The 57,001-nt window shown below is 35.3% G+C and carries 56 protein-coding genes, 1 tRNA gene and 1 pseudogene; 31 read left to right on the top strand and 27 right to left on the bottom strand.

What is annotated here, in order from left to right:
* Window positions 1–251, top strand: a 251-nt coding sequence (locus B6D18_RS05680; RefSeq protein WP_086363562.1) for an elongation factor Tu, incomplete at its 5' end; no start/stop codon positions are given.
* A gap of 212 nt (window positions 252–463) precedes the next feature.
* On the opposite strand, the gene B6D18_RS05675 is transcribed toward B6D18_RS05680, so the two are convergent.
* Window positions 464–1,177, bottom strand: a complete 714-nt coding sequence (locus B6D18_RS05675) for a Crp/Fnr family transcriptional regulator (protein WP_086363561.1) — start codon at window positions 1,175–1,177, stop codon at window positions 464–466.
* A gap of 218 nt (window positions 1,178–1,395) precedes the next feature.
* On the opposite strand from B6D18_RS05675, the gene B6D18_RS05670 reads away from it, so the two are divergent.
* The 10 genes from B6D18_RS05670 to ispC all read left to right on the top strand — a co-directional run bounded on the left by B6D18_RS05670 (window position 1,396) and on the right by ispC (window position 9,341).
* Window positions 1,396–1,743 carry a cupin domain-containing protein gene (locus B6D18_RS05670; RefSeq protein ID WP_086363560.1) on the top strand — a complete coding sequence of 116 codons (348 nt, stop codon included), beginning with the start codon at window positions 1,396–1,398 and terminating at the stop codon, window positions 1,741–1,743.
* 14 nt (window positions 1,744–1,757) lie between these two features.
* Window positions 1,758–2,528, top strand: coding sequence for a class I SAM-dependent methyltransferase (locus B6D18_RS05665; RefSeq protein WP_086363559.1), 771 nt, complete (start codon window positions 1,758–1,760; stop codon window positions 2,526–2,528).
* 94 nt (window positions 2,529–2,622) lie between these two features.
* The gene (locus B6D18_RS05660; RefSeq protein ID WP_065579134.1) at window positions 2,623–2,958 is read left to right on the top strand and encodes a zinc ribbon domain-containing protein YjdM; all 336 of its coding nucleotides are present in this window, start codon (window positions 2,623–2,625) and stop codon (window positions 2,956–2,958) included.
* Window positions 2,959–3,314: 356 nt separating this feature from the next.
* Window positions 3,315–4,052 carry a 30S ribosomal protein S2 gene (gene rpsB, locus B6D18_RS05655; protein WP_086363558.1) on the top strand — a complete coding sequence of 246 codons (738 nt, stop codon included), beginning with the start codon at window positions 3,315–3,317 and terminating at the stop codon, window positions 4,050–4,052.
* 84 nt (window positions 4,053–4,136) lie between these two features.
* Entirely contained in the window at window positions 4,137–4,997 is an 861-nt protein-coding gene (gene tsf / locus B6D18_RS05650) for a translation elongation factor Ts (protein ID WP_086363557.1), read from the top strand.
* A 119-nt stretch (window positions 4,998–5,116) separates the two neighbouring features.
* On the top strand, window positions 5,117–5,851 hold the full coding sequence (gene pyrH / locus B6D18_RS05645; RefSeq protein WP_065579131.1) for a UMP kinase: 735 nt from the start codon (window positions 5,117–5,119) through the stop codon (window positions 5,849–5,851).
* 27 nt (window positions 5,852–5,878) lie between these two features.
* A complete protein-coding gene (gene frr, locus B6D18_RS05640; protein ID WP_065579130.1) occupies window positions 5,879–6,436 on the top strand; it encodes a ribosome recycling factor in 558 nt (185 codons plus the stop codon).
* 238 nt (window positions 6,437–6,674) lie between these two features.
* On the top strand, window positions 6,675–7,340 hold the full coding sequence (gene deoC / locus B6D18_RS05635) for a deoxyribose-phosphate aldolase (RefSeq protein WP_086363556.1): 666 nt from the start codon (window positions 6,675–6,677) through the stop codon (window positions 7,338–7,340).
* Window positions 7,341–7,399: 59 nt separating this feature from the next.
* Complete coding sequence (deoR, locus tag B6D18_RS05630) at window positions 7,400–8,161, top strand: DNA-binding transcriptional repressor DeoR (RefSeq protein ID WP_086363555.1); 762 nt, start codon at window positions 7,400–7,402, stop codon at window positions 8,159–8,161.
* Window position 8,162: 1 nt separating this feature from the next.
* Window positions 8,163–9,341 carry a 1-deoxy-D-xylulose-5-phosphate reductoisomerase gene (gene ispC / locus B6D18_RS05625; RefSeq protein WP_086363554.1) on the top strand — a complete coding sequence of 393 codons (1,179 nt, stop codon included), beginning with the start codon at window positions 8,163–8,165 and terminating at the stop codon, window positions 9,339–9,341.
* Between the two features lie 44 nt (window positions 9,342–9,385).
* On the opposite strand, the gene bioB is transcribed toward ispC, so the two are convergent.
* The 4 genes from bioB to B6D18_RS05610 all read right to left on the bottom strand — a co-directional run bounded on the left by bioB (window position 9,386) and on the right by B6D18_RS05610 (window position 12,261).
* Window positions 9,386–10,429: a biotin synthase BioB gene (gene bioB, locus B6D18_RS05620; protein WP_086363553.1), complete on the bottom strand. Its 1,044-nt coding sequence runs from the start codon at window positions 10,427–10,429 to the stop codon at window positions 9,386–9,388.
* A gap of 154 nt (window positions 10,430–10,583) precedes the next feature.
* Complete coding sequence (locus tag B6D18_RS12905) at window positions 10,584–10,712, bottom strand: hypothetical protein (RefSeq protein ID WP_256363483.1); 129 nt, start codon at window positions 10,710–10,712, stop codon at window positions 10,584–10,586.
* Window positions 10,713–10,737: 25 nt separating this feature from the next.
* Window positions 10,738–11,301, bottom strand: a complete 564-nt coding sequence (locus tag B6D18_RS05615; RefSeq protein ID WP_173795310.1) for a sugar O-acetyltransferase — start codon at window positions 11,299–11,301, stop codon at window positions 10,738–10,740.
* Window positions 11,302–12,261, bottom strand: a complete 960-nt coding sequence (locus B6D18_RS05610) for an aminoimidazole riboside kinase (protein WP_065613721.1) — start codon at window positions 12,259–12,261, stop codon at window positions 11,302–11,304.
* Between the two features lie 291 nt (window positions 12,262–12,552).
* Between B6D18_RS05610 and B6D18_RS05605 the strand changes: the two genes are divergently transcribed.
* Window positions 12,553–14,022, top strand: a complete 1,470-nt coding sequence (locus tag B6D18_RS05605; RefSeq protein ID WP_086363551.1) for a glycoside hydrolase family 32 protein — start codon at window positions 12,553–12,555, stop codon at window positions 14,020–14,022.
* A 39-nt stretch (window positions 14,023–14,061) separates the two neighbouring features.
* On the opposite strand, the gene B6D18_RS05600 is transcribed toward B6D18_RS05605, so the two are convergent.
* Window positions 14,062–15,066 (bottom strand): LacI family DNA-binding transcriptional regulator, encoded by a 1,005-nt coding sequence (locus tag B6D18_RS05600; protein WP_086363550.1) that lies wholly within the window; start codon window positions 15,064–15,066, stop codon window positions 14,062–14,064.
* Window positions 15,067–15,270: 204 nt separating this feature from the next.
* On the opposite strand from B6D18_RS05600, the gene B6D18_RS05595 reads away from it, so the two are divergent.
* Complete coding sequence (locus B6D18_RS05595; RefSeq protein ID WP_158092526.1) at window positions 15,271–16,503, top strand: oligosaccharide MFS transporter; 1,233 nt, start codon at window positions 15,271–15,273, stop codon at window positions 16,501–16,503.
* A gap of 181 nt (window positions 16,504–16,684) precedes the next feature.
* Window positions 16,685–17,446, top strand: a complete 762-nt coding sequence (gene cysE, locus B6D18_RS05590) for a serine O-acetyltransferase (protein ID WP_086363563.1) — start codon at window positions 16,685–16,687, stop codon at window positions 17,444–17,446.
* Window positions 17,447–17,505: 59 nt separating this feature from the next.
* Here cysE and B6D18_RS05585 read toward each other — a convergent pair whose 3' ends face one another.
* The 6 genes from B6D18_RS05585 to B6D18_RS05560 form a co-directional block, all read right to left on the bottom strand.
* A complete protein-coding gene (locus B6D18_RS05585) occupies window positions 17,506–18,342 on the bottom strand; it encodes a mechanosensitive ion channel domain-containing protein (RefSeq protein ID WP_086363548.1) in 837 nt (278 codons plus the stop codon).
* Between the two features lie 60 nt (window positions 18,343–18,402).
* Window positions 18,403–18,990, bottom strand: a complete 588-nt coding sequence (gene slmA, locus B6D18_RS05580) for a nucleoid occlusion factor SlmA (RefSeq protein WP_254048622.1) — start codon at window positions 18,988–18,990, stop codon at window positions 18,403–18,405.
* Between the two features lie 2 nt (window positions 18,991–18,992).
* Complete coding sequence (gene dut / locus B6D18_RS05575) at window positions 18,993–19,451, bottom strand: dUTP diphosphatase (protein WP_086363546.1); 459 nt, start codon at window positions 19,449–19,451, stop codon at window positions 18,993–18,995.
* Window positions 19,435–20,661 carry a bifunctional phosphopantothenoylcysteine decarboxylase/phosphopantothenate--cysteine ligase CoaBC gene (coaBC, locus tag B6D18_RS05570; protein WP_173795309.1) on the bottom strand — a complete coding sequence of 409 codons (1,227 nt, stop codon included), beginning with the start codon at window positions 20,659–20,661 and terminating at the stop codon, window positions 19,435–19,437. Before coaBC ends, dut begins: the two co-directional genes overlap by 17 nt.
* A 53-nt stretch (window positions 20,662–20,714) precedes the next feature.
* A complete protein-coding gene (recN, locus tag B6D18_RS05565; protein WP_086363544.1) occupies window positions 20,715–22,376 on the bottom strand; it encodes a DNA repair protein RecN in 1,662 nt (553 codons plus the stop codon).
* 295 nt (window positions 22,377–22,671) lie between these two features.
* Window positions 22,672–24,024 carry an Nramp family divalent metal transporter gene (locus tag B6D18_RS05560; protein WP_086363543.1) on the bottom strand — a complete coding sequence of 451 codons (1,353 nt, stop codon included), beginning with the start codon at window positions 24,022–24,024 and terminating at the stop codon, window positions 22,672–22,674.
* Between the two features lie 347 nt (window positions 24,025–24,371).
* Between B6D18_RS05560 and B6D18_RS05555 the strand changes: the two genes are divergently transcribed.
* The 3 genes from B6D18_RS05555 to metF all read left to right on the top strand — a co-directional run bounded on the left by B6D18_RS05555 (window position 24,372) and on the right by metF (window position 28,823).
* Window positions 24,372–24,923: a DUF1440 domain-containing protein gene (locus B6D18_RS05555; RefSeq protein ID WP_086363542.1), complete on the top strand. Its 552-nt coding sequence runs from the start codon at window positions 24,372–24,374 to the stop codon at window positions 24,921–24,923.
* Between the two features lie 640 nt (window positions 24,924–25,563).
* Window positions 25,564–27,837 carry a 5-methyltetrahydropteroyltriglutamate--homocysteine S-methyltransferase gene (gene metE / locus B6D18_RS05550; protein ID WP_086363541.1) on the top strand — a complete coding sequence of 758 codons (2,274 nt, stop codon included), beginning with the start codon at window positions 25,564–25,566 and terminating at the stop codon, window positions 27,835–27,837.
* A 110-nt stretch (window positions 27,838–27,947) separates the two neighbouring features.
* Entirely contained in the window at window positions 27,948–28,823 is an 876-nt protein-coding gene (gene metF, locus B6D18_RS05545; RefSeq protein WP_086363540.1) for a methylenetetrahydrofolate reductase [NAD(P)H], read from the top strand.
* Window positions 28,824–28,864: 41 nt separating this feature from the next.
* Here metF and B6D18_RS05540 read toward each other — a convergent pair.
* A tRNA-Met gene (locus B6D18_RS05540) sits at window positions 28,865–28,941 on the bottom strand.
* A 220-nt stretch (window positions 28,942–29,161) separates the two neighbouring features.
* On the opposite strand from B6D18_RS05540, the gene B6D18_RS05535 reads away from it, so the two are divergent.
* Complete coding sequence (locus B6D18_RS05535; RefSeq protein WP_086363539.1) at window positions 29,162–29,581, top strand: GFA family protein; 420 nt, start codon at window positions 29,162–29,164, stop codon at window positions 29,579–29,581.
* A 60-nt stretch (window positions 29,582–29,641) separates the two neighbouring features.
* On the opposite strand, the gene carB is transcribed toward B6D18_RS05535, so the two are convergent.
* Together carB and carA are read right to left on the bottom strand one after the other, a co-directional pair.
* Window positions 29,642–32,857 (bottom strand): carbamoyl-phosphate synthase large subunit, encoded by a 3,216-nt coding sequence (carB, locus tag B6D18_RS05530; RefSeq protein WP_086363538.1) that lies wholly within the window; start codon window positions 32,855–32,857, stop codon window positions 29,642–29,644.
* Window position 32,858: 1 nt separating this feature from the next.
* Window positions 32,859–34,019: a glutamine-hydrolyzing carbamoyl-phosphate synthase small subunit gene (carA, locus tag B6D18_RS05525; protein ID WP_086363537.1), complete on the bottom strand. Its 1,161-nt coding sequence runs from the start codon at window positions 34,017–34,019 to the stop codon at window positions 32,859–32,861.
* Window positions 34,020–34,288: 269 nt separating this feature from the next.
* On the opposite strand from carA, the gene argF reads away from it, so the two are divergent.
* Window positions 34,289–35,296: an ornithine carbamoyltransferase gene (gene argF / locus B6D18_RS05520; protein WP_086363536.1), complete on the top strand. Its 1,008-nt coding sequence runs from the start codon at window positions 34,289–34,291 to the stop codon at window positions 35,294–35,296.
* 97 nt (window positions 35,297–35,393) lie between these two features.
* Window positions 35,394–35,891 (top strand): phosphatidylglycerophosphatase A, encoded by a 498-nt coding sequence (locus tag B6D18_RS05515; protein ID WP_086363535.1) that lies wholly within the window; start codon window positions 35,394–35,396, stop codon window positions 35,889–35,891.
* A gap of 64 nt (window positions 35,892–35,955) precedes the next feature.
* Here the strand turns inward: B6D18_RS05515 and nadK are convergent, their stop codons facing one another.
* Complete coding sequence (gene nadK / locus B6D18_RS05510) at window positions 35,956–36,834, bottom strand: NAD(+) kinase (protein WP_086358329.1); 879 nt, start codon at window positions 36,832–36,834, stop codon at window positions 35,956–35,958.
* A gap of 154 nt (window positions 36,835–36,988) precedes the next feature.
* Between nadK and grpE the strand changes: the two genes are divergently transcribed.
* A complete protein-coding gene (gene grpE / locus B6D18_RS05505; protein ID WP_086363534.1) occupies window positions 36,989–37,573 on the top strand; it encodes a nucleotide exchange factor GrpE in 585 nt (194 codons plus the stop codon).
* Between the two features lie 46 nt (window positions 37,574–37,619).
* Here the strand turns inward: grpE and def are convergent, their stop codons facing one another.
* On the bottom strand, window positions 37,620–38,132 hold the full coding sequence (gene def / locus B6D18_RS05500) for a peptide deformylase (RefSeq protein WP_086363533.1): 513 nt from the start codon (window positions 38,130–38,132) through the stop codon (window positions 37,620–37,622).
* A gap of 158 nt (window positions 38,133–38,290) precedes the next feature.
* On the opposite strand from def, the gene dprA reads away from it, so the two are divergent.
* Entirely contained in the window at window positions 38,291–39,391 is a 1,101-nt protein-coding gene (dprA, locus tag B6D18_RS05495; RefSeq protein ID WP_158092525.1) for a DNA-processing protein DprA, read from the top strand.
* Window positions 39,392–39,491: 100 nt separating this feature from the next.
* Here the strand turns inward: dprA and rraA are convergent, their stop codons facing one another.
* The 5 genes from rraA to B6D18_RS05470 form a co-directional block, all read right to left on the bottom strand.
* A complete protein-coding gene (rraA, locus tag B6D18_RS05490; RefSeq protein WP_086363531.1) occupies window positions 39,492–39,983 on the bottom strand; it encodes a ribonuclease E activity regulator RraA in 492 nt (163 codons plus the stop codon).
* 89 nt (window positions 39,984–40,072) lie between these two features.
* Window positions 40,073–40,975, bottom strand: a complete 903-nt coding sequence (locus tag B6D18_RS05485) for a 1,4-dihydroxy-2-naphthoate polyprenyltransferase (protein ID WP_086363530.1) — start codon at window positions 40,973–40,975, stop codon at window positions 40,073–40,075.
* Between the two features lie 72 nt (window positions 40,976–41,047).
* Window positions 41,048–42,235: an ABC transporter permease gene (locus tag B6D18_RS05480; protein ID WP_086363529.1), complete on the bottom strand. Its 1,188-nt coding sequence runs from the start codon at window positions 42,233–42,235 to the stop codon at window positions 41,048–41,050.
* 14 nt (window positions 42,236–42,249) lie between these two features.
* Entirely contained in the window at window positions 42,250–43,389 is a 1,140-nt protein-coding gene (locus B6D18_RS05475) for an ABC transporter permease (RefSeq protein WP_086363528.1), read from the bottom strand.
* Window positions 43,371–44,342 (bottom strand): HlyD family secretion protein, encoded by a 972-nt coding sequence (locus tag B6D18_RS05470; RefSeq protein WP_086363527.1) that lies wholly within the window; start codon window positions 44,340–44,342, stop codon window positions 43,371–43,373. The genes B6D18_RS05475 and B6D18_RS05470 overlap by 19 nt, the downstream gene beginning before the upstream one ends.
* A 334-nt stretch (window positions 44,343–44,676) precedes the next feature.
* On the opposite strand from B6D18_RS05470, the gene B6D18_RS05465 reads away from it, so the two are divergent.
* Together B6D18_RS05465 and B6D18_RS05460 are read left to right on the top strand one after the other, a co-directional pair.
* Entirely contained in the window at window positions 44,677–45,966 is a 1,290-nt protein-coding gene (locus B6D18_RS05465; protein ID WP_086363526.1) for an NAD(P)/FAD-dependent oxidoreductase, read from the top strand.
* A gap of 101 nt (window positions 45,967–46,067) precedes the next feature.
* The gene (locus B6D18_RS05460; protein WP_086363525.1) at window positions 46,068–46,667 is read left to right on the top strand and encodes a YiiX family permuted papain-like enzyme; all 600 of its coding nucleotides are present in this window, start codon (window positions 46,068–46,070) and stop codon (window positions 46,665–46,667) included.
* Here the strand turns inward: B6D18_RS05460 and rnhB are convergent.
* The 4 genes from rnhB to fabZ are packed head-to-tail and all read right to left on the bottom strand — an operon-like array spanning window position 46,664 to window position 49,668.
* Window positions 46,664–47,254 carry a ribonuclease HII gene (gene rnhB / locus B6D18_RS05455; protein ID WP_086363524.1) on the bottom strand — a complete coding sequence of 197 codons (591 nt, stop codon included), beginning with the start codon at window positions 47,252–47,254 and terminating at the stop codon, window positions 46,664–46,666. The two genes, B6D18_RS05460 and rnhB, sit on opposite strands and share 4 nt — an antisense overlap.
* Window positions 47,248–48,402 (bottom strand): lipid-A-disaccharide synthase, encoded by a 1,155-nt coding sequence (lpxB, locus tag B6D18_RS05450; RefSeq protein WP_086363523.1) that lies wholly within the window; start codon window positions 48,400–48,402, stop codon window positions 47,248–47,250. Before lpxB ends, rnhB begins: the two co-directional genes overlap by 7 nt.
* Entirely contained in the window at window positions 48,402–49,181 is a 780-nt protein-coding gene (gene lpxA / locus B6D18_RS05445) for an acyl-ACP--UDP-N-acetylglucosamine O-acyltransferase (RefSeq protein ID WP_086363522.1), read from the bottom strand. The genes lpxB and lpxA overlap by 1 nt, the downstream gene beginning before the upstream one ends.
* Window positions 49,182–49,221: 40 nt before the next feature.
* Complete coding sequence (gene fabZ, locus B6D18_RS05440) at window positions 49,222–49,668, bottom strand: 3-hydroxyacyl-ACP dehydratase FabZ (protein WP_034903732.1); 447 nt, start codon at window positions 49,666–49,668, stop codon at window positions 49,222–49,224.
* Window positions 49,669–49,899: 231 nt separating this feature from the next.
* Here fabZ and fkpA point away from each other — a divergent pair, with 231 nt between their 5' ends.
* The 3 genes from fkpA to tusC are packed head-to-tail and all read left to right on the top strand — an operon-like array spanning window position 49,900 to window position 51,547.
* Window positions 49,900–50,790, top strand: coding sequence for an FKBP-type peptidyl-prolyl cis-trans isomerase (gene fkpA, locus B6D18_RS05435; protein ID WP_158092524.1), 891 nt, complete (start codon window positions 49,900–49,902; stop codon window positions 50,788–50,790).
* Between the two features lie 22 nt (window positions 50,791–50,812).
* A complete protein-coding gene (gene tusD, locus B6D18_RS05430) occupies window positions 50,813–51,178 on the top strand; it encodes a sulfurtransferase complex subunit TusD (protein WP_086363520.1) in 366 nt (121 codons plus the stop codon).
* A 15-nt stretch (window positions 51,179–51,193) separates the two neighbouring features.
* Complete coding sequence (gene tusC / locus B6D18_RS05425; protein WP_086363519.1) at window positions 51,194–51,547, top strand: sulfurtransferase complex subunit TusC; 354 nt, start codon at window positions 51,194–51,196, stop codon at window positions 51,545–51,547.
* Window positions 51,548–51,719: 172 nt separating this feature from the next.
* Here the strand turns inward: tusC and nagE are convergent, their stop codons facing one another.
* Window positions 51,720–53,225 carry an N-acetylglucosamine-specific PTS transporter subunit IIBC gene (gene nagE, locus B6D18_RS05420; RefSeq protein WP_086363518.1) on the bottom strand — a complete coding sequence of 502 codons (1,506 nt, stop codon included), beginning with the start codon at window positions 53,223–53,225 and terminating at the stop codon, window positions 51,720–51,722.
* Between the two features lie 246 nt (window positions 53,226–53,471).
* On the opposite strand from nagE, the gene nagB reads away from it, so the two are divergent.
* From nagB to B6D18_RS05400, 4 genes and pseudogenes are all read left to right on the top strand, one after another.
* Window positions 53,472–54,278 (top strand): glucosamine-6-phosphate deaminase, encoded by an 807-nt coding sequence (gene nagB, locus B6D18_RS05415; RefSeq protein WP_086363517.1) that lies wholly within the window; start codon window positions 53,472–53,474, stop codon window positions 54,276–54,278.
* A gap of 11 nt (window positions 54,279–54,289) precedes the next feature.
* Window positions 54,290–55,432 (top strand): N-acetylglucosamine-6-phosphate deacetylase, encoded by a 1,143-nt coding sequence (gene nagA / locus B6D18_RS05410; RefSeq protein WP_086363516.1) that lies wholly within the window; start codon window positions 54,290–54,292, stop codon window positions 55,430–55,432.
* A gap of 36 nt (window positions 55,433–55,468) precedes the next feature.
* The gene (locus B6D18_RS05405) at window positions 55,469–56,692 is read left to right on the top strand and encodes an ROK family protein (protein ID WP_086363515.1); all 1,224 of its coding nucleotides are present in this window, start codon (window positions 55,469–55,471) and stop codon (window positions 56,690–56,692) included.
* Between the two features lie 85 nt (window positions 56,693–56,777).
* Window positions 56,778–57,001, top strand: a pseudogene (locus tag B6D18_RS05400) (helix-turn-helix domain-containing protein); the annotation flags it as partial.

The following is a 57,001-nucleotide window of genomic DNA, read 5'->3' as shown; positions in this document are numbered from 1 at the left end:
TAAGTAAAGATGAAGGTGGTCGTCATACTCCATTCTTCAAAGGTTACCGTCCACAGTTCTACTTCCGTACAACAGACGTAACAGGTACTATTGAATTACCAGAAGGCGTAGAAATGGTAATGCCAGGCGATAACATCAAAATGACAGTATCATTAATTCACCCAATCGCAATGGCAGACGGCTTACGTTTCGCTATCCGTGAAGGTGGTCGTACTGTTGGTGCTGGTGTTGTTGCTAAGGTTATCAAATAATTTAAGCTTAACTAAAGAGCATGTTAAATGCTCTTACCAGTTCAAAAAAGGTGCACTTTGTGCACCTTTTTTATTTGCTATCTAATCAATACTATTCGAATAACTGAAACAACTTAACTGATTTCCGCTTACCTGTAGCAAAACTTATCATCCTTTGCACTTTGTTGACTAAAAATAGACTAACTATTCAAATTTTATAAAAATATAGCTAACTAAAATGAACGTTGTGAAGGAAGTGTAAGTTGGTGAAGATAGGTTGTTTTTAAAATTGTTACCTGATTCAATTTAATTTCAATTATTTTTTGTTTACGCCAACTAGAAATAAGTCGGCTTAACGTTTCATAACGGATACCGAGCTTAGTTGCCAATTGACTGCGTGATATTGGTAACACAAAACTTATATCTTGTTTAGAAGATAACGATAATATATAAGCCGCTAAACGCTGTTCTGCCGAGCTGGATGTTAACCAATCGATGTTATTAATTTGTTCGTATAGTTTACTACTAAATTGCACTAACAAGCGTTGCATAACAATAGGATTATTCATACAAACTTGTAATACGCTATTTTTTTCAAGTAATAATAATGAGCAATTAGTTTTTGCTCGAATTGTCATCGGAAAGCGATTATGTGGCATAAACACTGCCGCAATGGCAACTAATTCATAAGGTGAAAAAATTCCAAAAACTTTTTCTTCACCTAAATAAGTATTTCTAAATACCTCGACTTCACCAGCAAGAACCAAAGAACAACCTGAAAAAGGCATACCTTCATAGCTAATTAGCTCACCGGTACTAAATTCCATATAACTAGCATTTTCAAGGATCGGTATTAATGCATCATTGGTTAGCCCATCAAACATTTTTACATTATTTAACCAAATCAAAATCTCATCTTGCGTTGGTATATTTTTGACAAATGTCATAGGGATTACCTAATGATAACTTTAGAATGATTTCAATATAATTGATAATAATTCTTATTTCAATAAATAAAACTTTATTATTAATTGTCAATAACCATATGAAATATAATGTTTTTTGTTAACAATAATAATTTAACGACTTATAACCTATATCATAAGCATTGGCCAAAATAACAATTATATTTTGTTTTGCACTTACTGAAAAACAGGAGAATCTTATGCCAAATAATACTATTCCCCCAGCAGAAGAACTAAATTTAGCTTCATTAATTAAACAAACGGAGCAAGGTATTGCTAGTCGAGTGTTAGCTAAAACATCTGGTGGTAACTTAACCTTATTTGCTTTTGATAAAGGACAAGGAATCTCTGAACATAGCGCACCATTTGATGCGATCGTTATGGTCATAGAAGGGCAATTAAATTTAATTATTGATGGCAAACCAGTTAAAGCTGAACCAGGAACGATAGTAAAAATGCCAGCTAATATCCCTCATGCTGTTGAAGCACCAATACCAGCAAAAATGCTATTAATTATGTTGAGAGAAATCACATTAAAGACTAATTAAACTAAGGATAGACAATGGAACAAATTAAAAAAGAAGCTGGCCATAAATTTCTTGCTCGTTTAGGGAAAACAAGGTTACGCCCAGGGGGAAAGAAAGCCACGGAATGGTTATTTAAACAAGCAGAATTTACGCCACAAAGTCGAGTTTTAGAAATTGCATGTAATATGGCTACGACATCTATTGATATTGCCAAACGATTTAATTGCCATATTATTGGTATTGATATGGACAAATCGGCATTAGCAAAAGCCAAACAAAATGTTATAAAAAATAATGTTAGTCAGTTAGTCGATATACAACAAGCCGACGCTTCCAAATTACCTTTCGCTGATAACAGCTTTGATGTTGTAATTAATGAAGCGATGTTAACCATGTATGCAGACAAGGCGAAAGCTCGACTAATCAACGAATATTTTAGAGTATTAAAACCAGGTGGAAAATTATTAACGCATGACATTATGTTAGTCAATCCAGAAAACTCTCAAGACGTAATGGCACAGATTCATAATGCGATCAATGTTAATGCACAGCCTATGAGTCATGATGATTGGATTAATCTTTTTTCAACTATAGGATTTATCAATATAAAATTAGAACATGCCGCTATGACGTTAATGTCACCACGAGGTATGATTACCGATGAAGGATTTTTGGGTGCAATCAAAATTATTGGTAATGCATTACATAAACAAAATCGACCACAATTTATCCAAATGTTTAAAACATTTAGAAAAAATAAAAAATACCTTAATTACATTGCTATCTGTAGTGTCAAACCGAAATAATAAAAACAATTAGGTATAGTTGAATATCATGACTAAACAGTCTTTTTTTGCTATAGTGGACGTCATTTTATTTAATTTGGATTAATGAAAAACTATGGAATCGATACCTAATTGCCCAGCTTGCCAATCTGAACACACTTACCACGATGGTACTTTTTATGTTTGTCCGGAATGTGCACACGAATGGGATCCAAATCAAGAAACTTCGACAACAGATGAATTACAAGTTAAAGATAGCAATGGCAATTTGTTAGTTGATGGCGATGATATTATTTTGATTAAAGATTTAAAATTAAAAGGCTCATCAACCGTCCTTAAAAAAGGCGCTAAAGCTAAAGGCATTCGTCTAGTAGACGGTGATCACGAAATTGATTGTAAAATTGATGGCATGAAAGTAATGCTTAAAGCCTGTTTTGTTAAAAAGGCTTAATGATTTAAAGCAACATACAACTTTTTTAATATAAGCTAATAAATTGACTTTGTTAGCTTATATCTTTATTTTTCCAGACCAAATCCACAACCTTTAATAAAAAAACAATATTTCACCACCTATAAAAATAAATACTTCTGGTAATCTTAATTTAAATGTGGTATAAAACGCGCGCTATATTTCAGATTATTTTTAGTAAAAATAATAATGAAACATCAGCATAAAATTTAATAATTAATTAACGTTATAACACACACATATCATTACTCTTTGCCGGGGTGCCTTTTACTTAAAGTAATAAGGTCGGATAAAGCGGATATGTGGAGGCATAACCCCAACGTAAAAATGAGGAAATCATGACTACAGTATCAATGCGCGATATGTTACAAGCAGGTGTACACTTTGGACACCAAACTCGTTATTGGAACCCAAAAATGAAACCATTTATTTTTGGTGCTCGTAACAAAGTTCACATCATCAATCTTGAAAAAACAGTACCAATGTTCAATGAAGCATTAGCTGAATTAAACAAAGTTGCTGCGCGTAAAGGTAAAATTTTATTTGTTGGTACAAAACGTGCTGCAAGTGAAGCAATTAAACAAGCAGCAGAAAGCTGTGGACAATACTACGTTAATCACCGTTGGTTAGGTGGTATGTTGACTAACTGGAAAACAGTACGTCAATCAATCAAACGTTTAAAAGATTTAGAAACACAAGCTAATGATGGTACATTTGATAAATTAACCAAGAAAGAAGCACTTATGCGTGCTCGTGAAATGGCTAAATTAGAAAATAGCTTGGGTGGAATTAAAAATATGGGTGGCTTACCCGATGTGATTTTTGTTATTGGTGCCGACCATGAACATATCGCAATCAAAGAAGCTAACAATTTAGGTATTCCAGTCATTGCTGTTGTTGATACTAACTCAGATCCAGATGGTATTGATTACGTTGTTCCTGGTAATGATGACGCAATCCGTGCAATTCAATTATATGCAAATGCAGTTGCTGAAGCAGTACGTTCAGGTCGTGAACAAAACCAATCTCCAGTATCTGAAGAAAGCTTTGTTGAAGAAGCTCCAGCAGCAGAATAATAAACTCAAATATTTTCAGGGTCGATAATATTGTCGACCCATTCTAATGAAAATCATCATAATGGTTAAATAGAGGATTTTAAAATGGCTGAAGTTACCGCTTCTATGGTAAAAGAACTGCGCGAAAGAACTGGCGCAGGTATGATGGAATGTAAAAAAGCATTAGTTGAAGCAAATGGTGATATCGATCTTGCTATCGACAACATGCGTAAATCAGGTCAAGCCAAAGCAGCTAAAAAAGCTGGTCGTGTGGCAGCTGAAGGTGTAATTATTTCTAAAATTTCAGCAGATAAAAAAGTTGGTGTTATTTTAGAAATTAACTGTGAAACTGACTTTGTTGCTAAAGATGCTGGTTTCTTAGAATTCAGTGATAAAGTAGCAACAGCTGCTTTAAATGATCAAATCACTGATATCGCAGCTTTACAAGCTAAATTTGAAGAAGAACGTACTGCATTAGTTGCTAAAATTGGTGAAAACATCGGTATCCGTCGTGTTCAACAAATTACTGGCGATGTAGTTGGTAGTTATCAACACGGTGCACGTATTGGTGTTTTAGTTGCAGCTAACAGTGGTTGTGATGAAGAATTAGTTAAACACATTGCAATGCACATTGCAGCAAGCAAACCAGAATATGTTGACCCTAGCGATGTACCTGCAGATGTGGTTGAGCATGAGCGTAATATTCAAATTGATATTGCAATGCAATCTGGTAAACCTCGTGAAATCGCAGAAAAAATGGTTGAAGGCCGTATGCGTAAATTCACTGGTGAAGTATCACTTACTGGTCAACCATTTGTAATGGATCCAAGCAAAACAGTTGGTGCTTTACTTGCTGAGAAAAAAGCGACTGTTGCATCATTTATCCGCTTTGAAGTGGGTGAAGGTATCGAAAAAGTCGAAGTTGATTTTGCAGCAGAAGTGGCTGCGATGTCGAAACAATCTTAATTGTTTTATTAAAACCGCCTTCATGGCGGTTTTGTTTATCCACAAAATATTTTAAAATGATTGCCAGCTAGTTATGCTAGCTTTTTAAGTAATAAAATAACGAAATAGTGAGATTTCATATGGTAACCCCTTTCTATAAACGTATCCTTCTTAAACTTAGTGGTGAAGCGCTGCAAGGTGATGAAGGTTTTGGTATTGATCCAACCGTTCTTGATCGTATGGCACAAGAAATTAAAGAACTTATCGACATGGGAGTTCAGGTTGCTGTTGTTATTGGGGGTGGTAATCTATTTCGTGGTGCAGGACTTGCTAAAGCAGGCATGAACCGTGTTGTTGGTGACCATATGGGTATGCTTGCCACAGTAATGAACGGTCTTGCTATGCGTGATGCGTTGCACCGAATTGAAGTTAATGCCCGTTTGATGTCGGCAATTCCATTAAACGGCGTTTGTGATGATTATCGCTGGACTGAGGCAATCAGCTTGCTTAAACATGGTAAAGTCGTTATCCTTTCGGCTGGAACCGGTAACCCATTTTTCACAACTGACTCAGCAGCCTGTTTAAGAGGTATTGAAATTGAAGCTGATGTGGTTTTAAAAGCAACTAAAGTTGATGGTGTTTATTCAGCCGATCCCGTAAAAGATCCTAATGCAACACTTTATAAAACACTTAATTACGAGAAAGTGTTAGATGATGAATTAAAAGTGATGGATTTAGCCGCATTTACATTAGCACGTGATCATAATCTACCAATTTGTGTGTTTAATATGAATAAACCAGGTGCATTACGTCGCGTCATTCTAGGCGAATCAGAAGGAACATTAATCAATAATCAGGCTACAGTTAGCTGCTAGTCTTATTTATTTAAAAAGGTTTTTATTATGCTAAATGAGATTCAAAAAGAAGCGCAAGAGCGCATGGAAAAAAGTATTGATGCGTTTCAGAATCATATTTCTAAAATTAGAACTGGTCGTGCATCGCCAAGTTTATTAGATGGCATTATGGTTGAGTATTATGGTAGCCCAACACCACTTCGTCAATTAGCCAATATCGTTGCTGAAGATGCAAGAACCCTTGCAATTACAGTATTTGATAAATCATTAACACCATTAATTGAAAAAGCAATTTTAACTTCAGATTTAGGATTAAATCCGGCATCAGCAGGTACCGTTATTCGAGTTCCTCTGCCACCGCTTACTGAAGAGCGCCGTCGTGATTTAACTAAAATTGTTCGTGGTGAGGCTGAGCAAGGCCGTGTATCGATCCGTAATATCCGTCGTGATGCCAATGATCAAATCAAAGCATTATTGAAAGATAAAGAAATTTCTGAAGATGATGAACGTAAATCACAAGATTTAATTCAAAAAGCAACCGATGCTGCTATTAAAAAATTAGATGCAGTACTTGCTGAGAAAGAGAAAGAATTAATGGAATTCTAATCTATTTCAAAAATTCATAAATATCATTTTGACGCCCAGTTTTATTAAATTGGGCGTTTTTATTTATTTCTTTAACATATTAATACTAGTTGTTATATTTCAAATTCTCACAAATTAGCGATATAATGTTATTAAAGTAACATTATTTAGCTATATTTGTTATTTTTATAACATTACTATTTACAAATTAACAAAATTAACTAGATTTAACATTAATAAAAAATTTAAGGAAACCTTTATGGATTATGCAAAGTATATTGATCATACTTTATTAGCGATGAATGCGACTGAAGATCAGATTCGAAAACTCTGTGATGAAGCAAAAGAATATCATTTTTATTCTGTCTGCGTTAATTCTGGCTATGTACCTTTAGTGGCAGAGTTATTAAAAGGTAGTGATGTAAAAGTATGTTCAGTAGTCGGTTTTCCACTTGGGGCTATGCTTACGTCAGCTAAAGCTTATGAAACAGAAATGGCTGTTAAAGCTGGTGCACAAGAAATTGACATGGTAATCAATGTCGGTTGGCTAAAAAGCAATAATTGGGATGCAGTTAAAAATGATATCGAAGCGGTATTCAAAGCCTGCGGTTCTGTACCATTAAAAGTTATCTTAGAAACTTGCTTATTAACCAAAGAAGAAATTGTTAAAGTTTGTACAATTTGTAAAGATATTGGCGTTGCTTTTGTCAAAACATCTACCGGCTTTAGTACTTCTGGTGCAACAGTTGAAGATGTAAAACTAATGCGTGAAACTGTCGGTGAAAATATGGGCGTGAAAGCGTCTGGTGGTATTCGTGATCGTATGACTGCCGAAAAAATGGTTCAAGCTGGTGCAAATCGTTTAGGCGCAAGTGCTGGTATTGCAATCGTTTCAGGTAACAGTACATCATCTAGCAATTACTAATCAATCATAACAATAAGTTACATATATATTATGTAGCTTGTTGTTATTTAGGAAAAACAATGGAAACTCAACCACAAAAAAGAATAAATGAACTCCTTGAAATCCTAAAAAACACAGACAAGATCCACCTAAAAGCAGCGGCTGAACAATTAGCCGTGTCAGAAATGACTATCAGGCGTGATCTTAACAATTGCCCCTCCTCATTAATTGTCTTAGGTGGCTATATTGTCAATGAAGACCGTCATTCAATCGCAAAGTATTTCGTTTCAGATCAGCAGGATAAGCAAGTTGAAGAAAAAGCTTATATTGCAAAACTTGTTAGTCAATTTATCAATGAAAACGATACAATATTTTTTGATTGTGGCACCACCATGCCTTTTATCATTAACGCAATAGATAATGATATTGCATTTACTGCTATCTGTTATTCATTAAATAGTTTATTGGCACTACAACATAAACCTAAATGTAAGATCATTTTATGCGGTGGTCAATTCCAACCAAATAACGCTATCTTTACAAGTTTACATCAATCCAACCAGTTAAATTCTATCTGTCCGAATAAAGCCTTTATTTCAGCAGCAGGTATTGATTTGCAACAAGGGGTAACTTGTTATCATTTTGAAGAATTAGAGATGAAGCAACAAGCAATGAAAAAATCAGCGCAAAAAATCTTGATTGCCGATCATACTAAATTTAATCAAATAAAGCCGGCATTTATTAGTGAATTGACTTTGTTCGATCAGATAATTACTGATAAACTGCCCGATGAGCAATTTGTCTCTTTTTTTAATGAAAACAACATAAGTTTAATTTACTAATATGAAAAATATCACAATTTTAGGCTCAACTGGTTCAATAGGTTGCAGCACTTTGGCCGTTATTCGACAAAATCCAGATCTATTTAAAGCATTTGCTTTAACTGGTGGGCAGAATGTTGGCAAAATGACGGAACAATGTTTAGAATTTAGACCAAATTATGTCGCAATGGCTGATGAACAGGCGGCACAGCAACTTAGAAAAAATCTGCTTGAGCTAAAATTAAATATTGAAGTATTACATGGTCAACAAGCTATATGCGATTTAGCAGAGCTTACCGAAGTAGATATGGTAATGGCAGCTATAGTCGGGGCAGCAGGATTAAAACCAACACTTGCCGCCATAAAGAAAGGCAAACGAATTTTATTAGCAAATAAAGAATCTTTGGTAACTTGTGGTCATTTATTTATGCAGGCAGTCAAACAATATGGTGCACAGCTATTACCTGTCGATAGTGAACACAATGCAATCTTTCAGAGCCTACCAACAACAGTCCAACAAAATTTAGGATTTGCTAATTTAACCGATTATGGTATCACTAAAATTGTTCTAACGGGTTCTGGAGGACCATTTAGAGATTTACCACTTAATCAATTATCTAGTGTCACACCCGAACAAGCTATTGCTCATCCTAACTGGTCAATGGGTAAGAAAATCTCTGTCGATTCGGCCACCATGATGAATAAAGGACTAGAATATATTGAAGCCCGTTGGCTATTTAATGCTAGTGCTGACGAGATGGAAATTATAATTCATCCACAATCAATAATACATTCAATGGTTCGTTACCAAGATGGTAGCGTAATTGCCGAGCTCGGAATGCCTGATATGTGTACACCAATAGCCTATGCTATGTCATATCCAGATAGAATTTCATCAACGGTCCCAGCATTAGATTTTACTAAAATTTCTTCACTCACTTTTACTCAACCTGATTTTAATCGCTATCCTTGTTTAAAATTAGCGATTGATGCATTTAATCAAGGACAAGCCGCGACTACGGCACTTAATGCGGCTAATGAAATTGCTGTAGAGGCATTTCTTCAAAACAAAATCGGCTTTATGGATATTGCTAAACAGGTATCAACAGTTTTAGAAGCACTTGATTTTCCTGAACCAACCACGATTGAAGACGTATTTGCTATCGATCTATGGGCAAGACAAACCTGCATAAAATTATAGCTATACGGCCAAAAAGTTAAGATTAATGTTCTTATATTTAAATCTTAAGAATTATCGCTAGATTGATTATTTTGCACTTGCTCACTAATTGCCTGCACAATGGCTGCCTTATGTACCTCATCGCTATAATCTTGGATCTTTTCTGGACTAATTCCTAATTTAAAAAATAAAGCATTATCTTTATCGACTTGCGGATTAGATGTAGTTAATAACTTATCACCATAAAATATTGAATTAGCACCGGCTAAAAAAGCCAGTGCTTGCATTTGCTCATTCATTTGTTCTCTTCCTGCTGACAAACGTATATAAGATTTAGGCATCATAATACGAGCGACAGCTAGCATTCTAATAAAATCAAATGGTTCAATATCTTTTTCATTTGCTAACGGAGTACCTTTAACCTTGACTAAATTATTAATGGGAACACTTTCTGGGTGTTCGTCTAAATTGGCAAGTTGTATCAATAAATTGGCTCGATCTCTTAAAGTTTCCCCCATACCCAAAATACCACCCGAGCAAATTTTAATACCAGCTTCTCTTACATAAGCCAATGTTTGTAAACGCTCACTGTATGTACGAGTAGTAATTATTTGCTGATAAAACTCAGGTGAAGTATCTAAATTATGATTATAAAAATCTAAACCAGCATCGGCTAATGCGTAAGCCTGTAGCTGGGATAATTGTCCCAGAGTCATGCAGGTTTCCATACCCAGAGCTTTAACACCTTTTACCATCTCCAAAAGATAAGGCATATCGCGATTTGTTGGATGCTTCCAAGCAGCACCCATACAAAAACGTGTAGCCCCAACAGCTTTGGCTGTTTTAGCTTCTTCAACTACTCTTTGTACTTCAAGTAATTTTTCTTTTTCTAAGCCAGTATCATGATGGATAGACTGAGGACAATATTTACAATCTTCAGGACAAGCACCGGTCTTTATTGATAACAGGGTAGAAACCTGCACTTTATTCGCATCAAAATATTGTCGATGTATGGTTTGTGCTTTGAAAATAAGATCATTGAAAGGTAATTGAAAAATATCCATTACTTCAGACAATACCCAGTCATGACGAATACCATTTAATGACATAGAAAATCCTTTTAACAATCAACATAAATCTGCATGCATCATAATACATAACCTTACATTGTCAACCATTTAAATTTAAAATAGTTGACATAAAAAGGGCTATTTTGCTATACAAAAGTTTATTGAATTGAAAACAGATATCTTGCGCATAAAGTTATTCATTCGCGAGTAAATTGATACAAGGATCGGGCAACAAACCAGCTAATATTTTCTCATTTTCTGTCATTTTATTAGCCATTTGTTTAGCGTATAAAGCAGGATTATCGCTTATAAATGATTGCAAAAATGCACGCTATCATTTAGTGCAATTAATGCGCTTTTAATGTTTTATGTACACGACAAGGGGTGCCCATAGCAATAACATTGCTAGGTATATCACGATCAACAATGCTTCCAGCAGCAATAACACTATTATCACCAATTGTTACACCCGGTAATACAATAACATTACCGCCAATCCAAACATTATTACCAACCGTAATCGGTTTAGCAAACTCCAATCCACTACTCCTTGTTTGGCTATCAAGTGGATGACCTGAAGTATAAAAACCACAATTAGGCGCGACAAGGACATTATCACCAAATGTTACTTTAGCTGCGTCTAATATAATACAATTAAAATTAGCAAAAAAATCCTCGCCGATTTCAATATTATAGCCGTAATCACACTGAAAACCGGACATTATGGTAAATTTCCGTTTCGTTTTTCCTAATAATGTCTTGAATAATTGTTGCCGTTTATCAATAGCACTTGGCGATAATTGATTTAACTGAAAACAGATATCTTGAGCATAAAGTCGTTCATTTTCAAGTTCATCGATACTAGGATCATAAAGTAGTCCTGTTAGCATTTTTTGTTTTTCTGTCATTATTTACACCATTTGTTTAGCAATTAGCGCTGGGTTATCACTAATAAAAGATTGTAAAAATGCACTATCCGGTAATGCTGTTAATGCGCCTTTTTTAGTAGTCGCCAATGCCCCACAAGCGCTGGCTATCGTCATCATACTTTCTAACATTAATTTATCTTCCGGCATTCCCGATGAGGCAATACTACTAAGTAATCCAGCAACAAACGCATCGCCTGCGCCTGTTGTATCAATACTATTAACATGGAAAGAGTCGAAACTAAACGTTTTACCTTGCCATAACACAATACTACCGTCTTTACCTTTAGTAATTAATTTAAGTGGTGCATTATAATGTTGTTGCAGTTTATTAAGTGCTACATGCCAATCTTGACTTTCCGTTAACCAGAATAGCTCTTCATCTGAAAGTTTAAGAATATCTGCATCGTGACAAAATTGGGTAATAATAGTACGCATTTCATTTTTATCTTGCCACATTTGTTCGCGCAAATTAATATCAAAGCTAATTAAGCCATTTTTGGCAGTCAGTTTTTCAATGGCTGTTTTTAATGTTTGTCGACAGGTTGTGCCAACTAACGCCAAAGAACAAAAATGTAAAATGTCCTGATTAAAATCCGGCAATGCTTGTTCAGATAAAAATTGATCAGCTGAAGGCGAAACAAGAAAAGTGAAACTGCGTTCACCATTATCTCCTAAATCAACTACCACAGTACTCGTTCTATGCTCATCGTCCTTTTCAAGACTTTGACAATCAACATGATGTTCACAAAAAGTTTTTTCCATAAAGTGGCCAAATGGATCATTACCGACTCGACCAATAAAAGCCGATGGTAGCCCTAACTTAGCTATCGCAATGGCAACATTCGCTGGAGCACCGCCAGCACAGGCTCGATAGTTCATTTCACCAAATGGCAATAAGTCAATAACGGCATCACCAAGAGACCATACTTTTGTATTTTTCATTTTGTCACTCATTTTATTGTTAAAAAGGATTGAATGTATGTAACACGATTAATGTTATTGCACTATACTTTTCGATTAAATTAGTTAATTAATGACTAATTAATTGATATGCTGATAATCAATATTAATAATAAACTAAATCATTGATAAAAAAAATCATTGTTAACGTTAAAAATATGTGACTAGTATCACATAAATTAACGGTTATTTTATTATAGGTTAACGTTAACAACTATTTTGAGGTAGTATGTAATTATATTAACTTAACTCAATTTGAACGAAGGTAATGTTATGAATACTGCAATTGATAAAGCAAACCAAGCTGTAGAAAAACTAGAACAACAAATAAATAAACAGTATTACCCTCATTTTCATTTAGCACCACAAGCTGGCTGGATGAACGATCCCAATGGTTTAGTTTATTATAAAGGGCAATATCATGCCTTTTACCAACATCATCCTTATGATGAAAATTGGGGGCCTATGCATTGGGGTCATGCGGTAAGTGATGATCTGATTACATGGCGAAGATTACCTATTGCTATTGCACCCGATCATGATTATGACCAAAGCGGTTGTTTCTCTGGTTCAGCCGTAGATAATAATGGTGAACTATGCTTAATTTACACTGGTCATATCTGGCTAAATGGCCAAGGCAATGATGAACATATTCGTGAAACCCAATGTCTTGCTACCAGTAAAGATGGTATTCATTTTGAAAAACATGGTACTGTGCTGACACCAAAAGAAGGGATTATGCATTTTCGTGATCCTAAAGTTTGGCAACTAGAAGGAAAATGGTGGATGGTGGTTGGGCAACGAGAAGCCAATGACATCGGGCAAGTATTGCTTTATCGTTCAACTAACTTAAAAGATTGGATATTTGATCAAGTACTTATCAGTGATATTGATCCTAATGTTTATATGCTTGAATGCCCTGACTTTTTCCCATTGGGTGATAAATGGATCTTGATGTTTTCACCACAAGGCATGCACGCTAAAGGTTATCAATATCGTAATCGATTCCAATCAGGTTATATTGTTGGCGATTGGCAACCAGGTAAACCATTTACAGTCATTAAATCATTCCAAGAGATGGATTTTGGTCATGATTTTTATGCTCCACAATCATTTCCTGCCGCTGATGGTCGCCGAATTGTATTTGCTTGGATGGATATGTGGGAGTCAAAAATGCCAAGTAAACACGATAAATGGATGGGGGCATTTACTTTGCCACGTGAATTAATCCTCGACCGCCAAAACAAAGTCCGTAACCGACCAGTGAAAGAACTTGAAGCTTTGCGAGAAAAACCGCAATCATTAACCAATATCACATTAAATAATGAATTAAAAAATACCGATATAGAGTCAATTAGTTGTGAACTAAATGTTGAAATTGATTTAGCCAATAGTAATGCCGAACGTTTTGGCTTACAACTCGCTGCCACCCCAGATGGTAAACAAGCTACATTATTGTATATTGACTTACAATCTAACCGACTGGTTCTTGATCGAAGCCTTTCTGGACTTGATTTAAAAGGTTATCGCAGCGTGCCATTACCAAGAAACAAAAAAGTAACATTACATATTTTTGTAGATGCATCATCAGTCGAGGTTTTCGTCAACAAAGATTTATATAGCCTTTCAAGCCGTATTTATCCAAAATTACCAGCTACACGTTTAGTTAATTTATTTGCTGAAAATGGACAAGCAAGAATTAGCAAATTAGAAAGCTGGCAATTAAAATCTATTTATCAGTAATTGTTAATAAAAACCACCATATTATGGTGGTTTTTTACTCTAGATAGATTCTCGTGCTAAATAAGGCGATGGGATATGCGTAACATTTTTTTCGCTTAGGCCATTAATGATATGTAAGGCAGCAGCTTGTCCTATTTCGTAATGAGGTAATTGCACGGTAGTTAGTGCAGGATAAAAAAGCTCACCAGTACCAACCATATTATCATAGCCAAGAACGGCGATATCCTTCGGTATATGAAACCCTTTGCTAAGTAAAAATTGATATGCAACAAAAGCGATGCGGTCATTACCGCAGATCAATACATCAAAATCAGGTTTTTTAATACAATGTTTTGCTAAGATCTCTACCGTCATCATATACTCTAACGCAAGATTATCTGGGGATATAGACGTATGATAGCTTTTGATATCCGCTAAATCATTACCTGCATCTAGCCATGCTTGTTCAACCGCTTTACGTCTAATTTTACCGGCTAAGGTATTTTCTGATAAATAGATGCAGAGTGGTTTTTTATAGCCTTTGTTGATCACGTTTTGCATAGCTTGATACTGACCAGAATAATCATCAGGAATGTAACAAGCAAGTTGTTCTGAATCACTAATACAATTGGCTAAAACTAGATTCTTACCTAATAGTTTTTCAGGTAGTTGAACTTTTCTTAATCCCATTGTGGTATAAATAATACCATTAGGTCGATAAGATAAAAGCGTATTAATCGCATGATCAGCATCTTTATCATCAAATAAATTGACGATAAATGTATTCCAACCATGTTGCTGTGCCGTTTTTTCTATTGCCTGAAGTAATTCAACTGAAAATGGTGTCGTTGCCGTTTCTAAGGCCAACACGCCAATAGCATGTGGCCCTGAATTATCACCTCGAATTTTACGTGCTGATAAGTCAGGCACATAATTTAATTCTTCAATAGCTTTCTTCACTTTTTTATAAGTTTGTTTATTTAATTTTTCAGGATTATTGATCGCTCGAGACACTGTCATTAATGAAACAGATGCCAGTTTAGCCACATCCTTTAGTGAAGCCATAGTTGGATCCTTTTACTCAGCATAAAAACAATTAATATTTAGTTAGTGTGATGATACCACAAATAAAAATGATAAAAAGTGTGAGGAAAGTAACATTTATGAAATCTGATTCTATCTATTTTATTTCAATTATGGCCATAATGTTAACATTAACATGTTAACGTTAAACTAACCAATAGAAGAGAATGAAAAATGAATATAGATATGATAAAAAATAAAAATTATTGGTTCTCATCAGGCTATCTTATTACCTTTTATGCTGCATGGTCGCTTTGGTGGTCTTTTTATGCGATTTGGCTTAAAAGCAAAATTGGATTATCTGGAGAACAACTAGGGGTTGTGTATGCAGCTAATTCGGCTGCAGCCATGTTTTTTATGATCTTTTACGGTATCATTCAAGATAAATTACAGATAGGAAAAGCGGTTGTTACTTTTCAAAGTATCATGATGATACTGATTGGCCCTTTTTTGATTTATGTTTATGAACCCCTATTAAGACAGGATTTTATATTAGGTGTTTGTATCGGCGCACCGGTATTAAGTGCAGGCTTTATATCGGGAAGTGCCTTAATTGACTCATTTATCGAGCGGATAAGTCGTTTATGTAACTTTGAATTTGGCCCAGCAAGATTTTGGGGCTCATTTGGCTATGCTGCTGCCACTTTTGTTGCCGGTATTTCATTTGGCATTGATCCACATATTAACTTTTGGCTCGCTTCTGGCGTCGCAGCTATCTATTTCATCATCAATTTATTTTTTAAACCTACACAAAAACTATCGGTAAGCAATAACACACCGCAAATAATAGTACCGAAGCCAAATATTCCAACAATCAGTGAAATATTTTCACTTTTTGCTCTTCGTAAATTTTGGCTATTTGTTGTCTTTATTATCGGTACTTTCAGTTTTTATACCATTTATGATCAGCAGCTATTCCCGAATTTTTACACCAGCTTTTTCGAAAAAGAGGAAACCGGTTATAAAATTTATGGTTATTTAAATTCATTCCAAGTTTTTCTTGAAGCAAGTTGTATGATTATTGCTCCTTATTTTATTAATAAATTAGGAGCTAAAAAATCACTATTAGTGGCGGCATTAGTTATGATTTGTCGAATTGGTTTATCAGCAAGCTTAGATAATGTCTACCTAATCTCTTTAGTCAAACTATTTCATGCAATTGAAATTCCACTGTTTATTTTAGCAATGTTCAAATATATTGTAGCTAATTTTGATGCCAGACTTTCAGCAACACTTTATTTGGTTGGCTTTAATATTTCATCAAATTTAGGGGTTATTGTGTTGTCAAAACCTGTAGGTAAATTATTTGATAATCATGGCTATTCAACCACTTTTTATATACTTGCTAGTATCGTACTAATTATTTCATGCATCGCAATATTTACTTTAACTGACAATAAACAAGCAAATAATCAATAACAATTTGATAATTGAATAAAAATGGGAACAGTCGGTTCCCATTTCAAAAATTATCAGCGGTTTTTCTATTAAAGCTTGCGTCTATCCATTGTTTGCGAAACAATACCGAATATTATGACTAATGTTTAAATCCATATAGGTATTTGGCGTGAATACAAGCAAAAAAATTGTTAAACCAGCTATGTTGTGGCAAACAATTCGACAAGAAGCATCAAAGCTGGTTGAAAGTGAACCAATGTTAGCGAGTTATTTCCATGCAACATTACTTAATCATGAAAATCTAGGTAGTGCCTTAAGTTACATTTTAGCCAATAAACTTGCCACCCAAGTTGTACCTGCAATTGAAATCCGCGAGATAGCCAGACAAGCTTATCAGGCTGATGATAATATTATACATGCCGCCATTACCGATATTCTTGCTGTGTACGTTCGTGATCCAGCCACGAATTACTATTCAACGCCATTGCTCTATTATAAAGGTTTTCTCTCATTACAAGCTTATCGAATTGCACACTGGCTTTGGAAACAAGATCGTAAATCATTAGCAACCTTCTTACAGAGTCAAATTGCCATTGTTTTTGGTGTTGATATCCATCCGGCAGCCAAAATTGGTTGTGGTGTTATGTTTGACCATGCTACAGGTATTGTCATTGGTGAAACGGTAGTGATTGAAAATGATGTCTCTATCCTACAATCAGTTACTTTAGGAGGCACCGGTAAAGAAAATGGCGATCGTCATCCGAAAATTCGTGAAGGCGTCATGATTGGTGCTCATTCGACAATTTTAGGGAATATTGAAATTGGCAAAGGCGCTAAAATTGGTGCCGGTTCAGTTGTTTTAGAGCCAGTACCAGAACATACTACTGTAGCAGGTGTGCCAGCTAAAATCGTTGGTTGCCCTGACTGTGATAAACCAGCATTAAATATGGATCAAGATATCTAACTAAAAAAAGAAGTGTTGTATTCCGTTGTGAATCAACAACGGAATACAATAGTTGAAAATTATGATTGAGAGTTTACATTCACATCCATAGTTGGATATGGAATGTTGATACCATTTTCAGTTAAGCCATTTTTAATATTTTCAAGCAGTTCAGCTTTTACTGCCCCATAATTGGCATTGAGAGTCCAAACTAAAACATTAAAATTCATCGATGAAGCATCCAATAAATCCAAACGAATAGTTGCATTTTTACTGGTTAAGATATTATTCGTTTTATTCACTGCTTGATTTAAAACTTGATAAACCTTTTGAATATCTGAATTATAACTAACATTAACAACTAAATCTAAACGCCTTTCCGGTAAACGGGTATAGTTAATAATATTGGCACTAACCACTTGCCCATTTGGAATCACAACAACTTCATTAGTTGGTGTAACAATAGTCGTTGAAAAAATTTGAATAGAATCAATCATCCCTCTTTGGTTATTAATAACCACTGTCTCACCGACTTTGAAAGGACGAAAAATAATTAAAATCACTCCAGCAGCAAAATTTGACAAAGATCCTTGTAAGGCTAAACCGACAGCTAAACCAGCGGCACCAATCACGGCAACAATTGATGCAGTTTGCACACCAAGTTGTCCCAACACAGCAACGAAAGTCATCACCATAATAGAGTAATAGGATAAAGAGCTAACAAATTTAACTACGGTTGGGTCAACATGACGATTAGTTAATATTCTTCTTAGTTGACGAGCAACAAATTTAGCAATAGTTCGGCCAATAAGAAAAATAAGAATGGCAGAACAAAAATGAGCAATATAACTAAATACTACACCATCATATTTTTCTATAAAGAATAGAATCTGACTGGTTATATTTTCAGAATTCATAAAATTATCCTCTGTAATAATAACAGAAATAGTTAAAACAATAATTGTTATTGAGTCGAATTAAACTAGCTGTTTTGCTAATAAAGCCCAACGGGTTTCAAAGTTTGTTGTAGGTAGATACTTAAAACCTGAACGAGAATAACGTGCCATCATTCCTTCGCAAAATGCAAGCAATTGACTAGCTAAAATACGTTCATCAGTAATAAAAGCAATACCTTCGCGAATTTTTCTTTCTCGTATGACTTGCTTTATCTGAGTTTCGATTCGTTCAAATAATTGACTAATTCGATCTTGTAATTGTTCTTGTTCAAACATTAAGGCATGCCCAGTCATGATACGAGTCAGGCCGGGATTTTTTTCAGAAAAGCCAAGTATTAAGGCTAAAATAAGTTTCAGTCGAGCAAAGGTATTTGGTTCATCTTGCATAATCACATTAATACGAGAAAGCAAAATATCTTCAATATAAACAATTAAGCTCTCAAACATTTTCGTCTTACTAGGAAAATGTCGATACAATGCTGCTTCAGAAACACCAACCGTTGCGGCTAACTTAGCTGTTGTTATTCGTTGCGTACCTTCATTAGATTCAAGCATAGCTGCCAATGCTTGCAGGATATCTTCTTTACGATTTTTATTTTTGCTACTCACGATTATTTCTTACCTGAATGCCCAAATCCACCTTCACCGCGTGTTGATTCAACAAATTCATCAACAATATTAAATTCTGCTTGTACCACAGGCACAATAATTAATTGCGCAATACGATCACCAGCTTCAATAACAAATGGAGTTTGGCTACGGTTCCAAACGGGTACAAATAGTTGGCCTTGATAATCAGAATCAATTAAACCAACTAAATTACCAAGAACAATACCATTTTTTGAACCAAGTCCTGAACGAGGTAACACTAATGCAGCTAAGCTAGGATCAGCAATATGCATAGATAAACCAGTTGGAGTTAAAATCGTTTCGCCTGGTTTGATCTCGGTAGTTTTATCAAACATTGCTCTTAAATCGATACCAGCTGAACCTTCGGTTGCATAAGTTGGCAGTGGAAACTCATTACCTAAACGTTTATCTAATACTTTAATATCAATTTTTCTTTTCATCATGACTCGCTTTATATCGTGTTATAACTGCTTGAAGTAACTGTTTTGCTAATTGTTGTTTACTGCTTAATGGTAACGTTTGTTCGCCATTTTGCCAATAAAGGGTTAATGCATTTTGGTCAGAGTTAAAACCTATATTATGGTCTGACACATCATTAGCACAAATTAAATCTAAATTTTTTGTGGTCAATTTTTTAAGAGCATAGGTCTTTACATCATTCGTTTCAGCGGCAAAACCAACGACAAATGGACGGTGTTCTTTTAATCCAGCAATGCTGGCAACAATATCCGGATTTTTAACTAATTTAATCACAAGTTCATTGCTATCATCAGTTTTTTTAATTTTATTTTTAGCAATAGTCTCAGCTCGATAATCGGCAACAGCCGCACAAGAGATAAAAATCGCAGATTTTTTCGCCAAAACCAATGCTTCATCATACATCTGTTTAGCACTTTTTACATTAATGCGATTAACATTATTAGGTGTTGCTAAATTAACTGGACCACTAATTAAATTTACTGTTGCCCCCATTTCGGCTGCCGCTTTCGCAATGGCAAAGCCCATTTTACCAGAACTATAATTACTGATATAACGAACTGGATCAAGCTCTTCAATGGTAGGGCCTGCAGTGATGGTAATGGTGGTTTCAGCTAGTTCAGAATTAGCTAAAAAATAGTTATTAATATTTTCAACGATAGTTGTCGGTTCAACCATGCGACCAGGACCAATGTCACCACACGCTTGAAAACCATCATCTGGACCTAAAATTAATGTATTGCGTGATTCTAATGTCGCTAAATTTTGCTGCGTTGCGGCAGCTTTATACATCTGTTGATTCATCGCTGGAGCGATGACAATTTTGGCTGGCGTTGCAAGGCAAATCGTCGATAGCAGGTCATCAGCAATACCATTTGCCATTTTAGCAATGATATTCGCTGTAGCCGGAGCAATTAACACTAAATCAGCCCATTTAGCTAATTCAATATGGCTCATTGAGAGTTCAGCAGTAGGATCGAATAACTCTTTTGAAACAGCATTACCAGACACCGCTTGTAAAGTCATTGGTGCGACAAAATGGCTAGCGGACTCGGTCAACACAACTCGTACTTGTGCACCAGCCTTTTTTAAATGGCGGACAAGATCTGGACATTTATAAGCAGCAATGCCACCTGTTATGCCTAATAAAATATTTTTACCAGATAAGCTCATAATTCTAGCTATCCTCAGTCCAAAATTAAAGTCGTTATATTACCATAATTAAATTAGATAATAAGTAACTCTTTCGCATTGGCTAATGTCGCATCTGTAATTTTATCGCCGCCCAATAACCTAGCTAACTCATTTAAGCGACCATTTTTATCTAATCTTTGCATATCAGTCGCTGTCTGTTTACCATTTGTTTGTTTACTTACAAAGTAATGTTGATTAGCTTGACCCGCTACTTGTGGCAAATGTGTCACAGTAATAACTTGAGTTGATTCACCAAGTTGTCTTAATAACTGTCCCACCTTAGCGGCAGTAGGTCCGCTAATACCAACATCAATTTCATCAAAAATCAGTGCCGGTGTATCCATTTTTTGCGCTGTTAAAACTTGTATAGCCAAAGCAATACGAGATAATTCACCGCCAGATGCGACTTTTGCTAAAGGTTGTGCAATTTGTCCTGCATTGGTACTAACTAAAAAGGACACCTGATCTGCACCATCTTCATTCAAGCGGTTTTCATCGAATGTTATATCAATACTGAAATTACCATTTGGCATAGATAGTTCATGCATAGTAGCCGATACTTTTTTAGCTAGTGTTTTGCTAGCTGTTAAGCGTTTTTGGTGTAATTTAGTTGCTAATTCTACAGCAATTTGTTGATATTTTTTGATCTGCTCTTTTAACTGTTCACCTTGTTCATCTTGCTGATTAATCTGTTTAAATTCATTAAGTAAACTCTGATGTAATTCAGGTAATGCTTCCGGTGACACATGGTGCTTACGTGCCAAAGCAATCTGTTTCGATAAGCGTTGTTCAAGTTGCATCACTCTTGCCGGATCCAACTCTAAACTTTCACTATAATGACGTAATTCATAGCAAGCTTCTTTAATTTGAATAGTAGCTTCTTCTAGCATTGCTGAAACATTATTTAAAGATGGATCTAGTGCAGCTAAATCATTAATAATATGTTTAACACTATTAAGCATATTACTCACATTGTACTCATCAGCTTCGTCGAGTAACATCATCGATTGTTGACTAAGACTAATTAGCTGTTCACTATTGGCTAACTTTTTATATTCTTCATCAATTTGTTGATATTCCCCTTCAATCGGCGAAAATTCATTTAACTCTTTTAACTGATATTGCAATAACTGAACATGTGCATCACGCTCTTGTTTTGAGGATTGATATTGTTGATAAGCTTGGCTAGCCGTTTTCCATTGCTTATAGGCCTGTTGCATTTGCGATAATAAGTTCGGTTCATGCATATAGTGATTAAGTAATATTTGTTGATAATCACTTTTTAACAAACGCTGATGTTCATGTTGGCCATGAATTTGAATTAGCATTTGTCCTAAATCTTTTAATTGTGAAATTGGTACCGCTCGCCCATTAATAAATGCTTTAGAACGCCCATCTTGATTGATGACTCGTCGTAAAATACAGTCATTACCTTCATCAAGTTGATTTTCAGTTAACCATGCATATGCCGCTGGTGTGTCATCAAGGATAAAACTAGCTGAAATATCTACTCGTTCTGCACCATTACGAATGGCAGAGGCATCTGAACGATTACCTAAACATAGTCCTAAAGCATCAATCGCAATCGATTTACCGGCCCCAGTTTCCCCTGTAATTGCGGTCATCCCTGTTGTAAAATCAACTAACAACTGATCGACAATAGCAAAATTATTAATAGTAAGTTGAGTTATCATAATAATTAAATAAACACATGCAGCTGATTAAAATTAGTACGAGTATACCAACAAAAACACTGTAAATAAATACAGCTTTTTAAATAAAATTACGATTTAATTTTATTATTTTAACTAGAATTACGTTGCTATCTTGATTTTACCTTACTTGCAAAACTGATTCTTTCGCTTAATAATTAAGCAAATCGATAAAAGGGCGTCGTCAATTGATAAGAAAAAAATAAACCATTGATAACAACTGAATCAATGGTTTTGACCAATCATTAGTTTATATATAAGTTGATGTTATAGTTAGTTAATATAATGAACTAATCACTTCATAAATTAGTTGTAAATTTAATATCACTAACGAAATAGTTGCTATCCAGCCTAAAATAGTAGTTAACTTACGGTTAACAAACTCCTGCATAATTTTTTTATTTGAAGTGACCCAAATTAAAGGCACCATGGATATCGGTAAAGCGATGCTCAAAAATACTTGAGTATAAATTAATAAATTTTCGACAATATTTTCTCTATCTCCCCAAATATAAATACATAAAATAACCGGAGTCACCGCCAATCCACGACTAACTATTCGTCTTGCCCAAAGAGGAATCGATAAATTGATAAATCCCTCCATAACGATTTGCCCTGTCAATGTACCCGTAATTGTTGCATTTTGACCGGATGCCAGTAATGCCACAGCAAATAAAGTAGCCATAACTGAACTCGCTACTGGCCCCACCATATGAGGGTCTTTCAAAGCATCATAAAGTTGGGTAAATCGACCAAGATCATCAGGATTATTACCATAAAAAAGGGCGGCACCAAGAATCAATAATAGACAATTGATGATGAACGAAAAGGATAACTGTATATTGGAATCAATGGTGGCATATTTAATTGCATCTTTTAGACTAGTTCGATTCTTTCTGTCATATTTTCTGGTTTGAACGATAGAAGAGTGTAGATATAAATTATGTGGCATAACAGTTGCACCAACAATGCCCAGCGCAATAACCAATGCTGAATCATGGCCTTTGATTGAGGCAGTAAAAATATCTGACCGAGGAATAAAACCATTTATAATGTCACTGAATTCTGGAGATGCCCTTAACACTTCATAAGTGAAGATAATAAATATTGTCGCAATTAAACAAAAAACGATAGCTTCTATTTTTCTAAAACCAAACCGCATTAGAATTAACAAAATAATCACATCAAATACCGTTAATAAAACCCCAATTAATAATGGAATATCAAATAATAGGTTTAAGGCAACAGCACTACCAATTACTTCGGCAATTTCTGTGGCAATAATAGCTAATTCAGTGGATATCCATAAACAAAAAGCCATTTTCCTACCAACCATCGATTTAGTTGCTTGAGCAAGATCCATGCCTGTAACGATGCCTATTTTTACACACATCGCTTGTAACAACATGGCTATCAGGCTAGAAATTAATATTACTGATAGTAGTAAATAACTATAAAGAGCTCCACCTTGAATTGAGGTTATCCAATTCCCAGGATCCATATAACCAACAGCAACTAAAGCCCCTGGTCCAGAAAAAGCCCACAGTTTGCGAAAAAAACCAGCATTGGGGTTGGGAATATGAACCGTATTATTAATCTCTTCAAGACTTACTGTAGATATTTTTAACATAATTAAAACCTCTAAATGGATATATCGGCATTATACATGATAATGAGAATCATTATCAATTAATAGCGACTTATTTACGGTTCTTTTTAAAAATTATGATGATAATATGTATTATTTACATTTAAACATGTATATTATTTATTCAAGATTAGTTTATATAGGTATGTCTATACCTATTATGACTGATTAAAGATACCTAAGTCCATCCCAAATCGTTATCACAAATCTAAACAATAGCGTTTTAGGTAATCTAGTATTTTATAAAACAATCAGCAGTTTTAAGTGGCAGTAAAATTATTGGGTATTCTCATTTGAAAATCTATTAATCATAGTAAGGAATAAGTCACATGTTTGGAAATAAAACAAATCGTCAAATTATCATTTGGACAACAATTATTGGTGGTTTTATAAGTTCATTAGTAAAGTGGGGATCTGAAGTTAATATGCCTCCTCGAGTTCCTGGTGAAATTTCACCACCAGCGGCACATATTGATGCTTGGCTTGGTTGGTTAGGCATCAATTCTCACTCGCTTGATTATATTTACCAAGGAACCAATGTTTTGGGTGCAGTTACCCTTTATCACTGGTTATTCAGTTTCGCTTTTGCTTTTGTTTATGTATTTATTGCTTATTTTTGGAATAAAATCCGACTTTGGTATGGGGCATTTTATGGACTAATTATTACCGTTGTCATGCACGGATTTTTAATTCCTTTATTCGGTTTCCGCCATCCGGCTTACGCTCCAGAAGGAACAATTGGTTGGTTATGGAATTTAAATGGCTATGAATTATGGAGTGAAATTTTAGGCCATATTTATTGGGGTGTTTCTATCGAGATCTGTATGATTGCAGTACTAGCGCACTTTTCCAGACCAATCCGAGGCGAATGGCGAAAGTAAATATTGTTTACTTCCCTTCTATCCCAATCAAGATAGGAGGGTTTTGAATTTTGACTATATATATTAATTATTAATCATTTTGTAAAATATTTAGATTAATCTTCTCTACTCTTTCCGCCTTTATATCACTAAGTTGTCGCTTAACCCTGTGTGATTGACGAGCTTCCTTTGTCTTTTCCACCATGAAATTATTTAGCGGAATAAAAATAATAACCGCAGACAATAAGCCAACTGCAAGATAATCAAACCAATGTTTACGTGACTTAAACAGGCAATATAGAATATTGACATTACAGTTAAAAAAAGAAAAAAACGATAATAAAAAAGTTCAAAATCGACTGAGCAGTCACAACACCAAGATGGTCATTGCCTAATGATGGACAGATCAATATAAGTTCAAGAGAGTAAATTAAATAAAGAATAATACACATAGTAACTATTATTGATCATGAACTGAAATTTCTTATTATCCTTTATGTAGTTAGCAAATAAATATATTTAATTTATGTAAAAATGCTAGATTATATTGTTATAGTTAAAAACTATATTAATCCATAAAAAACTATAATTATTCAATAGCAATTTTTTTTGTTATCTTTTTATCTACTAAAGAACTGCGATGAAATGAAAGGAAAATAAAATGAATACTGCTGTTATTGGATATCCACGTGTTGGTAAGCTTCGTGAATTAAAATTTGCTACCGAAGCTTATTTTAAAGGAAACAAAACTCAAGCTGAACTATTAAGTGAAGCAAAAGCGCTACGTGCAGAACATTTAAATCAACAAGCTGCTCAAAAAATAGCATTTATATCATCAAATGACTTCTCATTTTATGATGCAGTTCTCGACACAGCATGTTTACTAAATGTTGTACCAAAACGTTATCAAGATTTAGGTTTACCTGAACTCGATCGTTATTTTGCTATGGCTCGTGGTTATCAAGGCGATAAAGGTGATGTTCGCGCATTAGCTATGAAAAAATGGTTCAATACCAATTATCACTATCTTGTTCCTGAAATCGAAGATTCACTAGAAATAAAAATTGCCAGTAGCAAACCATTTGATGAATACCAAGAAGCAAAAGAACTCGGCATTCAAACTAAACCTGTTGTCATTGGTGCTTTAACCTTTTTCAAATTAGCTCAATACTTAGGTAGTAAGCAATTAGTTGATTTTAAAGCTGATATTATTAAAGCTTATCAAGAAATCATTCAAAAATTCACTGATCTTGGCGCTGATTGGATTCAAATTGACGAACCAATTTTAGTGACTGATCTTACTCAACAAGATATCGAGTTATTTAACGAAATTTATCAAGCTATTTTATCTGTTAAAGGTAAAACTAAAGTCGTATTACAAACTTATTTTGGTGATGTACGTGACTGTTATAAAGAACTTGTTGCATTACCTTTTGATGGTGTTGGTCTTGATTTTGTTGAAGGTAAACAAACTTTAGCCTTACTTGAAAATAATGGCTTCCCTGCTGAAAAAGTATTATTTGCAGGTGTCGTTAATGGTAAAAATATTTGGAAAAATGATTACAAAAAAACTTTAACTTTATTAGCTAAAATTAAACAAAAAGCTGCAAACGTTGTGGTGAATACTTCATGCTCATTATTGCATGTACCTTATACATTACAAAATGAGACTAAATTAACTATTCAACAACGTGCTTATTTTGCTTTCGCTCAGGAAAAACTACAAGAGCTTGCTGAATTAGGCCAATTACTTAATGAAGCAAATCCAGATAATAATGCCGCTTATAAAGCGAACCAAACACTCTTTACCCGTGAGCGTGAAGGAGCTAACCAAGTAGTTCGTCATAAAGTAGCAGCATTAAAAGAGTCTGATTTTACTCGTTTACCTGAGTTTTCAGTGCGTGAAGCTGAGCAGAAAAAAGCCTTTAATCTGCCATTATTACCGACTACAACAATTGGTTCATTCCCACAAACCCCAGATGTTCGTTTAAATCGAGCTAAATTTAAAAAGGGTGAAATTTGTTTAAATGAATATACCGAATTTAATAAACAAAAAATTGCTGAATGTATCAAACTGCAAGAAGAGATCGGTATTGATGTATTAGTTCACGGTGAATTTGAACGTAATGACATGGTGGAATACTTCGGTGAAAGCTTAAACGGATTCGTATTTACTGAAAAAGCGTGGGTACAATCTTATGGTACTCGTTGCGTTAAGCCACCAATTGTTTGGGGTGATATTTCTCGTTCAAAACCAATTACTGTTGAATATTCAAAATATGCGCAAAGTTTAACTGATAAACCAGTTAAAGGCATGTTAACGGGCCCTGTGACTATCTTAAACTGGTCATTCCCACGTGAAGATATCTCACAAAAAGAATCGGTATTCCAAATTGGTTTAGCGATCAGTGATGAAGTATTAGATCTTGAAGCGGCTGGTATAAAAGTCATTCAAATTGATGAAGCAGCATTAAAAGAAAAATTACCATTACGTAAAGCTGATTGGAATAGTGAATATCTAGATTGGGCAATTCCAGCATTTAGATTGGTTCACAGCAAAGTACAAGCTGATACACAAATTCATACTCATATGTGTTATAGCGAATTTGCTGACATCATCAAAGATATCGATGCGATGGATGCTGATGTTATTTCATTTGAAGCATCACGCTCAAATCTTCAATTAATTGATGTACTTAAAGCTAATAACTTCAAAACAGAAGTTGGACCTGGTGTGTATGACATCCACTCACCACGCGTACCACCAGTTGCTGAAATCAAAGCAACTATTGAAAAATTATTAGCTAAAATTGATAACCAAAAATTGTGGATTAATCCAGACTGTGGTTTAAAAACTCGAGGTGAAAAAGAAGTAGTTGAAAGCTTAGAACACCTAGTTCAAGCAACCTTAGAAGTGAGAAAGACACTTAATTAACACTGTTTTTTATAAAGTTAATTAGCTTTGTCTGTCTTAATTACCGCCGCCTTTATAGGCGGCGGTAATGTCAGTAGAGTAAAAAAAGATAGCAAGAATGGATGGTATCAATGAAAACAAATTTATTATTTAACCAAAAAACAGTATTTTCCTTTGAGGTTTTTCCACCTAAAAAAACGTCACCATTAGAGACAATTTATAGCACATTACGCGAATTAGGTTATTTTAAACCTGACTTTATTAGTGTCACTTATGGTGCTGGTGGTAGCTTAAATGGCCAAACTACAATTGATATTGCACATGCGGTTAAACATACTTATGGTATTGAAAGTGTCGCACATTTACCGGGGATCAACTTCGACAAAACCGAAATGCTAAAAATTCTTCACGACCTCAAATGTGCCGGAATTGATAATGTATTAGCATTACGTGGTGATATCAGTCCCAATGTAGCACCAAAAGATGATTTTCGTTTTGCTAGCGAATTAGTCACCTTTATTAAAGAAAATGGTGATTTTAATGTTATTGGCGCATGCTATCCAGAAGGGCATCTTGAAGCAGCGACACTTAAACAAGATTTAATCCATCTTAAAGAAAAAGTAAATGCCGGTACCGATCAGCTAATTTCACAACTATTTTTTGATAATGATTATTTTTATGCTTTTTTAGATAAAGCACATGACATGGATATTAATGTACCAATTGAAGCAGGTATTATGCCAGTTACCAATAAAAATCAGATTGAACGAATGGTTTCAATGTGTGGCGTAAATTTACCTAAAAAGTTCAAACAGATGATGGAAAAATACGAACATCACCCTGATGCATTTCGTGATGCAGGTATTGCTTATGCTATCGATCAGATTGTTGATTTAGTCTCACAAAATGTTGATGGTATCCATTTATACACAATGAACAATAGTTACATTGCTAGACGTATTAGCGAAGCGGTATCAACATTACTTGCTGTGCCAAAATCTGCATAATGATTAGTAATAAATAAAAGTGGGGAAAGATTTGGAGAAATTGGTTGCGGGGGCTGGATTTGAACCAACGACCTTCGGGTTATGAGCCCGACGAGCTACCAAGCTGCTCCACCCCGCGTCAAAGAGGTGCTTATATTATATCAATAAAATAATAAAGCAATACCTTACTAGTCTAAGTGTCCTTTTTTTACACATTCCTTAACAAATAAAGACAATTTATATACTAGATGGTATACACTCCTCAATATTTTTTACAACCAAACTTATTCTAGTTGATTATTCATTATGCTAATATTTAACCGATCAGCTAAAATCATTAATTGGAAAAAGGAAAAAATATGTCTACTCAATATCATGGATCTTGTTTATGCGGAAAAGTAAAATTAACGGTTCCGTTTGCTAATACCCATTTAAGTGCATGTCATTGCCAAACTTGCCGTAAATGGAGTGCTGGGCCATTAATGACATTAGCACATAGTGGCGATATAACGATAGAAGGGCAAGAGAACATTAGTCATTTTAATTCATCACAATGGGCAGAAAGAACATTTTGCAAAGAGTGTGGTTCACATCTTTATTATCGTTTAAAAGATACACAAAATTACTATTTTGCACCTTGGATCTTTGATGATATTAAAGATTTAGAATTTACTGCAGAAGTGTTTATCGATAAGAAACCAATTTGCTATGCTTTCGCTAATCCTACTCACAAACTAACCGAAGCAGATATTTTAGCAATGGCTGAAGGAAAGGCTTAAAAAATAAATTATAATTTAATCTATTTATAAAAAAAGACGAGCTATAGCTCGTCTTTTTGTTTATTGATAAAGTGCCTGTAACGGTATCACACTATCAGCAGGATCGTAATCCAAAGCTGCTGTCGTAGCATAAGCTGCATTCATAGTCGTATCGTAATGAACTTTATATTGGATAGCACTACGGCGTAGGATTTTAGATGCTTCAATAGCTGCACGACCTGAGGTTGTGTTAAGAATATAACTGTACTCGCCATTTTTAATATGATCATGGATATTTGGCCGACCTTCATTCTCTTTTTTAACGATTTGACAGCTGATACCAGCTTGTTGTAATAGTTTGGCCGTACCCAAGGTTGCATCAATCGTAAAACCATGCGCAATTAAACGTTTAGCTACTTCTAATAGTCTTGATTTATCTTGTTCACGAACTGAAAGTAATGCTTTACCCGATTTTTTCATGTTAGATAAACTACCAAGTTGTGCTTTAGCAAAAGCTTCGGCAAACGTTTTACCAATTCCCATGACTTCACCGGTTGAGCGCATTTCTGGACCTAAAATAGGATCGACACCGCTAAACTTATTAAATGGTAATACCACTTCTTTAACAGAGTAATAAGGAGGCAGCACTTCTTTAGTCACATTCTGTTGTGCCAGCGATTTCCCTGTCATCACCCGAGCTGCAATTTTGGCCAATGGTAACCCGGTAGCTTTCGAGACAAAAGGTACCGTTCGTGCAGCCCGAGGATTAATTTCAATCAGATAAACTTGATTATCTTTTACTGCAAACTGTCCATTCATTAAACCTTTTACGTTTAGCTCGAATGCTAACTGTTTAGCTTGTTTACGCAGTTCAGCTAGAATTTCAGGACTTAATGTATAAGTTGGTAGCGAACAAGCGGAATCACCAGAGTGAATACCAGCTTGTTCAATATGTTCCATAATGCCACCAATAATAATTTGTTCACCATCAGCAATGACATCAATATCCACCTCGATTGCATCATCTAAAAAGTGATCAAGTAGTACAGGCGCATTATTTGACTCACTCACCGCAGTTTTAAAATAACGGCGTAAATCTTGTTCATTGTAAACAATTTCCATTGCGCGTCCGCCTAATACGTAAGAAGGACGAACCACTAATGGATAACCAATTTGCTCAGCTTTAATCACTGCTTCATCGAGATCGGTGACAGTAGCATTTACGGGTTGTTTTAACTGCAACTTATCAACGATAGCTTGGAAACGTTTGCGATCTTCTGCTTTATCAATGGCATCAGGCGAAGTACCAATAATCGGTACGCCGGCTTGTTCAAGTGCTCGGGCAAGTTTAAGCGGCGTTTGACCGCCATACTGTACGATTACCCCATCAGGTTTTTCAACATGAGCTATTTCAAGTACATCCTCAAGAGTAACTGGTTCAAAATACAGACGATCCGAAGTATCGTAATCGGTTGAAACAGTTTCTGGATTACAGTTTACCATAATGGTTTCAAAACCATCTTCACGTAAAGCCAATGCAGCATGCACACAGCAGTAATCAAATTCAATGCCTTGACCAATTCGATTAGGCCCACCGCCCAAAATCATAATCTTTTTACGATTAAATTGTGGTTGTGCTTCACACTCTTGTTCATATGTTGAGTAAAGATAGGCTGTATCGGTTGAAAATTCAGCAGCACAAGTATCTACTCGTTTATAAACTGAGTGAATATCATATTGCCAACGTAGATCTCGCACTGTTTGTTCTTGGCAGCCTAGGAGTTTGGCGATACGAAGATCCGAAAATCCTTTACGCTTAAGCTGCCATAATGCCTCTTGATCAAGATCTTCAATCATTTGCTGTTTTAAGCGATTTTCTATTTGGACTAACTCTTCAATTTGCACTAAGAACCAACGATCAATATGGGTTAATAAAAAGATTTCATCTAGCGTGAAACCAGCACGAAACGCATCAGCTAGATACCAAATACGCTCACTACCAGCTTCCTGTAATTCATAACAAATTTTAGTTAGATTCTTTTCATCACTATAATCATCGATTTTTTCGTCCAACCCACTGGCGCCAACTTCTAGACCTCGCAGTGCTTTTTGCATGGATTCTTGGAATGTTCGGCCAATGGCCATCACTTCACCAACTGATTTCATTTGAGTAGTTAAGCGATCATTACAGCCAGCAAATTTTTCAAAATTAAACCGTGGGATCTTAGTTACAACATAATCGATAGCAGGTTCGAAAGAAGCAGGTGTTTTTCCACCAGTAATATCATTGCAGAGTTCATCAAGTGTATAGCCAACCGCTAATTTAGCCGCGATCTTAGCAATAGGAAAACCAGTTGCTTTAGATGCTAATGCTGAAGAACGAGATACCCGAGGATTCATTTCTATCACAATTAATCGGCCTGTTTTTGGATCAACCGAAAATTGAACATTTGAACCACCAGTTTCAACGCCAATCTCACGTAATACCGCAATTGAGGCATTACGCATAATTTGATACTCTTTATCTGTTAAGGTTTGTGCCGGTGCAACCGTGATTGAGTCGCCAGTATGGATCCCCATAGGATCGAAATTTTCAATCGAACAAACAATAATACAATTATCGTTTTTATCCCGCACAACCTCCATTTCATACTCTTTCCATCCAATCAATGATTCATCAATAAGTAATTCATTAGTCGGTGATAAATCAAGTCCTCGAGTACATATTTCCTCAAATTCTTCTTGATTGTACGCTATACCTCCACCGGTTCCCCCCATTGTAAAAGAAGGACGAATAATACAAGGAAAGCCGACTTGTTCTAATACCGCATAAGCTTCTGTTAATGAGTGAGCAATACCTGAACGAGCTGTATCAAGACCAATTTTTTTCATTGCCTGATCAAAGCGTTTGCGATCTTCCGCTTTATCAATCGCATCGGCAGTAGCACCAATCATTTCAACATTAAACTCTTTTAATACACCCTGTTTTTCAAGCTCTAATGCACAATTTAATGCCGTTTGCCCGCCCATTGTCGGTAAAATGGCATCAGGTCGCTCTTTCTCGATAATTTTGCGCACACATGTCCAGTGGATAGGTTCAATATAGGTAGCATCAGCCATTTCTGAATCGGTCATAATGGTTGCGGGATTCGAGTTAACTAAAATGACTCGATAGCCCTCTTCACGTAATGCTTTACATGCCTGAGCACCGGAATAATCAAATTCACAAGCTTGACCGATAACTATTGGGCCAGCGCCAATAATTAGAATACTTTTAATATCTGTTCGCTTAGCCATGTTATTGCTCCTGCTTATAAATTTTAATTAATTCAATAAAGTGATCGAAAAGTGGCGCAGCATCATGAGGCCCCGGACTTGCCTCTGGATGGCCCTGAAAACTAAATGCTGGTTTTTGATTGTGATGAATACCTTGTAACGAACCATCGAATAACGATTTATGTGTAGCTCGTAAATAATTAGGTAAGGTATTTTCATCGACAGCAAAACCATGATTTTGCGCTGTAATCATTACTCTATTATTTTCCAGATCTTTAACTGGATGGTTGCCACCATGGTGACCAAATTTCATTTTGATAGTTTTAGCACCACAGGCTAGCGCTAACAATTGGTGTCCCAAACAGATACCAAAAACAGGAATATCGGTAGTCAGAAACTGCTTAATCGCGTCAATAGCATAAGTACAAGGCGCCGGATCTCCTGGGCCATTTGATAAAAAGATACCATCCGGATTTAATGCCAGCACTTCATCTGCTGGCGTTTTAGCGGGAACAACAGTTAACTTACATCCACGCGCAACTAACATCCTTAAAATATTTTGTTTAACACCAAAGTCATAAGCAACAACATGGTAAGGTAGTTCACTTTCTGCTTTTGGGATTGGATGCTCTTGTTGAGTTGTCCATATACTGCTGGTCCATGTATAACTTTTACTGCACGTCACATCTTGAGCCAGATCTAAACCACTTAAACCCTTATAATCTACTGCCTGTTGTTTAGCATTTTCTACATTATCAAGTAAGGTCTGTTTATCATTTGCGGTAATAATCACGCCATGTTGTGCCCCTTTTTCACGTAAAATACGTGTTAAACGACGTGTATCAATATCTGCTATTGCAATCACATTATGTTTTTTTAAATAACTTGAAAGATCCATCTCGCTGCGATAATTACTTGCGATTAATGGTAAATCTCGAATAATCAATCCTTTTGCATAAACTTGCGTTGATTCGGCATCAGCACTATTGGTACCAACATTACCAATATGCGGATACGTTAATGTCACTATTTGTTCACAATATGAAGGATCAGTAAGAATTTCTTGATACCCTGTCATAGAAGTATTAAATACAACTTCACCAACAGTTTGGCCATCAGCACCAATTGATTTACCAATAAATTGTGAACCATCTTGTAAAATAAGGAGGGCATAAGTTTGCATGATTAAACGACCTTTTGATTAAATAATCAATAATTATGAATAAAAATTCAATTAATTGTTTTCTAAAGAGACAATATTTGGCCATTTTATTACAATTTTTTAAACAAAAAAAGCGATATTATAAAAAATAATTAAACAATAAAATCTAATTTTTTAGACTATTCCATAATTTAACACCAATATCACATAAATATGAGATGTTTAACTTGAAATTGCATAATTATTCAAATAAAATCTTAATAATTTTTTACGGCTATTAGGAGCTCTGTATGCACGGTTTTTATCAACGTCATTTTTTACGTTTACTTGACTTTACTCCAGCAGAAATCAATCAATTGATTAATCTAGCTATTGAATTAAAAAAGGCCAAAAAACAAGGTACCGAAAAACAACATTTAGTCGGTAAAAATATTGCGCTTATTTTTGAAAAAGACTCAACTCGCACTCGCTGTGCATTTGAAGTTGGCGCATTTGATCAAGGTGCACAAGTTACCTATTTAGGGCCAAGTGGCAGCCAAATCGGACACAAAGAATCAATTGCGGATACAGCTCGAGTATTAGGCAGAATGTATGATGGCATTGAATACCGTGGCTATGGGCAAGAAATTGTTGAAACCTTAGCTAAATATTCTGGTGTTCCGGTTTGGAATGGTTTAACCACTGAAGCACATCCAACTCAAATTTTAGCTGATTTTATGACCATGCAAGAACATATTGGTGAACGAGCATTAAGCAGTGTTAAATTTGCTTATTTAGGTGATGCCCGTAATAACATGGGTAACTCATTAATGGAAGGTGCTGCACTTATGGGCATGGAAATTCGTTTAGTGGCTCCTAAAGCTTGTCAGCCAGAAGCAGAATTGGTACAAAAATGCCAAGAAATAGCTAAAACGACTGGCGCAAAAATCATTTTAACGCAAGACGTTGCTGATGGTGTTAAAGATGTGGATTTTCTATATACCGATGTTTGGGTATCGATGGGCGAACCAAAAGAAGTTTGGGACGAAAGAGTCAAATTATTAACGCCATATCAAGTAAATCAAGATGTCATCAATTTAACTGGTAATCCAGAAGTCAAATTTATGCACTGTTTACCGGCGTTTCATGATATGAATACCACTGTTGGTAAACAAATGGCAGCTCAGTATGGTTTAAAAAATGGTTTAGAAGTCACTGATGAAGTCTTTGAATCTAAACATAGCATCGTTTTTGATGAAGCTGAAAACCGCTTGCATACGATTAAAGCTGTAATGGTTGCAACGTTAGCTAAAGACTAATAATATATTTGATTATCATCATTGCTTGCTTAACTTAGCTAAGCAACTTTTTGCCGACCTAATGTCGGCATAATTTTATCAAAAGATTTTTATCATAATGACTAAAAAACAGCGCAATAAAGATTTTAAAAAGTACCTTAAACTAACGAATCCCATTCATTTTTTAGCTGTTGGCTTAGGTAGTGGTTTATCGCCAATCATGCCGGGTACTATGGGATCATTAATGGCGATCCCATTATGGCTGTTATTCTACGGTTTAACGCCAACGTTATATTGGGTGTTTATTTTAGTAACCTTTATTTTTGGTTGTTTTGTTTGCCAAAAAACTTCAGATGATACTCATACTCATGATTCAGGCCATATTGTCTGGGATGAATTTGTCGGTATGTGGATGACTTTATTTTTTATTCCACAGATTTCGATTTTATGGGTAACGATTGCTTTTGTTGCATTTAGAATCTTTGATATGGCCAAACCTTGGCCAATCCGTTGGTTTGATAAACGCGTACCAGGTGGATTTGGCATTATGGTTGATGATGTGATCGCGGCAATCTTCTCATCATTATCGGTTTATCTTTTAACCTTTATCATTTAAAGATAAATCTATCTTTAAATGATAATTTCAATATGAAAATAAGGGTTACTTAGTATAGCAACCCTTAAAACATTTTTTGTGACCAACCTAACTTACTCGATAAATTATTAAAATAATCATAGTCTTTAGTATGGATTAAATTAAATTCATAATTGGAGCGACGGATTATCACATCTTGGGTTGGCCTAACCGGTAAAATAATTTGGCTATCACAAGCAATATTAAGATCCAAAGCGGTAGTTGGAAATTTAAGATGAATAGGATCATCACTCTTAATCACTAAAGGTCTAACAGCCAAAGAGTGTGGAAACATTGGCGTAATAATTAACGCATCTAAATGTGGTGCCAGTATTGGCCCGCCAGCCGATAGTGAATAAGCGGTCGAACCAGTCGGCGTGGCAATAATTAAACCATCAGCACGTTGTGAGAAGGCATTACGCTCATTGATATACACATCATAATCAATCATATGCGCAACAGTATTGGGGGTAACCACAATTTCGTTTACCGCAAAACCAGAATTAATCAATTGACCATCACTATAGATAGATACTTCTAGTAAAAATCGTGAATCTTCGTCATATTCACCTTTAATAACCGGTGTTAATTGTTCGATGACATGGTCGTGAGAAATATCAGTTAAAAAACCTAAATTACCTCGATTTACCCCAATTACTTTGATTTTATAGTGTGATAAGTGACGCGCGGAACGTAACATATTGCCATCACCCCCCACCACAATGGCTAAATCTGCTTGTTCACCAATAGTATCGAGAGATGCATAGACATTGCTAGGTAATTTAATATATTGAGCTAATCGATCTTCTACTAAAACTTCAATACCTAAGTTAACTAGCCAGTCATAAAGTACCTGATGAGTTTCTATCGCCTCTAATTTACGTGGAATCCCAACCAAACCAATACATTTAAATGGTCTACCCATAAAATATCCTTGTTCATTTTTGACTTAAGTATCATTATTTTTTAGTTATCAATTAAAAAACACGATATCATCTTATCGTTAAACTTGTAATAATAAAATTTGTCCCCATAATAACTGTTATTCATTAAGTTTTCGACTAAATTTGGAGTACCGTATGACAGAACAAGAGAACAATATGTCAGAAAATGAAACAAACATTGAAACCCCAGCTGAGCAAAGTACTGAAGAGCAAACCCCATCACAACCAAGTGTTGAAGATCAGTTAAAGGCTAAAGATGCTCGCATTAGCGAACTTGAACAAGCACTGCAACTTGCTAAGAAAAACGAGAGTGAAGCAATGATTCGTGCTCGTGCTGAAATCGATAATGTACGCAAACGTGTTGAACAAGATGTTGATAAAGCACGTAAATTTGCTCTTGAAAAATTCTCAAATGAACTTTTACCGGTGATTGATAATCTTGAACGGGCATTAGAATCTACCGATAAAAATAATCCTGAACATAAAGCAACGGTAGAAGGATTAGAGTTAACACTTAAATCATTTTTAGATACGGTCAAAAAATTTGGTATTGAAGTTATCAATACAGCTGATTCACAGCTAAATCCTGATCTGCATCAAGCAATTAGTATGGTTGAATCACCAGAACATCAATCAGGACAAATTGTTAATACTATTCAAAAAGGCTATACACTTAATGGCCGATTAATTCGACCAGCAATGGTAATTGTAGCTAAATAAAGTTAGGCTATATAGTAAAAAACCGCCAAAATAGCTGGCGGTTTTTTTATCGATTTTTCTGCTCCTCACGAGTCAGTTTTTTCATCTTTTGTTCAATACGTTGTCGCTTTAATGGCGAGAGATAATCAACAAACAGTTTGCCTTTTAAATGATCCATTTCATGCTGAATACAGATGGCTAACAATTCATCAGCATCGATTTCGTAAGGATTACCATTACGATCTAATGCTTTAATCTTGATTTTTTCCGATCTAGGCACAAATCCACGGCAATCAGGTATCGATAAGCATCCTTCTTCAATGCCTGTTTCACCCTCTTGACTAATCACTTCTGGATTAATAATCACATAAAGTTGGCTTTTATCTTCTGACACGTCAATTACAATAATTTGCTCATGCACATCAACTTGCGTTGAGGCAAGCCCAATGCCATGTTCAGCGTACATGGTTTCAACCATATTATCGATAATTTCTTGTAGCTCAGGTGTAAAATTAGAGACAGGCTTAGCGACTGTGCGAAGACGTTCGTCTGGGAAACGTAATACCGGTAAAATAGCCATAAATTCTTCGATCTACTCCTCAATTTGGTGTTTTCTCAATTTCGTATACATTGTAAACATTTATTATGCCCATGAATAGCCTTAGTTGGCTATTGGTAAAATATATCTAATCAATTCTAGATATGGCGCTAGCTAACGATGTATATAAAAGGACTGTAATGAGTAAATATGAATTTTTATTGCGAATTTCAATGCTTGGCCATAAAAGAATGAGGTATTTTGAGAAAATAGGACTATATTTTAGCGCCGGTCTACCTAATAAAATAAATAATGTACCATTATTATTGGAAAAGATAGGCGTTTGCAAAACACTTCAAAGTCGTTTTTTTGCCATTTCCTATCTTCATTTTGAACCCATCCTTGATTGGTTAGCTACCCCTAACCCAGTTAAACATTTGATTGCTTACTGTGATTCAGATTATCCAACATTACTTAAACAAATCAGTTCACCACCGTTATTGCTATTTGTTATGGGTAATAAACAACTATTACATTCACCACAAATTGCGATGGTGGGTAGCCGCGAATTTAGTGAATATGGCGCACAGTGGGGGCGCTATTTTGCTAGCGAATTAGCCATTAATGGTTTAACCGTTACTAGTGGACTCGCTCTCGGTTTAGATGCCATTTGTCATCGTGGTGCACTAGAAGTATCCGGCAATACCATTGCTGTATTAGGTAGCGGTTTAGCTGAAATTACACCACGCGCCAATCTAAGATTGGCAAATGATATTTTAGTTCAAAATGGAGCACTCATTTCAGAATTCTGCCCTTTTGAAAAAGCAAGGCCAGTATACTTTCCTCGTCGTAATCGAATTATTAGTGGATTGAGCTTAGGGACATTTGTAGTTGAAGCTTCTGAGCAAAGTGGTTCTCTTATTACCGCGCGTTATGCACTTGAGCAGAATCGTGATGTTTTTGCTTTGCCGGGTGATATTGATAATCCAAATAGCCATGGAAGCCATTATTTAATTCAACAAGGCGCTTATCTGGTTACCAAACCAACCGATATTTTAGAACATTATAGTGGCTTTTTATCATCACTTAATCGACAGAATAATCATGAAAACAAAGAGAGTCATACCGTTTTATATCCAGAAATTTTTGCTGTTATTCATCATCAGCCTATTGCTGTTGATACAATCGCTACGCTAGTTGATTTACCCATTCCTGAGTTAACCATTAAATTATTAGATATGGAAATAGCTGGCTTAATTATCACCGTCACTGGAGGCTATATTCGTAACCGCACGATATAAAGTTATCGGAAAAAATTGAGGAACGGGGTTTTTCAACATAAAAAACCGCTGTAAAAATACTGCGGTTTCTTAAAAAGAATAACTAAAAAGAATAACCAAGTTATTTATCGTCTACTTCAAGTGCAATTTCAGATAAGATAATGCCTGTATTATCGGCATAAACAAAATCACCCGAGAAGAAAGTTACACTGCCAAAATTGACACGAATATCAACTTCACCAACACCTTGATCTTCTGCCCCGACAGGAATTGCGGCTAGTGCTTGAATACCAATTTCAGCATCAGCAAGATAATCAACTTGGCGCACTGCACCATAAACAATAATACCTTCCCATTGGTTTTGTAGGGCAATATCAATTAATTCGGCATCTATCAATGCTCGACGCACCGAACCACCGCCATCAATAACCAATACTTTCCCTGCACCATTGGATTGTAACACTTCGTACAAAATACCGTTATCTTCAAAACATTTTACGGTGACAACTTGGCCGGAAAACGAAGCCACACCACCAAAGTTACTAAATATTGGTTCGACAACGTTCACATCTTCAGGGTAGTAATCGCAAAGAATTGATGTATCAAATTCCATGGTCGAGTCTCCTTTTACTGTAATATTTATTCGATTCTAGTATAACGCTAACATGAAATAAAACGATAAAAATTTGGAATAAACGTGAGCTAGCTCAAAATAATACCCAAACAATAAAGTAAATTAGTCAATAAAGCAAGTTTGACCATTTGTACTAATAGTGGCACAGCGTCTTTATTCGTATTAAATTTAAACACCATGTACATATGTTTGAGATACAACGGCAGTGTTAATAGAAAGATACCACTGCAGTAAGTGTGTAACTGTTGATAAGCAAATAAACCCAAAAAACATAATGATACAATTAACAAGACTAGCTGATAACAACAACCATAGGTTTTGCCAATCAGCACAATCAAAGTCCGTTTATGATGTTGTTTATCACTTTCATAATCACGCAAATTATTAATATTCAGCACTCCCACTGCCAACAAACCACTGGCTATTGCAGGAAAAACTATTGATGCCGATAAAGTTTTAGTCTGTAAATAATAACTGCCCATTACGCCAACTAAGCCGAAGAAGATTAACACCGATAGATCACCTAAGCCAATATAGCCATAAGGTTTTTTACCGATGGTATAAGTAATTGCCGCAATAATTGAAGATAAACCTAATAAGATAAAAATAAATAATTGATAACCGTTATTACAGGCTAACCAAAGTAGAGTCAAGCCTGAGCAAACACACAATATAATGGTGATGCAGATAGCTATTTTTAACTGATTAAGGGTGATTAGACCTAGCTGTAAACCACGTTGATGGCCGATTAAATTGTGCTTATCGCCACCCTTAACCGCATCACCATAATCGTTGGCTAAATTTGATAAAATTTGTAACAACGCTGCAGTAATCATTGCTAACAACATAATTATGAGATCAAAAGAATGTTGCCAATAAGCAAGCGCATTGCCCAACAAAATAGCTGAAAACGATAAAGCTAATGTTTTCGGACGTAAACTAATAATCCATGGATAACATTTATTGGCCATATAACTGTTTTTTTTGCTAAAAAATCAATCATTCATGATATCAGTAATTGATAGTATATTCATCCATTAGCACTAATTAATTGACGGTTTATTATCAATTTTTTGATTATTAGAATGCATAAATTTCTTTATTTTTCTGATATACCCTCTGATTTTACCCTCTCGTAATGCAGCAATAAAAAAGCCTAACGAACCATAAATTGCACCAAGAAATAGAATCATAAAGATATTAAATAAATTATCTGACAAATCTAGTCCCATCTGATTTACGCCAGCAATCATATTGGTTGCCCAAGTTGATGGTAACATCCGTGATACCGTTTGTACCCATAATGGCATGGCATCAAGTGGCCATATGGTTCCGGATAGATAAAAAACCGGTGTTGTCAAAAAAGCTAAAGTTAAGTAAATCATCTCGGTTCGATGTAAACATTCAGTCAGTAATTTACTTAAGCCTAATACGCCTAATAATAGCGGAAATGTCATCACCAAAATAGCTGGAATGCTAGCTAATTGCCGATAACCAAGCACCCATGGCCATAATCCAAATAGGACTAAAGACAAAAATAGCCATATCGGAATAAGACCACACAAGCTACCAAATATGACAATTTTTGGTGGTTTTCCTTGTGGCAGTGAATGCAAAGTTAGATTAGTTCGTGTTGTTGCTATTAAAAAGGTATGTTGCAATAACATAACTAACAAGCCTGGAAACGTTATCGCTGCAAAACTGATACCAGCATTATAAAGCGGCATAGTTTGCCCTTTAATTGGTGATAAGATGATATTAATTTGTGGATCAGAAAAACCACTATTCCGCATCACACGGGTATTATATTCGGTCAATATTTGTTGATATATTCCTCTAATATCCACCTGTATCAGACCATTTGCTAAACGGCTGGAGGCATCACCATAAGCAGGGATTGTTACATCTTCACCATTCAATAGTCGCTTTTCAAAATCCCGCGGAATGGTGAACACCGCAAATAACTTACGATTGTTAATATCATCATAGGCTTGCAATGAATTTTCATAAGTAAGCACATCAATTTTGGAACTGGTATTTAAAGAACGAATCAGACTTCGACTGGTGGTAGTATGATCTTGATCAACAATCGCAACCGGCAAATTGGTGATGGTACCATTCACATAGACTAAACTCATTAACGAGACAGATACTAATAGCAACAGCCACATTGGTCGCATTAGCATATAAAAAAACATTTTTACTGCTGAAGATAGAAATAGCTTAAGCATGCCAATATAGCCTCTTACTGTGAATGTAAACGTTTGACTAAACGTTTTCTTACCAATACTGTAATAATTATTGGATAGATCATTAAAATAGCGCAGGTTTTCAATACCGATATATAGCTAGAATGCCGTAAAAATAGATCGAATAATTTATTAAGCGCATAGGTTAAAGGTTCAAGGGACGAAATAAATCTCGCTATCCATGGCATTGACAATTCTGGCACAACCACCCCCGAATAAGTTAATGCCAATCCAACTAACACCCCAATATAGGTATAAGCATCTAATACATTTTTGGTAAACGAATAAAGTAAAATACCGATACTTTGTGCTGCAATTACATAAAAAAACACCACTAGCATCATGGCGAATGGAGAACCTGATACCCTAGCATCAGAAAATAACACTAACATTGCTATTTCAAACATTAACAACATAGTATACCAAATGGTATAAGGTGCTAATTTACCCAAAACAAACGGATAATTAGGCCGAGTTCGCTTAGGCAAGCGAGATAAAATATAAATAGTTGTTGTTACAACAAATAATTGTAATAAATGTACAACTGCAGAAAACTGCTGAAAGTACATTGAGTTACCACTGGCATTAAATAGCCCATCATAATTGAAATTAACTTGTGCAAGTTTCGGTACCGGCAAACCAATACTTGTTGCCATTGTGGTACGATATTGAGTGTTTAATGAGGCTATTAAACCTGAATAATCCATTATAGAATAGAGGCCAGCACTATAGTATAAAGCATTATAATAGAGCATCGGCGTTGGTTGACGCCCTGCTAACACATCAGCTTCAAAATTAGGCGGAATATACAAAATAGCGTAGATTTTTGCTTTTTCTAAATCGCGTTCTGCGCTCTTAAGCTGATTATCATAATTGAATAAATTTGCATGCGCACCAGCATTAAGATCGCGAACAATTTCACGAGATAAAGTACTTTTATCTTGATCGACATAGCCTACTGGCAGATCAAATAACACACCTCGGTAAAAGATACTACTGATGATCACAAAGATAATCAGCGGTAAAATCCACATTAACCAGTGGAAAGTAAAGCGCTTAAATATATCTGGGATTTCATCGTTAAATGCGTCTTTAAAGCGATGCCAGAAGTCTAAAATTAGTCGTCGATTTTCCATAATGTACTCATACCTGCACGTAAGCCTTCTACAGGTTTAGTTGGATAAAGTCTAATTTCAAACGTTTTTAAATCAAAATCACCCGTCGCTCGCGTTGCCCGTTTAGTCGCATAATCTCCCATTGGCGCAATAAAACGAATTTCAGCTTCAATTTCTTTATTACCAAGCGCAGGAACTTCCAGCTTAACACGATCACCTTTGTGAATATTAGGCATAATATTCTCACGCAGATTAAACACAAAATAAGCTTGCGGTAAGCGAATAACCGTTAATAGTGGACTATTAGGATTAAATAGCTCACCTACTTCAGCAGGAATTGAACCTACTTCACCATCTACTGGCGCTTTAACTTGCAAATCATCGTATTGGATCTGTAGTTGCTTAAGCTGCTCTTCAGCCTCTTTTAATTTCGCATTATAGATTTCTCGTTGTTCAATACGATCACCATTTTTGGCTTGATCTAAATTAGCTTGGGCAGACAACACTTGTTGATAAGCCGCATCGCGAGTTTTTAACGCACTATCTAATATTGATTGAGAGACAAAGCCTTTGGCCGAAATCGCTTTGTTACGATTGTATTCTCTTGATGCGTTATCGTAAGCAACTTTAGCTTGTTCAAGTAATGCTTCATAATAACGAATACTCTCTTCACGAGTACCATTTTGAGAAAGTTGCACTTGTGCTTGTGCTTGCTCTCTGGCTGCTTCAGCGGCTTTAACTTGCGCTAACAATTCAGGGCTATCGAGTGTAATTAAGATGTCATTTTGCTTAACATCATCACCTCGATTGACATGAATAGTCTGCACTCGCCCCTTTGCTTTTGAGGAAATGCTAACATTAGGTGCATCCACTTCACCTTGCAAAATTAGCTGGCTACTATGAGCACGAATTAAAATCGTCATTGAAATTAAAATAACAATCAATGCAATTACAATAAAAATTTTTTTATTCATAAATTTTTTGATTAACAAGTTCTAGATAAGGCCTAAACAACTAGGATAATTGTATGTAATAAAGAATTAGCATACTTCAATTACAAATATTATATCATGGGATATCGTGCTGAATTTAAACAATCAAAGCTATATTTTATGCTCAAATAACAATTAGAAGGAATTATTTACAACTATATTACAGATTATTCTATTTTACCCTTAAATAAATTTCAATAATTGTAAACCATCATTTTAATAGATTTTATTTATAAATGTTATCAGTCAAAAGAAATAGATAAAAACCTACTTATTTAGTATGATATTTTTTAATTGAAATAATAAGGCTTAAAATATGCAAAAAATAATTATTATTGGCGGTGGTGCTGGCGGTTTAGAGCTTGCTACCGACCTAGGCGATAAATTAGGCAAAACTGATAAAGCTCAAATTACCTTAATTGATAAAAACAGTTATCATTTATGGAAACCACTATTACATGAAGTAGCAACTGGTGTACTTGATGAGCAAGTTGATAATATTTATTATGCATCGCAAGGACAACAGCATAATTTCGAATTTACTCAAGGTACCTTCACCAACCTTGATCGCAACCAAAAGCAAATTAGCATTATCAATCATAACGATGAAACTGTTCTTGTTGATTATGATATTTTAGTTATTGCTATTGGTAGCACCTCTAATGACTTTGGTACCCCTGGTGTGAAAGAACATTGTATCTTCTTAGATGACCAAAATGCTGCTATTCGCTTACGTGAAACCTTAATTAATAAATTTACTGGTTTTTGTTCGATCATTGATGACGATCAATTTACAAAAGAAGATAAAATCCATATCGCTATCGTCGGCGGTGGTGCTACAGGTGTTGAATTAGCTTCAGAGCTACCTCATATGGTGGAGACGTTTGGTGCCTGTGGTCGGAATAAAATGTGTTCCGACCTGTTAAATGTTTCAGTCATTGAAGCAACCGATCGTATTTTACCGGCTTTACCAGAAAAAACCGCAGCAAGCATTACTAAAACACTTAAAAAACAAGGGATTCATGTATTAACCAATACTATGATTACTAAAGCGGAAAGCGATGGATTTTATCCGAAAGAAGGTGAAACAATTAAAGCCGATATGATGATTTGGACTGCTGGCGTTAAAGCGCCTGATTATTTAAAAGAGATCGCAGGTCTAGAATCAAGTCGATCAAATCAATTAGTGGTAAAATCAACATTGCAAACATCTCGTGATGAAAGTATTTTTGTTATTGGTGATTGCGCTTACGCAATGCAAGACAATGGTCATGCCTCACCACCTACCGCTCAAGCAGCTCATCAAATGGCAAAAATTTGCTATGAAAATATCGTTAGATTATTAAATAACCAATCATTAAAAACATTTAAATACACAGATAAAGGTACTGTGATTTCATTACATGATACCGCTGAAGGTGTAGTCAAATTAATTGGTAATAGTGAAATGGGGGTGAAAGGATTTTTCGCTTTAATGATCCATAAATTACTCTATCGCATGCATCAAGCAAGCTTACTTGGTATTTTTAAAACTATTCGTTTTGCAAGTGCCAGTAAATTTATGTATAAAACCAAATCAACGTCCATTTTTAGCAATCGCAATTAAGTACTCAATCACATCATTAACAGCTAATTAAAAAATTTTTAATTAGCTGTTTTTATATTATACTATTATCTTAATTGATTAAATTTTATAAATATTAGTTTATGCGTTATTTTTTCATTATTGGATTACTTTTCACTAGCTACACGGCTATCGCAGATTATCTACCTCAAGATGGAGATATCATTTTCCAATCTTCTCAATCAAACCAAAGTAAAGCCGTTGAGCAAGCAACCAAGTCACCTTATAGTCATATGGGTATCATTTTTACTAAAAATGGTAAACCTTATGTCTTTGAAGCGGCGAGTAAAGTAGTTTATACGCCATTAGATAAATGGATAAATCGCGGAAAAAATAAAAAATATGTAATTAAACGGTTAAAAGATCGCACTTTGTCAGCTAAAGAAATTACCAATTTAAAGCAAGTCGCCCACACATTTGAAAACAAGCCTTACGATATTTGGTTTGGATGGGATGATAACTATATTTATTGTTCGGAATTAGTTTGGAAAATTTATAATCGAGCACTTAAATTAAAAATTGGCCAATTACAAACGATTAAAGATTTTAATCTGTCATCACCAGTGGTTAAACAAAAACTAAAAGAACGTTATGGTAATAACATTCCATATAAAGAAACGGTGATCTCACCAGTTGCGATGTTTAATTCACCACTGCTTATCACAGTTGATAAGCGGGATTAAATTGACAATAATCTTTTTATTGGTGCAAAGCTTTTACGATACAGATGATTCACGCCATGTAGTTCAATGGCGTTTAAATGATCTTTAGTTGGGTAACCTTTATGTTTGGCTAGACCATATTGAGGGTATAACTTATCAAGCTCAACCATTTCACGATCACGCGTCACTTTGGCTAAAATCGATGCAGCACTAATTTCAGCCACTAACAGATCACCTTTAACCACAGCTTGAGTTTGAATACCAAAATTAGGACAACGATTACCATCAACTAACACATAATTTGGTTTAATGTTTAAGCCAGATACTGCTCGCTGCATCGCCAACATGGTAGCATGTAGAATATTGAGTTCATCAATCTCATCAACCGATGCCCTAGCTACACACCATGCTAATGCATTTTGTTTAATAACATCGAAGAGCGCTTCACGTTTTTTTTCTGACAATTTTTTCGAATCAGTTAATCCAACAATGGGGTTATTTGGATCTAAAATAACAGCAGCAGTAACAACATCGCCACAAAGTGGACCACGACCGACTTCATCAACACCAGCAATTAACGTTGCATCTGGATAAGTAAACTTTAACAACTATAGGAATCCTTTAATACATCTAACACCGCTTGCGCAGCTTGTTCATCAGCATTACAACGAATTTGTTTATGCAAAGCCAAAAATGTTGCTTTTAATTCGCTATTGTCACTTTTTAACAAGGGAATAATATGGTTAGCAATATTTTCTGGTGTACAATCATGCTGTAGTAATTCAGGAACAATTTCCTTACCAGCAAGAATATTCGGTAATGAAACATAAGGTGTTTTAATTAGTTTTTTGGCCAACCAAAAGGTGAAAGCTTTCATTTTATAGCCAACAACCATTGGACATTTAGCCAACATACACTCAAGTGCCACTGTTCCCGAAGCTAAAATTGCAGCATTACTGGCAATCATCGCTTCTCGAGCATGACCATCTAATAATTGCAGCTTAAGCTCTGGTGCAATCTCTGCTTTTATTTGTTCAAATTCTGCTCTTCTTTTGCCATTCACTAACGGAACTACAATATGCAAATCTGGAAATTTATCTCGTAACAATTGCGCTGCTTTTAAAAAAGGCTCTGATAATAACGTTACTTCAGCATGACGACTACCAGGCAATAAGGCTAAGCATTGACAATCAACAGGAATATTTAACTGTTGACGCATAGCAGTTTGATCGGGTTCGAGAGGAATATCATCGGCCATTTTATGACCAATAAATCGACAAGGTACATCAAATTTATCATAAAAGGCTTTTTCGAAAGGTAGAAAAGCTAAAATCAAATTAGTATTACGTTTAATCTTAAATACTCGCTTTTGCTTCCAAGCCCAAACAGAAGGACTGACATAATGAATCGTTTTAATACCCGTTTGTTTTAGCTTACCTTCTAAAGAGAGATTAAAATCCGGCGCATCAATACCAATAAATACATCGGGTTTGAGATCAATCAAACGTTTAGTAATATCACGACGAATAGCTAAAATACGCCGTAACCGACCTAATACTTCGACAATCCCCATTACAGATAGCTCTTCCATTTCATACCAAGCTTGGCAACCTTCAGCTTGCATTTGTGGACCAGCAATACCAACAAATTTAATATTAGGATGATGTTTTTTAAGGGCACGAATTAAACCGGCACCAAGAATATCGCCAGATGTTTCACCGGCGACCAGAGCAATAATTAACGGCTTATCTGTCATTAACGGATAATGCCACGGGTGGAACGAGCAAAAAAGTCAATAAACAGCTGCACTTCTGGGTGCTGTTTAGCTAGCGTTGCAATTTCAACTTTGGCGTCGTCAAGCGTTAACCCATTTCGATATAGAATTTTGTACGTGTTACGAATGGCTTGTAATGCTTCTTTGCTAAAGCCTCGACGTTTCAAGCCTTCATAATTGACGCCATGTGGTGTTGCATGATTTCCTTGTGCGATAACATAAGGAGGCACATCTTGGGCAACGCCAGAACAACCACCAACCATAACATGAGAGCCGATTACGCAAAATTGGTGTACTGCAGTCATACCACCAATAATCACATGATCATCTAACTGAACATGACCACCAAGCGTGGCATTATTAGCTAAAATACAACGATCACCGATGATACAATCATGCGCAACATGGGCATTAATCATCAATAAATTATCACTACCAATGCGGGTTAACTCACCACCTTGAACGGTACCACGATGAATCGTCACGCTTTCACGAATCATATTGCGATCACCAATTTCTGTGCGAGTTGGTTCGCCACGATATTTCAGATCTTGGTTAACTTCACCAATTGAAGCAAATTGATAGATTTGATTATTTTGACCAATTTTGGTGTGTCCGTTAACCACTACATGTGATTTTAAAAAGGTACCATCACCTATTTCTACATTTTCACCAATATAACAAAAAGGCCCGATTTTGACATTATCACCAATCTTTGCCCCCTTTTCTATTACTGAACTTGGGTGTATTTCCGTTGCCATAGCAATTCCTTAATACTTTTGGGATATTTCAAAATCAAAATTATTTACGAGCACACATCATCTCAGCTTCGCAAACTAATTTGCCATCAACTGTTGCAACACCATGGAATAATGCTATACCACGACGTTCTTTAATATATTCAACATCAAGCATAATTTGATCACCTGGTACCACAGGTCGTTTAAAGCGAGCTTTATCGATTGAAGCAAAATAATAAAGTTGACCTGGTGACAATTCTTCAATACTTTTAAATGCTAAAATTCCCGTTGCTTGCGCCATCGCTTCTAAAATCAATACGCCAGGGAAAATAGGTTTATTCGGGAAGTGACCTTGGAAGAATGGTTCATTTACAGTTACATTTTTAATGGCTTTTAATGTTTTACCTTTCTCATAACTTAGTACGCGATCAACCATCAAAAATGGATAACGGTGTGGTAGTAAACTGATAATTTCTTCAATATCAAGGGTATTAAGTTCGGTAGTCAAAATAGCTATCCTTATACATTATTTTCTATAAATTTTGGTTATTATAACTGAGGATACCACTTTCACTCAAGGAGTGATTTTAACCTCAGATTTTAAAAATTTTCAGGATTTAAAAATCAAATAAATGCAATAAATTATCTAAATGATATGTAAATACTATTTTATACTATACTAGATGATATATAATACGTTCAATATTTAGCTAAAAAGATGTTTAACTTGGAGAGTAGAATGAAATCATTTATTAAAATGACATTAGTAAGTAGTGCTATCGTATTAGCATTAGCTGGTTGTGATGACAAAAAGACCACTGAAGAAAACAAAGCACCAGCAACAACTACTGCAACGGCAAATAGTGCTGAAAATACTAATGCAACAGAAAGTAAAACTGAAGCAACTACTGCGCAAAACTCAGCAGATAAAGTGACTATTTCAACTGAGGCGCAAAAAGAAGCCTATGCATTAGGTTCTTCATTTGCTAGCTATATGAAATCAAATTTAAAACAAAATGAAATAACTGCCGATCAAGAATATCTAATTAGTGGTTTTAATGAAACTATGCGTGATGCTTCACAACTTAACAAAGATGAAGTTAAAAATATATTAGACGCATTTGGTAAACGAATTCAAGAAGAAAGTAAAGCTCGTTTTGAAAAACAAAAAACTGACAATACTGCTGCTGGTGAAAAATATCGCGATGATTTTGCTAAGCAAGAAGGTGTAATTACAACCAAATCTGGTTTAATGTATAAAATTCTTAATAAAGGAACCGGTCGTCACCCAACAGCAGAAGATACCGTTATCGTCCATTATGTTGGTACATTAACAGATGGTCGTACATTTGATAGCTCTTATGATCGTAACGAACCAGCAACTTTCCCACTCAGTGGCGTAATTAAAGGTTGGACAGAAGGGATCCAATTAGTTGGTGTTGGTGGTAAAATTAAATTAGTTGTACCACCTGAATTAGCATATGGTGACCAAAGTTTCCCAAGTCAAGGCGATAAAGCAAGTATTACTCCAGCATCAACTTTAGTTTTCGAAGTTGAACTACTTGGCATTGATAATGATAAGGAAGATATTCCAGCATCAGCTCCTACTGAAGCAGATCAAGCTAAATAACAACCAGCAACAAACTAATTTGATGAAACCATTAAGTTATACACTTGTTATTATGGGTCCCGCTTATGGGACCCAATCTGCTTATAGTGCCTATCAATTCGCTCAAACACTACTTGCAAGTAGCAATCATTCAATAGCTAACATATTTTTCTATGCTGACGGTGTTTATAATGCTAACTGTTATAGTGATCCAGCCAATGATGAATTTGATTTAGTTAAGGCTTGGCAAAGCTTAGCAAAACAATATTCGTTAAAACTGACTGTATGCGTAGCTGCCGCGCAAAGACGTGGTATCGGTATAAATAATCTTGCCGAACATTTTGAACTAACCGGTCTTGGCGAGTTGAGTGAAGCAGTAGCAAGTTCAGATCGAGTTCTACAATTTTAGATATAGGCAGATAACATGAAAAAAGTAGCAATCATTATTAGCTCAACACCGCATGGCAGTGCCAAAGGTCGAGAAGCATTAGATACCGCTTTAGCCCTTTCAACATTTAATCATGTATCAGTCTTTTTTATCGACGATGGTGTATTTCATCTATTAGCCAATCAACATCCAGAATTGATATTGATGCGAGATTATATTGCCACTTTTAATATGTTGGAACTTTATGACATTGAAGATGTTTATGTCAGTAAAGCTTCGCTGGATAAACGAAACTTAAACCAAACGCCTCTCAATATTGTAAACCAAGTAATTGATGAAAATCAGTTAACTCAACAATTAGCCAATCAAGATGTGGTTTTACGTTTCTAAGCCCACTAAAAAACCCCTCTCCTCAAAATTTTTATATAATCTTATCGATATTTTAGTTACCCAAAAAATAGATCAATCGTTTTTAAAACAATATAAAAATCCCCATGACTTTTATCATTACTGATTAAGTCACGGGGATAATTTTACTAAAAATTGCTAGATAAAATTTCGATTAAACGAGTTTTTTCAGTTGATCAGCAATCTTTTCAGCTTGTTGACCAACTACGATTTGTACACCTGTTTTACCTAATTTTATAACTGCCATTGCACCCAGTGCTTTAGCCGCTTGTTCATCAATTAGATCAGTATCATGAACATTCAAACGTAAACGAGTAATACATGAATCAATATTAGTTAAGTTTTCTTTACCACCAATAACCACTAAATATTGTTCAGCTAGTTTAGATAAATCACCACCTGCTGCATTTTCTTGTGTTAATGTTGCTTCAGTACCTACGGTTGCATTGTCAATATCATCATCTTCACGACCCGGCGTTTTAAGATTGAATTTCACAATTACAAAGCGGAATACGATATAGTAAACAAAGAAGAATACGATACCTTGTAGAATTAACATATACCAATGTACAGCTAATGGGTTTTGTGATTGTAACATCATATCAATGAAACCAGCACTGAATGCAAATCCTGATATCCACTGCATTGTTGCAGCAATAAATAGTGAGATGCCTGTTAAAACCGCATGGATTACATATAACACAGGTGCAACAAACATAAAGGCAAACTCTAGTGGTTCAGTTATACCAGTAAAGAAGGCCGCAAAAGCTGCTGCTAACATAATTGATGCAGTTTTATCTTTATTGCCCTTTTTAGCGGTATGATACATAGCCAGTGCAGCACCAGGTAAACCAAACATCATAATTGGGAAGAATCCGGCTTGATAACGACCAGTAACACCAATAATCGCTGTACCAGCTTTAATAGTTTTTTCTCCACCTAAAAAGTTAGGAATGTCATTAACATTAGCAACATCAAACCAAAATACTGAGTTTAACGCATGATGCAAACCAACAGGAATTAATAAACGGTTAAAGAAACCATAAATACCTGCACCAGCTGATCCCAAATCTTTGATTTGTTCACCAAATAAAGTTAAAACGCTAAATACCATTGGCCAGATAAAATACAAAATAACTGAAACAAAGAGCATTACAACAGATACAATAATTGGAACTAAACGTTTACCACTAAAAAAAGCTAACGTTTTATGTAATTCGATCGCATTAAATCGATTGTAAATTTCAGCAGAAATAATGCCTACTAAAATACCAATAAATTGATTATTAATTTTTGCATATGCAAGTGGCACTAGTTTTTCCCAATCAGGTTGTTTGGTACTAATCCCGTTGAAAAGGGCATACGAATTAGTTGATAAGAGTGTCGTAATGATTAAAAAGCCGACTAATCCAGATAACGCTGCAGCACCATCTTTGTCCTTAGACATACCATAAGCCACACCAATTGCAAACAATATCGCCATATTATCGATAATAGCAAGACCAGATTGCGTTAAAAATGTTGCAATAATGTTACCGGAGCCCCATGGCATACCGTTAATCCAATTTCCTATTCCTATAAGTATTGCAGCAGCGGGTAATACTGCCACCGGCACCATCAGCGCGCGTCCAATTCGTTGTAAATAAGCTAAAATTCCCATAGTTTTGCCTCGTATTATCATTCGGGAGTTACTTAAAAATAATAAAATCTCACATCATTAAGTAAAAGAAGTAAGTCAAATATATTTGACATTATATTATTTTACTTCGCAAATTAAATGTTTGTCTTTTGTGATTTATATCACGCTTTTTTTTTGCTTAATTAGTTAAATATAGTAAAATAACTACAACATTTTTTACTTTAAAAAAAAAGATTTATTCAATTATATCAGAAGAGATTATATTTTATGAGACTTATTCCTTTAAAAAATGCGCAAGAAGTTGGCGCCTGGGTTGCTCAGCGCATCGTAAACAAAATTAATCAATTTAATCCAACTGCAGATCGTCCTTTTTTACTAGGTTTACCAACGGGAAGCTCACCATTAGTAATGTATCAACAACTAATTAAACAGTACCAAGCGGGTAAAGTAAGTTTTAAACATGTGGTGACGTTTAATATGGACGAGTATGTCGGTATTCCTGAAGATCATCCACAAAGTTATCACACTTTTATGTATGAAAATTTCTTCAACCATATTGATATTGATAAAAACAACATCCATATACTAAATGGTAATGCTCCTGATATAGAAAAAGAATGCCAAGATTATGAAGAAAAAATCAAATCCTATGGCAAAATCAATATTTTCCTTGGTGGCGTGGGTCAAGATGGACATATTGCATTTAATGAACCTGGCTCTTCACTTTGTTCACGAACTCGTATCAAAACCTTAACTGAAGATACCATTATTGCTAATTCACGCTTTTTTGATAATGATATCAAACAAGTACCAAAACATGCATTAACTATTGGTGTTGCAACATTAATGGATGCCGAAGAGGTAATTTTATTAGTTTGTGGACACAACAAAAGTTTAGCATTGCAAGCAGCAGTAGAAGGAAGCGTTAACCATTTATGGACTGTTTCCGCATTACAAATGCATCCAAAATCAATTATTGTTTGTGATGAAACAAGCACTGACGATCTAAAAGTAAAAACATTAAAATATTTTAAACAAATGGAAGCAGATAATCTTCAAGTAACCATTTTATAAAGGATAACTCAATGTACGCATTAACCAATTGTCGTATTTACACCGGTTATGAAATTCTTGATAATCACGCAGTTATTATTGACGGTGATAAAATTGCAAAAATTTGTAAACAAGAACTATTACCAGCTGACATCACTATTAAAGATCTACAAGGTGCGAATGTTGCACCAGGCTTGATTGATATTCAAGTCAATGGCTGTGGTGGTGTGCAATTTAATGAAACACTTGATGCACTAAGTATTGAAACCTTAGAAGCTATGCAGGCAACTAACCTTAAGTATGGTTGTACTAGCTATTTACCAACCTTAATCACCTCAACTGATGAGTTTATGATCAAAGCAGTGAATGTGATGCGTGAATATTTAGCTAAGCACCCTAACCAAGCATTAGGTTTACATCTTGAAGGGCCTTATATTAATCCCGAGAAGAAAGGTATTCATAATATAAATTACATTCGTCAGCCTTCACAAGAGATGATTGACTTTCTTTGTGCAAACGCCGATGTAATTAAAATTATCACCCTAGCCCCAGAAAGAGTTGATGCTAAACATATTAAACAATTATGCGACGCCGGAATTCACGTTTCAGTTGGGCATTCTAACGGCCACTATGAAGATTGCCGTCGTGGTTTCAATGCGGGTATCCGCCTAGGTACGCATCTATTTAATGCTATGCCTTATATTACTGGCCGCGAACCGGGTGTTGTTGGCGCAATTTATGATGAACCAGAAGTATATGTTGGTATTATTGCAGATGGTCAACATGTAAGTTGGGCGAATATTCGTAATAGCCACAAAATTAAACAAGATCATTTAATTTTAATTACCGATGCGATGTTATTAGCTGGTTCTAATTTAACTTCAGGGGTATTTGCTGATAAAACTATCTATTACAAAGATGGCCGTTGTGTTGATGAAAATGGCACATTAGGTGGATCAGCATTAACCATGATTGAAGCAGTAAAAAATGCAGTAGAGTATGTTGGTATTGCTTTAGATGAAGCATTAAGAATGGCAACACTTTATCCAGCTAAAGCGATTGGTGTTGATAAACAACTTGGTACAATTAGTGAAAGTAAAATTGCCAATTTAGTTATTTTTGATCGTGATTTTTCAAATGTGAAAACTGTTGTTAATGGAGAGATGAGCCGTTAGAATGTGGAATAGTTAATGAAAATATTGAGATAAAATATGACCTTTAATTATCTACACCTAGTCGGTAATGCTGAACTAATCAAGCAATTAAATTATGCAATGATTTATCGCTTGATTGTTCAGCAAGCTCCCATATCACGTATTCAACTCGCCGAAATTAGTCAATTAGCACCAGCTAGTATCACCAAAATAACCCGCCAACTTCTTAAAAAAAATATGATAAAAGAAGTTGATGCCCAACAATCAACAGGGGGACGACCTGCGGTTTCAATACAAGCAAAATTTGGTTACTACCAGACAATTGCCATTCAGTTAAGCCGTTCGCATGTTACGATTGAACTTTATGATCTAGGAGCCAATAGCCTAGCACTTGAAGTTTATCCACTTACCACTTTTACTGAACAGTTAGCACAAGAATATTTAATTGCACTCATTAAACAGTTCATTGAAAAAAATAATAAAAAAATTAAACACCTTGTAGCCATTTCAGTAGTTCTTCCTGGTTTAATAGACTCGGTGCGAGGGATCATTCGTTATACGCCACATATTCAAGTTAAGGCATGGCCTTTAGCAGATGCATTACGTGATCAGTTTAATGTTTCGATTTTTATTGGTAATGATATTCAAAGTTTAGCATTAGCTGAGAGTTATTTTGGTTCAACTCAAGATGTCGATGATTCAATTTTAATTCGTGTGCATCGCGGTGTTGGTTCAGGGGTTATCATTAATCAACAATTACTCACTAACCATAACCAAACCGCTTGTGAAGTTGGACATATCCAAATTGATGCATTAGGTGAACGTTGCCATTGTGGAAATTTTGGCTGTTTAGAAAATCGAGTAGTTCACAAGGCCATTGAGGCACGAGCTAAACAGATGATAGAACAAGGTTATCCGACTAAATTAAGTTTAGATAACATAAATATCAGCAATATTTGCAAATATGCCAATCAAGGTGATGAGTTAGCGATTAAGTTAGTTAAGGATGCTGGTGAAAATCTAGGTAGAGCTGTCGCGATAATGGTGAATATTTTTAATCCACAACGGATTGTATTAGCTGGCGAATTAACTAAATCACCCGATGTATTATTAAATGCAGTAACTAGTGCGTTAAATGCCCAAAGTTTAGAAGAGTTAAGAAACAACCTAACTATCAATTGTTCAACACTTAATGACCGTTCAGCAATTGGTGCATTTGCCCTAGTACAACAAGCGTTATTTAACGGTTCACTGTTAATGACTTTATTAGAAACAATCTAATGACACAAGTATTGCTTCATAATAAAAAAGCCCATAAATGAAGTGCCCCCCAATAGTTGGACAACCAATTACTGGGGGTCTTTTTATGTCAAAATATAGTCGAGATTTAAAAATTATCATAGCTAATGAATTCTTATCAGGAGAATCATCGGAAATTCTTTCAAAAAAATATGCGATATCTGCTCGTCAGATTCGATATTGGTCCCAAGTGGTTGCGATTCATGGGGGTAACGCCTTTCAACCAACACCTCATTTACGTCATGCCGAAGCAAGATTACAAGCACTAAAATTAATGTGGACAAATAATTG

It is taken from the genome of Gilliamella sp. A7, from assembly GCF_002142015.1.
GTDB classification, from domain to species: Bacteria; Pseudomonadota; Gammaproteobacteria; order Enterobacterales; family Orbaceae; genus Gilliamella; species Gilliamella apis_A.
Note: the sequence above shows the minus strand (reverse complement) of the source record. Positions and strands in the feature narration are given on the sequence as shown.

What these genes read in the sequence shown, in the direction of transcription:
- B6D18_RS05675 (WP_086363561.1), bottom strand. Translation starts at nt 1,177, where the DNA reads ATGACATTTGTCAAAAATATACCAACGCAAGATGAGATTTTGATTTGG.
- B6D18_RS05670 (WP_086363560.1), top strand. Translation starts at nt 1,396, where the DNA reads ATGCCAAATAATACTATTCCCCCAGCAGAAGAACTAAATTTAGCTTCA.
- B6D18_RS05665 (WP_086363559.1), top strand. Translation starts at nt 1,758, where the DNA reads ATGGAACAAATTAAAAAAGAAGCTGGCCATAAATTTCTTGCTCGTTTA.
- B6D18_RS05660 (WP_065579134.1), top strand. Translation starts at nt 2,623, where the DNA reads ATGGAATCGATACCTAATTGCCCAGCTTGCCAATCTGAACACACTTAC.
- rpsB (WP_086363558.1), top strand. Translation starts at nt 3,315, where the DNA reads ATGACTACAGTATCAATGCGCGATATGTTACAAGCAGGTGTACACTTT.
- tsf (WP_086363557.1), top strand. Translation starts at nt 4,137, where the DNA reads ATGGCTGAAGTTACCGCTTCTATGGTAAAAGAACTGCGCGAAAGAACT.
- pyrH (WP_065579131.1), top strand. Translation starts at nt 5,117, where the DNA reads ATGGTAACCCCTTTCTATAAACGTATCCTTCTTAAACTTAGTGGTGAA.
- frr (WP_065579130.1), top strand. Translation starts at nt 5,879, where the DNA reads ATGCTAAATGAGATTCAAAAAGAAGCGCAAGAGCGCATGGAAAAAAGT.
- deoC (WP_086363556.1), top strand. Translation starts at nt 6,675, where the DNA reads ATGGATTATGCAAAGTATATTGATCATACTTTATTAGCGATGAATGCG.
- deoR (WP_086363555.1), top strand. Translation starts at nt 7,400, where the DNA reads ATGGAAACTCAACCACAAAAAAGAATAAATGAACTCCTTGAAATCCTA.
- ispC (WP_086363554.1), top strand. Translation starts at nt 8,163, where the DNA reads ATGAAAAATATCACAATTTTAGGCTCAACTGGTTCAATAGGTTGCAGC.
- bioB (WP_086363553.1), bottom strand. Translation starts at nt 10,429, where the DNA reads ATGTCATTAAATGGTATTCGTCATGACTGGGTATTGTCTGAAGTAATG.
- B6D18_RS05610 (WP_065613721.1), bottom strand. Translation starts at nt 12,261, where the DNA reads ATGAAAAATACAAAAGTATGGTCTCTTGGTGATGCCGTTATTGACTTA.
- B6D18_RS05605 (WP_086363551.1), top strand. Translation starts at nt 12,553, where the DNA reads ATGAATACTGCAATTGATAAAGCAAACCAAGCTGTAGAAAAACTAGAA.
- B6D18_RS05600 (WP_086363550.1), bottom strand. Translation starts at nt 15,066, where the DNA reads ATGGCTTCACTAAAGGATGTGGCTAAACTGGCATCTGTTTCATTAATG.
- B6D18_RS05595 (WP_158092526.1), top strand. Translation starts at nt 15,271, where the DNA reads ATGATAAAAAATAAAAATTATTGGTTCTCATCAGGCTATCTTATTACC.
- cysE (WP_086363563.1), top strand. Translation starts at nt 16,685, where the DNA reads ATGTTGTGGCAAACAATTCGACAAGAAGCATCAAAGCTGGTTGAAAGT.
- B6D18_RS05585 (WP_086363548.1), bottom strand. Translation starts at nt 18,342, where the DNA reads ATGAATTCTGAAAATATAACCAGTCAGATTCTATTCTTTATAGAAAAA.
- dut (WP_086363546.1), bottom strand. Translation starts at nt 19,451, where the DNA reads ATGAAAAGAAAAATTGATATTAAAGTATTAGATAAACGTTTAGGTAAT.
- coaBC (WP_173795309.1), bottom strand. Translation starts at nt 20,661, where the DNA reads ATGAGCTTATCTGGTAAAAATATTTTATTAGGCATAACAGGTGGCATT.
- recN (WP_086363544.1), bottom strand. Translation starts at nt 22,376, where the DNA reads ATGATAACTCAACTTACTATTAATAATTTTGCTATTGTCGATCAGTTG.
- B6D18_RS05560 (WP_086363543.1), bottom strand. Translation starts at nt 24,024, where the DNA reads ATGTTAAAAATATCTACAGTAAGTCTTGAAGAGATTAATAATACGGTT.
- B6D18_RS05555 (WP_086363542.1), top strand. Translation starts at nt 24,372, where the DNA reads ATGTTTGGAAATAAAACAAATCGTCAAATTATCATTTGGACAACAATT.
- metE (WP_086363541.1), top strand. Translation starts at nt 25,564, where the DNA reads ATGAATACTGCTGTTATTGGATATCCACGTGTTGGTAAGCTTCGTGAA.
- metF (WP_086363540.1), top strand. Translation starts at nt 27,948, where the DNA reads ATGAAAACAAATTTATTATTTAACCAAAAAACAGTATTTTCCTTTGAG.
- B6D18_RS05535 (WP_086363539.1), top strand. Translation starts at nt 29,162, where the DNA reads ATGTCTACTCAATATCATGGATCTTGTTTATGCGGAAAAGTAAAATTA.
- carB (WP_086363538.1), bottom strand. Translation starts at nt 32,857, where the DNA reads ATGGCTAAGCGAACAGATATTAAAAGTATTCTAATTATTGGCGCTGGC.
- carA (WP_086363537.1), bottom strand. Translation starts at nt 34,019, where the DNA reads ATGCAAACTTATGCCCTCCTTATTTTACAAGATGGTTCACAATTTATT.
- argF (WP_086363536.1), top strand. Translation starts at nt 34,289, where the DNA reads ATGCACGGTTTTTATCAACGTCATTTTTTACGTTTACTTGACTTTACT.
- B6D18_RS05515 (WP_086363535.1), top strand. Translation starts at nt 35,394, where the DNA reads ATGACTAAAAAACAGCGCAATAAAGATTTTAAAAAGTACCTTAAACTA.
- nadK (WP_086358329.1), bottom strand. Translation starts at nt 36,834, where the DNA reads ATGGGTAGACCATTTAAATGTATTGGTTTGGTTGGGATTCCACGTAAA.
- grpE (WP_086363534.1), top strand. Translation starts at nt 36,989, where the DNA reads ATGACAGAACAAGAGAACAATATGTCAGAAAATGAAACAAACATTGAA.
- def (WP_086363533.1), bottom strand. Translation starts at nt 38,132, where the DNA reads ATGGCTATTTTACCGGTATTACGTTTCCCAGACGAACGTCTTCGCACA.
- dprA (WP_158092525.1), top strand. Translation starts at nt 38,291, where the DNA reads ATGAGTAAATATGAATTTTTATTGCGAATTTCAATGCTTGGCCATAAA.
- rraA (WP_086363531.1), bottom strand. Translation starts at nt 39,983, where the DNA reads ATGGAATTTGATACATCAATTCTTTGCGATTACTACCCTGAAGATGTG.
- B6D18_RS05485 (WP_086363530.1), bottom strand. Translation starts at nt 40,975, where the DNA reads ATGGCCAATAAATGTTATCCATGGATTATTAGTTTACGTCCGAAAACA.
- B6D18_RS05480 (WP_086363529.1), bottom strand. Translation starts at nt 42,235, where the DNA reads ATGCTTAAGCTATTTCTATCTTCAGCAGTAAAAATGTTTTTTTATATG.
- B6D18_RS05475 (WP_086363528.1), bottom strand. Translation starts at nt 43,389, where the DNA reads ATGGAAAATCGACGACTAATTTTAGACTTCTGGCATCGCTTTAAAGAC.
- B6D18_RS05470 (WP_086363527.1), bottom strand. Translation starts at nt 44,342, where the DNA reads ATGAATAAAAAAATTTTTATTGTAATTGCATTGATTGTTATTTTAATT.
- B6D18_RS05465 (WP_086363526.1), top strand. Translation starts at nt 44,677, where the DNA reads ATGCAAAAAATAATTATTATTGGCGGTGGTGCTGGCGGTTTAGAGCTT.
- B6D18_RS05460 (WP_086363525.1), top strand. Translation starts at nt 46,068, where the DNA reads ATGCGTTATTTTTTCATTATTGGATTACTTTTCACTAGCTACACGGCT.
- lpxB (WP_086363523.1), bottom strand. Translation starts at nt 48,402, where the DNA reads ATGACAGATAAGCCGTTAATTATTGCTCTGGTCGCCGGTGAAACATCT.
- lpxA (WP_086363522.1), bottom strand. Translation starts at nt 49,181, where the DNA reads ATGGCAACGGAAATACACCCAAGTTCAGTAATAGAAAAGGGGGCAAAG.
- fkpA (WP_158092524.1), top strand. Translation starts at nt 49,900, where the DNA reads ATGAAATCATTTATTAAAATGACATTAGTAAGTAGTGCTATCGTATTA.
- tusD (WP_086363520.1), top strand. Translation starts at nt 50,813, where the DNA reads ATGAAACCATTAAGTTATACACTTGTTATTATGGGTCCCGCTTATGGG.
- tusC (WP_086363519.1), top strand. Translation starts at nt 51,194, where the DNA reads ATGAAAAAAGTAGCAATCATTATTAGCTCAACACCGCATGGCAGTGCC.
- nagE (WP_086363518.1), bottom strand. Translation starts at nt 53,225, where the DNA reads ATGGGAATTTTAGCTTATTTACAACGAATTGGACGCGCGCTGATGGTG.
- nagB (WP_086363517.1), top strand. Translation starts at nt 53,472, where the DNA reads ATGAGACTTATTCCTTTAAAAAATGCGCAAGAAGTTGGCGCCTGGGTT.
- nagA (WP_086363516.1), top strand. Translation starts at nt 54,290, where the DNA reads ATGTACGCATTAACCAATTGTCGTATTTACACCGGTTATGAAATTCTT.
- B6D18_RS05405 (WP_086363515.1), top strand. Translation starts at nt 55,469, where the DNA reads ATGACCTTTAATTATCTACACCTAGTCGGTAATGCTGAACTAATCAAG.